At 59.7% G+C, this 54916-nt stretch carries 56 protein-coding genes (1 of these 56 cut by a window edge); 38 read left to right on the forward strand and 18 right to left on the reverse strand.

Annotation, left to right across the window (positions count from 1 at the left end; translation table 11 throughout):
• The first annotated feature begins 85 nt into the window (after positions 1-85).
• A complete protein-coding gene (locus tag C7K55_RS13810) occupies positions 86-253 on the forward strand; it encodes a hypothetical protein (protein WP_206603508.1) in 168 nt (55 codons plus the stop codon).
• Positions 254-1115: 862 nt separating this feature from the next.
• Here C7K55_RS13810 and C7K55_RS11415 read toward each other — a convergent pair.
• Together C7K55_RS11415 and C7K55_RS13910 are read right to left on the reverse strand one after the other, a co-directional pair.
• Complete coding sequence (locus tag C7K55_RS11415; RefSeq protein ID WP_106632857.1) at positions 1116-1631, reverse strand: hypothetical protein; 516 nt, start codon at positions 1629-1631, stop codon at positions 1116-1118.
• A complete protein-coding gene (locus tag C7K55_RS13910) occupies positions 1628-1789 on the reverse strand; it encodes a hypothetical protein (RefSeq protein ID WP_206603509.1) in 162 nt (53 codons plus the stop codon). Before C7K55_RS13910 ends, C7K55_RS11415 begins: the two co-directional genes overlap by 4 nt.
• A gap of 759 nt (positions 1790-2548) precedes the next feature.
• On the opposite strand from C7K55_RS13910, the gene C7K55_RS13335 reads away from it, so the two are divergent.
• Complete coding sequence (locus C7K55_RS13335) at positions 2549-3151, forward strand: hypothetical protein (RefSeq protein ID WP_127432028.1); 603 nt, start codon at positions 2549-2551, stop codon at positions 3149-3151.
• Positions 3152-3165: 14 nt separating this feature from the next.
• Here the strand turns inward: C7K55_RS13335 and C7K55_RS11420 are convergent, their stop codons facing one another.
• Positions 3166-4593 carry a site-specific integrase gene (locus C7K55_RS11420; protein ID WP_106632858.1) on the reverse strand — a complete coding sequence of 476 codons (1428 nt, stop codon included), beginning with the start codon at positions 4591-4593 and terminating at the stop codon, positions 3166-3168.
• A 437-nt stretch (positions 4594-5030) separates the two neighbouring features.
• Between C7K55_RS11420 and C7K55_RS11425 the strand changes: the two genes are divergently transcribed.
• From C7K55_RS11425 to C7K55_RS13920, 3 genes are all read left to right on the forward strand, one after another.
• Positions 5031-5615, forward strand: a complete 585-nt coding sequence (locus tag C7K55_RS11425; RefSeq protein WP_106632859.1) for a recombinase family protein — start codon at positions 5031-5033, stop codon at positions 5613-5615.
• A gap of 4 nt (positions 5616-5619) precedes the next feature.
• Positions 5620-5793, forward strand: coding sequence for a hypothetical protein (locus tag C7K55_RS13915; protein WP_206603510.1), 174 nt, complete (start codon positions 5620-5622; stop codon positions 5791-5793).
• A gap of 463 nt (positions 5794-6256) precedes the next feature.
• Entirely contained in the window at positions 6257-6766 is a 510-nt protein-coding gene (locus C7K55_RS13920) for a hypothetical protein (protein WP_206603511.1), read from the forward strand.
• Positions 6767-7327: 561 nt separating this feature from the next.
• Here the strand turns inward: C7K55_RS13920 and C7K55_RS11440 are convergent.
• Positions 7328-8236: a hypothetical protein gene (locus C7K55_RS11440; protein ID WP_106632862.1), complete on the reverse strand. Its 909-nt coding sequence runs from the start codon at positions 8234-8236 to the stop codon at positions 7328-7330.
• A gap of 1071 nt (positions 8237-9307) precedes the next feature.
• Here C7K55_RS11440 and C7K55_RS13925 point away from each other — a divergent pair.
• The gene (locus C7K55_RS13925) at positions 9308-9751 is read left to right on the forward strand and encodes a hypothetical protein (protein WP_153062463.1); all 444 of its coding nucleotides are present in this window, start codon (positions 9308-9310) and stop codon (positions 9749-9751) included.
• An 800-nt stretch (positions 9752-10551) separates the two neighbouring features.
• On the opposite strand, the gene C7K55_RS13615 is transcribed toward C7K55_RS13925, so the two are convergent.
• On the reverse strand, positions 10552-12189 hold the full coding sequence (locus C7K55_RS13615) for a calcium-binding protein (protein WP_206603512.1): 1638 nt from the start codon (positions 12187-12189) through the stop codon (positions 10552-10554).
• 238 nt (positions 12190-12427) lie between these two features.
• A complete protein-coding gene (locus tag C7K55_RS11460) occupies positions 12428-13960 on the reverse strand; it encodes a site-specific integrase (protein WP_106632865.1) in 1533 nt (510 codons plus the stop codon).
• Between the two features lie 415 nt (positions 13961-14375).
• On the opposite strand from C7K55_RS11460, the gene C7K55_RS13815 reads away from it, so the two are divergent.
• Complete coding sequence (locus tag C7K55_RS13815; protein WP_193486308.1) at positions 14376-14552, forward strand: hypothetical protein; 177 nt, start codon at positions 14376-14378, stop codon at positions 14550-14552.
• Between the two features lie 88 nt (positions 14553-14640).
• On the opposite strand, the gene C7K55_RS13820 is transcribed toward C7K55_RS13815, so the two are convergent.
• Positions 14641-14814: a hypothetical protein gene (locus tag C7K55_RS13820; protein WP_193486311.1), complete on the reverse strand. Its 174-nt coding sequence runs from the start codon at positions 14812-14814 to the stop codon at positions 14641-14643.
• 56 nt (positions 14815-14870) lie between these two features.
• Between C7K55_RS13820 and C7K55_RS11470 the strand changes: the two genes are divergently transcribed.
• The 3 genes from C7K55_RS11470 to C7K55_RS11480 are packed head-to-tail and all read left to right on the forward strand — an operon-like array spanning position 14871 to position 17277.
• A complete protein-coding gene (locus tag C7K55_RS11470) occupies positions 14871-15320 on the forward strand; it encodes a hypothetical protein (RefSeq protein WP_106632867.1) in 450 nt (149 codons plus the stop codon).
• Entirely contained in the window at positions 15317-15613 is a 297-nt protein-coding gene (locus tag C7K55_RS11475; protein ID WP_106632868.1) for a hypothetical protein, read from the forward strand. Before C7K55_RS11470 ends, C7K55_RS11475 begins: the two co-directional genes overlap by 4 nt.
• Entirely contained in the window at positions 15613-17277 is a 1665-nt protein-coding gene (locus C7K55_RS11480; RefSeq protein WP_106632904.1) for an ABC1 kinase family protein, read from the forward strand. Before C7K55_RS11475 ends, C7K55_RS11480 begins: the two co-directional genes overlap by 1 nt.
• A gap of 18 nt (positions 17278-17295) precedes the next feature.
• Here the strand turns inward: C7K55_RS11480 and eno are convergent, their stop codons facing one another.
• A complete protein-coding gene (gene eno / locus C7K55_RS11485; protein ID WP_106632869.1) occupies positions 17296-18591 on the reverse strand; it encodes a phosphopyruvate hydratase in 1296 nt (431 codons plus the stop codon).
• 141 nt (positions 18592-18732) lie between these two features.
• Here eno and gloA point away from each other — a divergent pair, with 141 nt between their 5' ends.
• The 6 genes from gloA to rplA all read left to right on the forward strand — a co-directional run bounded on the left by gloA (position 18733) and on the right by rplA (position 24291).
• The gene (gloA, locus tag C7K55_RS11490) at positions 18733-19131 is read left to right on the forward strand and encodes a lactoylglutathione lyase (protein ID WP_106632905.1); all 399 of its coding nucleotides are present in this window, start codon (positions 18733-18735) and stop codon (positions 19129-19131) included.
• 4 nt (positions 19132-19135) lie between these two features.
• A complete protein-coding gene (locus C7K55_RS11495) occupies positions 19136-21886 on the forward strand; it encodes an ATP-dependent Clp protease ATP-binding subunit (protein WP_106632870.1) in 2751 nt (916 codons plus the stop codon).
• A 47-nt stretch (positions 21887-21933) separates the two neighbouring features.
• Complete coding sequence (gene secE / locus C7K55_RS11500) at positions 21934-22194, forward strand: preprotein translocase subunit SecE (protein WP_161956167.1); 261 nt, start codon at positions 21934-21936, stop codon at positions 22192-22194.
• A 200-nt stretch (positions 22195-22394) separates the two neighbouring features.
• Positions 22395-22961, forward strand: coding sequence for a transcription termination/antitermination protein NusG (gene nusG, locus C7K55_RS11505; RefSeq protein WP_396093237.1), 567 nt, complete (start codon positions 22395-22397; stop codon positions 22959-22961).
• A gap of 104 nt (positions 22962-23065) precedes the next feature.
• Positions 23066-23491: a 50S ribosomal protein L11 gene (gene rplK / locus C7K55_RS11510; protein WP_106632872.1), complete on the forward strand. Its 426-nt coding sequence runs from the start codon at positions 23066-23068 to the stop codon at positions 23489-23491.
• A 92-nt stretch (positions 23492-23583) separates the two neighbouring features.
• Complete coding sequence (rplA, locus tag C7K55_RS11515; RefSeq protein WP_106632873.1) at positions 23584-24291, forward strand: 50S ribosomal protein L1; 708 nt, start codon at positions 23584-23586, stop codon at positions 24289-24291.
• On the opposite strand, the gene C7K55_RS11520 is transcribed toward rplA, so the two are convergent.
• Positions 24275-25747, reverse strand: coding sequence for an ABC transporter permease subunit (locus C7K55_RS11520; protein WP_106632874.1), 1473 nt, complete (start codon positions 25745-25747; stop codon positions 24275-24277). The genes rplA and C7K55_RS11520 overlap by 17 nt on opposite strands.
• Before the next feature lie 254 nt (positions 25748-26001).
• On the opposite strand from C7K55_RS11520, the gene rplJ reads away from it, so the two are divergent.
• Both rplJ and rplL read left to right on the forward strand, forming a co-directional pair.
• Positions 26002-26526 carry a 50S ribosomal protein L10 gene (gene rplJ / locus C7K55_RS11525; protein ID WP_106632875.1) on the forward strand — a complete coding sequence of 175 codons (525 nt, stop codon included), beginning with the start codon at positions 26002-26004 and terminating at the stop codon, positions 26524-26526.
• A 50-nt stretch (positions 26527-26576) separates the two neighbouring features.
• A complete protein-coding gene (gene rplL / locus C7K55_RS11530; protein WP_106632876.1) occupies positions 26577-26960 on the forward strand; it encodes a 50S ribosomal protein L7/L12 in 384 nt (127 codons plus the stop codon).
• A gap of 298 nt (positions 26961-27258) precedes the next feature.
• Here rplL and C7K55_RS11535 read toward each other — a convergent pair whose 3' ends face one another.
• Positions 27259-27999: a DUF3747 domain-containing protein gene (locus tag C7K55_RS11535; protein ID WP_106632877.1), complete on the reverse strand. Its 741-nt coding sequence runs from the start codon at positions 27997-27999 to the stop codon at positions 27259-27261.
• 57 nt (positions 28000-28056) lie between these two features.
• Between C7K55_RS11535 and C7K55_RS11540 the strand changes: the two genes are divergently transcribed.
• The 7 genes from C7K55_RS11540 to C7K55_RS11570 all read left to right on the forward strand — a co-directional run bounded on the left by C7K55_RS11540 (position 28057) and on the right by C7K55_RS11570 (position 35645).
• Positions 28057-28854 carry a ribonuclease H family protein gene (locus C7K55_RS11540; protein ID WP_106632878.1) on the forward strand — a complete coding sequence of 266 codons (798 nt, stop codon included), beginning with the start codon at positions 28057-28059 and terminating at the stop codon, positions 28852-28854.
• A 10-nt stretch (positions 28855-28864) separates the two neighbouring features.
• Entirely contained in the window at positions 28865-30064 is a 1200-nt protein-coding gene (locus tag C7K55_RS11545) for a quinone-dependent dihydroorotate dehydrogenase (RefSeq protein ID WP_106632879.1), read from the forward strand.
• 103 nt (positions 30065-30167) lie between these two features.
• Positions 30168-30983, forward strand: coding sequence for a type IV pilus biogenesis protein PilM (pilM, locus tag C7K55_RS11550; RefSeq protein WP_127432029.1), 816 nt, complete (start codon positions 30168-30170; stop codon positions 30981-30983).
• On the forward strand, positions 30980-31696 hold the full coding sequence (locus tag C7K55_RS11555) for a PilN domain-containing protein (RefSeq protein ID WP_106632881.1): 717 nt from the start codon (positions 30980-30982) through the stop codon (positions 31694-31696). Before pilM ends, C7K55_RS11555 begins: the two co-directional genes overlap by 4 nt.
• Positions 31696-32415: a hypothetical protein gene (locus C7K55_RS11560; protein WP_106632882.1), complete on the forward strand. Its 720-nt coding sequence runs from the start codon at positions 31696-31698 to the stop codon at positions 32413-32415. Before C7K55_RS11555 ends, C7K55_RS11560 begins: the two co-directional genes overlap by 1 nt.
• A 475-nt stretch (positions 32416-32890) precedes the next feature.
• A complete protein-coding gene (locus C7K55_RS11565; RefSeq protein WP_338152872.1) occupies positions 32891-34702 on the forward strand; it encodes a type II secretion system protein GspD in 1812 nt (603 codons plus the stop codon).
• 208 nt (positions 34703-34910) lie between these two features.
• Complete coding sequence (locus tag C7K55_RS11570) at positions 34911-35645, forward strand: hypothetical protein (RefSeq protein WP_206603513.1); 735 nt, start codon at positions 34911-34913, stop codon at positions 35643-35645.
• A 15-nt stretch (positions 35646-35660) separates the two neighbouring features.
• Here C7K55_RS11570 and C7K55_RS11575 read toward each other — a convergent pair whose 3' ends face one another.
• From C7K55_RS11575 to C7K55_RS11590, 4 genes are all read right to left on the reverse strand, one after another.
• On the reverse strand, positions 35661-36395 hold the full coding sequence (locus C7K55_RS11575; RefSeq protein ID WP_106632907.1) for a pentapeptide repeat-containing protein: 735 nt from the start codon (positions 36393-36395) through the stop codon (positions 35661-35663).
• Between the two features lie 119 nt (positions 36396-36514).
• Positions 36515-38326, reverse strand: coding sequence for a transglutaminase TgpA family protein (locus tag C7K55_RS11580; RefSeq protein ID WP_106632885.1), 1812 nt, complete (start codon positions 38324-38326; stop codon positions 36515-36517).
• Entirely contained in the window at positions 38323-39261 is a 939-nt protein-coding gene (locus C7K55_RS11585; RefSeq protein ID WP_106632886.1) for a hypothetical protein, read from the reverse strand. Before C7K55_RS11585 ends, C7K55_RS11580 begins: the two co-directional genes overlap by 4 nt.
• Positions 39248-40132, reverse strand: coding sequence for an AAA family ATPase (locus tag C7K55_RS11590; RefSeq protein ID WP_106632887.1), 885 nt, complete (start codon positions 40130-40132; stop codon positions 39248-39250). Before C7K55_RS11590 ends, C7K55_RS11585 begins: the two co-directional genes overlap by 14 nt.
• Positions 40133-40191: 59 nt before the next feature.
• Here C7K55_RS11590 and C7K55_RS11595 point away from each other — a divergent pair, with 59 nt between their 5' ends.
• From C7K55_RS11595 to C7K55_RS11605, 3 genes are read left to right on the forward strand one after another with little or no spacing between them, the layout of a single operon-like run.
• Entirely contained in the window at positions 40192-41289 is a 1098-nt protein-coding gene (locus C7K55_RS11595) for a pyridoxal phosphate-dependent aminotransferase (RefSeq protein WP_106632888.1), read from the forward strand.
• Between the two features lie 25 nt (positions 41290-41314).
• Entirely contained in the window at positions 41315-41578 is a 264-nt protein-coding gene (locus C7K55_RS11600) for a FitA-like ribbon-helix-helix domain-containing protein (protein ID WP_106632889.1), read from the forward strand.
• A complete protein-coding gene (locus tag C7K55_RS11605) occupies positions 41575-41994 on the forward strand; it encodes a type II toxin-antitoxin system VapC family toxin (protein WP_106632890.1) in 420 nt (139 codons plus the stop codon). Before C7K55_RS11600 ends, C7K55_RS11605 begins: the two co-directional genes overlap by 4 nt.
• Here the strand turns inward: C7K55_RS11605 and C7K55_RS11610 are convergent.
• Complete coding sequence (locus tag C7K55_RS11610; RefSeq protein ID WP_106632891.1) at positions 41975-43051, reverse strand: UDP-N-acetylglucosamine--N-acetylmuramyl-(pentapeptide) pyrophosphoryl-undecaprenol N-acetylglucosamine transferase; 1077 nt, start codon at positions 43049-43051, stop codon at positions 41975-41977. The two genes, C7K55_RS11605 and C7K55_RS11610, sit on opposite strands and share 20 nt — an antisense overlap.
• 50 nt (positions 43052-43101) lie before the next feature.
• Here C7K55_RS11610 and C7K55_RS11615 point away from each other — a divergent pair, with 50 nt between their 5' ends.
• The gene (locus tag C7K55_RS11615; RefSeq protein WP_241518344.1) at positions 43102-43872 is read left to right on the forward strand and encodes a hypothetical protein; all 771 of its coding nucleotides are present in this window, start codon (positions 43102-43104) and stop codon (positions 43870-43872) included.
• On the opposite strand, the gene C7K55_RS11620 is transcribed toward C7K55_RS11615, so the two are convergent.
• Entirely contained in the window at positions 43869-44162 is a 294-nt protein-coding gene (locus C7K55_RS11620) for an EF-hand domain-containing protein (RefSeq protein WP_106632892.1), read from the reverse strand. The two genes, C7K55_RS11615 and C7K55_RS11620, sit on opposite strands and share 4 nt — an antisense overlap.
• A 100-nt stretch (positions 44163-44262) precedes the next feature.
• Between C7K55_RS11620 and C7K55_RS11625 the strand changes: the two genes are divergently transcribed.
• From C7K55_RS11625 to C7K55_RS11645, 5 genes are all read left to right on the forward strand, one after another.
• Positions 44263-44988 carry a response regulator gene (locus tag C7K55_RS11625; RefSeq protein ID WP_106632909.1) on the forward strand — a complete coding sequence of 242 codons (726 nt, stop codon included), beginning with the start codon at positions 44263-44265 and terminating at the stop codon, positions 44986-44988.
• Entirely contained in the window at positions 44966-46294 is a 1329-nt protein-coding gene (locus tag C7K55_RS11630) for an ATP-binding protein (protein ID WP_106632893.1), read from the forward strand. The genes C7K55_RS11625 and C7K55_RS11630 overlap by 23 nt, the downstream gene beginning before the upstream one ends.
• Positions 46295-46430: 136 nt before the next feature.
• The gene (locus tag C7K55_RS11635; protein WP_106632894.1) at positions 46431-46817 is read left to right on the forward strand and encodes a hypothetical protein; all 387 of its coding nucleotides are present in this window, start codon (positions 46431-46433) and stop codon (positions 46815-46817) included.
• Positions 46818-46897: 80 nt separating this feature from the next.
• Positions 46898-47299 (forward strand): glycine zipper 2TM domain-containing protein, encoded by a 402-nt coding sequence (locus C7K55_RS11640; protein ID WP_127432031.1) that lies wholly within the window; start codon positions 46898-46900, stop codon positions 47297-47299.
• A gap of 156 nt (positions 47300-47455) precedes the next feature.
• Positions 47456-47920, forward strand: a complete 465-nt coding sequence (locus C7K55_RS11645; RefSeq protein ID WP_106632896.1) for a hypothetical protein — start codon at positions 47456-47458, stop codon at positions 47918-47920.
• Positions 47921-47961: 41 nt separating this feature from the next.
• On the opposite strand, the gene C7K55_RS11650 is transcribed toward C7K55_RS11645, so the two are convergent.
• Positions 47962-49167: a phosphoglycerate kinase gene (locus C7K55_RS11650; protein ID WP_106632897.1), complete on the reverse strand. Its 1206-nt coding sequence runs from the start codon at positions 49165-49167 to the stop codon at positions 47962-47964.
• Between the two features lie 158 nt (positions 49168-49325).
• Between C7K55_RS11650 and C7K55_RS11655 the strand changes: the two genes are divergently transcribed.
• The 3 genes from C7K55_RS11655 to C7K55_RS11665 are packed head-to-tail and all read left to right on the forward strand — an operon-like array spanning position 49326 to position 51552.
• Positions 49326-49700: a universal stress protein gene (locus C7K55_RS11655; protein WP_106632898.1), complete on the forward strand. Its 375-nt coding sequence runs from the start codon at positions 49326-49328 to the stop codon at positions 49698-49700.
• Entirely contained in the window at positions 49700-50611 is a 912-nt protein-coding gene (gene ylqF, locus C7K55_RS11660; protein ID WP_106632899.1) for a ribosome biogenesis GTPase YlqF, read from the forward strand. Before C7K55_RS11655 ends, ylqF begins: the two co-directional genes overlap by 1 nt.
• Positions 50608-51552, forward strand: a complete 945-nt coding sequence (locus C7K55_RS11665; RefSeq protein WP_106632900.1) for an RluA family pseudouridine synthase — start codon at positions 50608-50610, stop codon at positions 51550-51552. Before ylqF ends, C7K55_RS11665 begins: the two co-directional genes overlap by 4 nt.
• 6 nt (positions 51553-51558) lie before the next feature.
• On the opposite strand, the gene C7K55_RS11670 is transcribed toward C7K55_RS11665, so the two are convergent.
• On the reverse strand, positions 51559-53160 hold the full coding sequence (locus C7K55_RS11670) for an ABC transporter ATP-binding protein (RefSeq protein ID WP_106632901.1): 1602 nt from the start codon (positions 53158-53160) through the stop codon (positions 51559-51561).
• A 52-nt stretch (positions 53161-53212) separates the two neighbouring features.
• On the opposite strand from C7K55_RS11670, the gene C7K55_RS11675 reads away from it, so the two are divergent.
• A protein-coding gene (locus tag C7K55_RS11675; protein WP_106632902.1) for a RelA/SpoT family protein crosses the window boundary here: on the forward strand, positions 53213-54916 show its 5' portion. It continues 627 nt past the right edge of the window; the window shows 1704 of its 2331 coding nt (coding positions 1-1704); its start codon is at positions 53213-53215; its stop codon lies beyond the right edge, outside the window.

Genomic DNA, 54916 nt, shown 5'->3' on the forward strand with positions numbered 1-54916 from the left:
AGTCAACTGATTGTCCTCATTGCTGATGGAGACATTCTCCATTGCTCAGTATCGGGTCTTGGGTTTGAGTTGTGGGGGTGAACCAATGACCATCAACATCGAATGGCAAGACCAGCACGGCAACTGGCACCACTACCAGAGCAAGCAGAACCAGGCGGATGCCTATCGGGTTGCTCAACGTCGCGTGGAATCAACAAAAAAGCGCCATCGCCTGGTGGATGACGATGGGCGCTTGATTGATTTGATTGATTAAGCAGCAGAACTGCTAAGGATTGCTGTGTAGATAAAACGCTTCAACGCTTTCTTTGCTTTAAATATCCACCGATGGTCGCTGGGAGTTGTTCCCATCGCAAAGGAATGATTGCCTGATGGGTATTTACCTTTGATTTTGAGGTGCCCACGATTGTTTATCGTAATCACCTCTCCATCAATGGTGTATGGGCGAAGGGTATCAACTACTTCCGAGAGAAATCCTTTGACTTCTTTCTTAATGTCTAGGCGTCGACTTTACTAAAACCAGCAAAATCGATGATGTCTACCTGAGTATCGTAACCAGATTGCTTGAGAAACTCAGAAGGATTCTCTACACTGGCGGGAAGGTGAATCACGCAATATTCAGAATGTTCTTCCCATTCGATGTATCCATCATCACCTAGGGCGACTGGAACGTGATAGGTAAGTTGATATTCCCACTTAATAAGATTGTTAGATGTAGTCATAGTGCCTCCGAGGCGTAGGTTTGTTAGCGCTCTAAAACTGAGCAGGTATAGGGATTTCTAGCGGTTTATCGCCGAACAAGACCACGAATCACCCTTTGCTTGGTTGCTGGCGTTCGTGGTTGCTTATGGAACTATTATAGAGCAAGTGCCCTGCCCTGTCAACCCCTTTTCCCAAACTTGTTGAGACCCAAGGCGCCGCAGTGGGTCTGACTGATGCCCCTAGATGAGCACTGGGGTCTTGGCGGTCTTGGTTCTGCTGGCGGTAAGACCCATTGTCCTGACTGCTTTTATGGCATCTCATCTCTATGCTTACCCTGTCAGGAGTTCACTTCACTACTCAAAACCCCTGACATACCTATGCTTTGAACCTCTTTGATACTCAAAACCTATTTTTTCTCAGTCAATATCGTGATAGTTGCCCTGTGGGTCTGTATATCCCCTGAACCTGCGACCTTTTGATGGGTTATAGCGTTTGGCGTAATCCACCCTGCCACTCTGCCCAGAAGTGTTGGTAAAGGTTTTGCCATCACGACTAACACCAAACTGCTTTTTGGGTGCTGCTGCTGACCCACCAGACCCACCACTGCTCTGGTTGCCTCGTTCTGACTTGAACTTCACCTCATCCCACTTCAACCCGTGACTTTTGCGTAGTTGATTTGCTCGCTCCTTTGCCGCTTCAAACCCCTGAATGCCTCTTGCCAGCACGGCGTTGGTGTCTGTGCGGAAGACATAAAAGGAATGCTCCTCCTCTAACTCCTCAGTTTCCTCAGCAGTTAAAAGCGCACTGGGGATTGGTGGCATCTCCTGTGCTTCTCCTTTTTTCCTACGGTTCTTTTTGATTACCAGCAGCACTCGCTTTGCTGCTTCCTGCTGCTGGAGGTATTCAACGATTTGCTGCTCAAGGAAGGTCACAACACACCCCCTGAGCGCCCTTTGGGTGTCTTGGCGTATTCCTCACGAATCTGACCAAGCAACAGGGTCTCAATGTCACGAAAGCGTCTGTTGACCTTTTGAACCTCAATCAGCATTGCCTCCTCAACGGGATGGAGGTGAACCCGAATGGTCTTCATCGCTCCAGCACACCAGTTGCTGCTGTCCTTGTGGTGAGTGACCCAAAGACTGCTTGATGTTTTTCACGTAATAGGGTTTTATATAATCCACTAATATCCATTTTGTATAGTTCCATTAAATCCTCCATTTGCTTGAGGAGTAATGGGTGTTCACGTTCTTTAAAACTGATTTGCTTTACTCTTGGGATTGAACGCATCTAGTTGCTGCCGATAGAATCTATATCTATTTATTAATGATTTAATCTTGCCTTGATTCATCTTGTTTCCTATGAACGCAACCTAAGATGAACTTCTGGATACTATTTAAAATGAGGTTTTAATCTTGATTCATAAAGGATTCTGGTGATATCCTGTATTCACTCATTGATAAATACTTGAGGATTCAATCAATGATTCTTTTGTTTTTCTTCTGGTGACTCTTGAAGTGAGTTTTGATGAGTTTTCTTTTGAGTTTCTTTTGGGTATGTTTTGAATCAAGTTTTGAATGAATACTCGTTTGATTTTGTTATGAGTTTCTTTTGGGTCTTTTTGAGTGGTCTTGAGGATTCAATCAATGAATCAACTCAAGACCACTTGATGAAAACACTACAAGGTTTATTATACAGGATTCTTTAGAGTTTGTCAAGTTCTTCTGGGTTTGCTTGGATAAAGGCATTGAACCCATTCTTTTGAAACCTCTACAAGGTTATTTATGCGTTTAATGATTTACAGATGAGTAAATCTATGGTATAATAGGCAAGACAGAATAGCAATACGCATATGACTCAATCCATCGAAGAAATATTCATTGATTACATAGCATCATCACTTCCCCTTTTCTCTCAGCAGCAAAGTGCTTTTCGTTTTCAGTGCCCCCATTGCCAGTCAACTGGGTGTGATGACAAGGGCAAGCAAATCGCCCCTTCTGAGGCAAGTGGATACTTTTATCGAAAGAATAATGCCTGGAATTTTGAGTGTAAGCGCCTGAATAGGTGTGGCAAAAGTCACTCTTTGGAAAAGTTCCTTGAGATCTTCTATCCCCTACTTCATTTTGAATATGTGCGCCTGCGTGACCAGTTGGGAACAACAGGTTTTCAGACCAACTGCCCCTCACTTGAAACCCTGCTGAAGAAGCAAGGGATGTTTAGTTTTGATCCGCTGGTCTTTGGATCACCGAGGCAGCACCAGCAACCGCAGCACATCCCACAGGCGCCTGTTGCTCGCCTAACACCAGCACCTTCTCCTGTTGCTCCAAGAGTCACCAAGTTGCCGCCGATGCGCACACCTCAGCAGCAGGCGGGTCACCAGTCACGCCTCAACCATCTGGTGAAGCAGCGTCACCAGTGGAAGCGTAGGGAGGCAGGTGATTCTTGGTTGAGTTGATCTAGGTGAAATGATCAGACCTTTTGTTCTATGGGTCTGATCTGTAACCACTCCAAGTCGCCTGTTGCCGCTTTGAGGGTATTCCTGCCTTTGGCGAGCGTTGGTGTGCTCAGTTCTGCTCTGTAGTGGAAGTAGTGGTCTTCGATGTATTTGATTGAGGTGTCGCACTGGGCGGCAAGCATTGTCACGGGTGTTTCATTCAACGTGAGTTGAAAAGTGATGTAGGTATGTCTGAACGAATACCAAGTCAGATTTTTGCCGCTATGAATATCTACTTTTCTGGCATTGTTGTTGTCGTCTTCTGCCCAGGATGCCAGACCTGCTTCGACAAGCATTTCACATAAACTGTCTTTCCAGATCCGTTCGCTGAATGCCTGACCAGTTTTTTGATTCGTAAACAAGAGATCCGCTCGACCCTTGAAGTTCGTCAACTTCCTCAGTTCTTCAAGGTGTCTGGCGACGGGTGCGTTGATGGTGTAGCGGCGACCTGTTTTCGTGTTTTCGGCAGGCACGTCTATCAAGATCCAGGTTTTTTGATCTGTATTGCTGAGCGTGTTGTTTTTGCGGATGTGACCCCACTCCACTTTCCTCAGCGATCCGATCCGTATGCCTGACTCCATTGAGATCCGCATTGCCAGATAGAGCATCTTGCGGTGAATCTTCTGATTTTTTGCCCGTTGACTGTTGCCGAGCACTTCTTTGAGAATGTTTTTGCCCGATGCGCTCTTGTCGATCTCGCCCTCGTCGTTCCAGCGGGTTCGCCCTTCAGACCAGTAGAGGCGGGCGCTGCGCTCAAGTTCCTTCCACTCATCAACGGTTAGGTCGTCACGCCTGTGCTTTTTGTCTTTCGAGAGTTTGACCGATTTCAGAGTTGGCACTGAATCCTTGTTCAGATATCCCTCTTGAACGGCAATCTCCTCAAACATCCGTCTGAAGGTGCTGACTTCAGCGTTGATGGTGGTTTGCCTTGGGGTCTCCTTGCCTTCCTGGTGTGCTGCTTCTTTGCGCCAGGTCTCGTAGTTGGCAAAGAAGTTCCTGGGCATCTTGTGGATGGGGCGCAGGTTCTGCCCTGCGTATTTCAGAAACCAGCGGGCGTGGTGCTCCATCAGCAGGTATCGCTTGGCGCTGATGCCGTTGTGGGGGATGCTGCTGATCCTTTTTTTCTGCTTCGCCAGGAAGCGATCTGCCATCTCTTCGATGGTCAGGGTTCGGATCTGCTCGCCCCGCTCGCTCTTGGTTTTGAACTCGATGTATTTCGCCAGACCCTTGCGCTCCGCCTCCAGCAGGTCGTTGGGGGCGATCCGACCCAGCGAGTGGCGATGCCTCGACTGCCGCTCCTGGTCATAGAAATAGAGATACCAGCGCCCCCCTCGATCCCCGTCTTGGAAGACGTAGCAGTGGGGGTCGTGGGCGATGGGGCGCTTGTTGAGCACCTTGGTCATTGGGGTGTCTCCTGCCCCTTACAAGGCGCAAAATCCCGCCGTTTGCTTACGGAACGCTTACAGCGGTCACGGTGTGGCAAGGGATTTCGGTAACGCTTACGCTATGCTTACGGTAACTCACGAACCCCGAAACTCAAGTGTGGCAAGGGTTTTCGAGTTACGTCGGCACTAACGCCGACTATACAACTTAGCTCCAAAACCATTGGTATGACTGAGTTTTAGAGGGTTGCCTGACCTTAGTGTCAAAGAAGTGTCAACGCATACGTGTGTAGGACAGGGTTTTTGGCACCTCATTTGGTTTGGGTGTATCCGTGATCGTCTGTTCAGAAACCCAAGGGTTGCGCTGACACGCCCAAAACCCGGATGGGGACTGGAGAATGCGTGCCAAAAAGGGGGTATGGGTCATAAGTTCTGGAACCCACTGAGATTCCGAACAAATGTCCCAATCCATCGGGTACGCGAGGTGTTCCACCACTCATCAGGACACCAACGCTCAGGTGACTGAACTGCGCTCTGCAGGGTGCCAGGAGGTGTTTGCCGAGAAGGTGTCCTCCCGTGCGCCCTTGGAGAAACGCCCCCAGTTGCGTCGGTGCCTGGAGACCCTTCTAGAGGGGGATGAACTTGTGGTGTCCAAACTCGATCGCCTGGGTCGATCCCAGGTGGAGGTGATCAACCGCCTCAGTGACCTTCAGACCAAGGGGATCTACGTCAGGACGCTCGATGGACTGATCAATACCAAGGGACTGGGGAAACTCGCGCCACTGGTCATTGGACTGCTTACGGGTCTTGCCGAGGTGGAACGGTCACTTATCCAGGAACGCTCAAGAGAATCAGTTGAACACCGTCGCCGCACAGGTGGAAATCTTGGTGGTCGCCCAAAGACTGCAGAGAAAAAGGAACGTCTGGTGATGCGACTGCGTGAGGAAGGTGAGTCCTACAGGTCGATTCGTGATCAGACGGGTTTGTCGCTTGCCACTGTGCAAAGGATCATCAAGGATTACGCCACTCCTATCGCGACCTGATCAAATGCCCAAAATCCATATTCAGTATCAAGACCAAGTGGGTGCCTGGAAACATTACACAACAAAACACCATCAAGGTGATGCATATCGTACTGCTGCTAACCGTGCCAAATCAACAGGAAAACGCCATCGCCTTGTAGATGAGGATGGGAAACTGCTTGATCTCGTGGAACCATAAGATTTCAACACCCTCTAGGTCTTCTCCAGAATCTGAACACAGAAATGCATCGATAAAAACGTTTCAGAAAAGATGCTTGTGTTCGCGATCTAAGATGACGTGCTGTCGCCAAATGCTTGTCAAAAGATCAATCTGCCTATATAATTTCTAGACAGACCTTAAAGAGTCAAGACCAGAGGGTGTTGATTCTGAGTAATGCAATATTCAGTTGATTTGGATTTCTATGGGGATTCATCAAGGGAGAAGATGTAAGAACTCATAAGGTCTCAAAATCCTCAAACCCATTGCTACAACAGTATTTATGACACAAACAAGAATAGGTTCCGAACGAAGTGAGGAACATTCCCGAGAGAAACGAGGGAATGAGTTACCACCAACTTCAGAACCGCATCACTCCTCCAGAACCTCCTTCGACCGAGAACTCCAGAAAATCAAGTCCAAAACCAACTCCTTTGGGAAGGTGATGGAGAAAGTGATCCTGAACCAATGGGAAACCAATTTCCGACCCCACTGGTTCATCACCATTGAATGGAACGACCTCCCGACCTCCTATGCACAAGTAGAAGGACACACCAAACACCTCAGGAATGTCTTCTTGACCCAACTGATGGGGTGTCGATCACCCAGAGACCTTCCAGATCCCCCTGGACGACCATCTGCGATCTTCTTTCACGAACGGAAACCCGCGATCTGTAGAAGTCGTCAGATCCTTCCCTTCCATACCCACCTGCATCTAGAGAAACTTCCTTCTCCATTGAACGAACAGTGGTATCTAGATGTCCTCTTGAGAAGTCAAGTTGCACCACGAGTCCAGAAACTCCTCAAGACCAACACTGAAGAGAATAAGGGAATTGTGATCAAACGATGGAACAAGAAACATCACGGTTCCTACAACCTCAAGGACTACTACAAATACCATCAGGATTCTGATCTGGTATTGGACTACAGGAATTCTGATTTGAAATTCACCTAAATAGTCAGTAGTGAATCTCTACAGAACATATGCCTGCGATATCAGAACCAACCAATATCAACCTCTACTTCGGTCACCGTAATCAGGTGACCCTAGAGAAGTTTGATCACCTCTCTGACCACTTAAGGAGATCCAGAACGGGAACTCTTGACTTTTTGATCACTCATTATGAGTGGTTTGAGAAACATAAAAAGGAGATGATCGGATGACCACCGCCAAGTCCATCTCCATTCCTGCGGTCATTTATGCGATGTTGCAGGAACTCTCCGATAGGAACCGCAAGAAACCAGATCAATACCTACACGAACTCATCAAGAGGGAATATGACAAGAAACGATAAACCATCTTTTATTCGACTGTCGCCGCAACAGGTAAGTAAACTTGAGGTGATGAAACATTCAATAGAAGAACCAGTCACACGCAAGGAAATCATTGATGGAATGATCGACAGTGGTTATGTGGTTGCACTCAAAACCTTATATGACGCAGGACTGCTCTCCAAAAAGACTTATGAGGATGGTCTGAGACAAGTGCCTGACTACTATCTCGGGTAAATCTGAGTCAGTATTTCATCCATTTATTCAGTGCTTCCGTTGCCTTCCCCGCAAGGTTCTCATGAGTATCTGCAACTTCCTTGAGTCTTCTTCTGTAGTTGAATCGTTGCCCTTTGTTGGTAGTTCTTAGATATTCCAGTGCGACTTTATGAATGTAGTCTGTTCCATGATTCTCCCAGAACTTCTCGCGATTTCCACTCACTCGATTGAGGAACCCAGTAAACGAACTCATGGGTGCAAGAACCAGATCATCCAGTGAGTTCAACGAAAACAGGTTTTTGAGATCCTGTTCCCCTTCCTTCCAAGTGCTCTGCAGATCCTTGGTCAGGACACTCACCAACTCTTGAGAACGATCCTGCGATCTCTGTTGACGCACCTCAACCATCGATTGGTCTTCTTCGTACTGAGTGCGGAACCCATACCGAGACATCAATCCCTCCAGATCCCCCTTGAACCTTTCCAGAACCTCCTCTGAGAGGTCTGGAGGTGCAATGACCTGCACCAGTATCTTGAAGTCCTCTGGAATGACCTCCTGACCCCCATGGAACCTCATGTGACGGATCCATCGGTTCAGGGATCCTTGAGAAACCTTGGGGTGAATGTGACCGTCCCGAACCCCTGACTCCAGTTCCTCATCGGTCAGACAGTGGATGAGGTGAATCGTTGTGTAAAGGGGTGGGAGTTTCTTCTTGACCCCCTCCAGACGGTCATCCAGACCGATCTGCAGGAGTTTTGACCAGACCTTCTCTGAGAAGGGGGATTCTTCCCGCAGATCCTTGAAATCCTTTGGGTTCAGGGTCTCCTTTGTAGTCCTGATGACCCTGCAGACACGGAGAATATCGTCCACTGATCCATTGATCGACCCCTGTGCGAGGTCGCTCTGGAACTCGGTTTTGGACTTGGAGGGGTTGGACATACCAGTCACTGTCGCATGAGACGACTATCTCCGTGCAGATGATGTCATGGCAAAAGGACGGTTCGCGAACTGGCATAGATGACGTTTTGCTGCGGAGAAAGTCATGTACGCTAAGTAGGCGACCAGGAAACGGGTCGAACGGAGGTCTTCTGAACCTCGCATCAACTGACCCCCTGTAAACGCAAATTCAATATCTGAGTCACACCAGACAGTGATTACCCCCGAGTGGGATGTCTGAATAGATGTCCTTTACTTCTATTTTCTCACTATGAACTACAACGATCCCGACCGTAACAAGAAGATCATTATCACTTGTTGTAAGTCCCTTCAGAACCATATCGTTCAGAGTCTCAATGACTCTGACGAGAGTTCCCACTATGAGGAGATGATGTCATCATTCAAGATGTTGCATCCTGAACTGAGTGGATGGGTTCTGCAGGCCACACTTGAACAATGGAAAAAAGATTCTGAGGAATATTCCTTGGATTTGGTTTGATTTTCTGGACGACCTCAGACCGTCTATAAACCCAAGGATCGAAGGAAGTGATTATCACATCCTAACTGAGTCTAGATCCATATTCACCTTACCCTTTTCTTATTATGACTAACTTCAAGAAAATTGAATACGCATCCGTTGACATCACGAAACCCGTCCTGACCGTTATTGATGGAGAGATTGTGTTTGATGATCATACGGAAGAACATATCCTGGAGAACTTCCTTGTCCCAGGGACTATTGAGACGGAGAAACAGTTGAATCATTATCTGAGTCAACTCCTTTATGACTCGGACTGCGACACTGCGTCTATTCGCAATGTATATGTCCACGAGTGGAATGAGGTCTAATCCCAATGTTACTTCCCAGGAAACTGGTGAGAGATACGGTTAAATCTCTCCGACAGTGGTCTGATGATGGAGTGATCTCTTTTCATCGGAACAAACACCATAAGTTGTCAGGAAAGTTCCAGGGGAAGAAATGGGTCTTTGTTTTCCCGTGTTCCCCCCAACCTCATTACTCCCATAAACTTCACCACATTAAACTTACCAAATTCATTCACCAACTCAAACAAAATGACCAACATGCATACCATTGACCAATCTCACAAAGGACTCATGAAAAACACGACCGCGATCATGACAAAGAACACAAAGACACTAACTGAAGATCAAACGGGAACTCGACAGTCGATTGCATCCTACAAAGGAAATCTTGACTACTACTATATGGTGGATTATCACGTGAAGGTAGATTCATTTATTAAGTGGGTTCGTTCACCCTTTAAGACTCTTGAGGAAGTTACGAAAATTGCAAATTCCATTCATAATCGCAAGGGAATTAGTAATTTTCGTATTCTACCCGAAAAATGGTTAAGTCAACTTCGGGACAATGCCTGGAATGATGAAACTAACTCATATTCTAAGGATGACATTACCAACCGTGTCTGGGTGTTCGGTTCGTTTTATGAGGAACTTGCGGAACATATCACAGGTGAGAAGTCTCTTATGAGGAAGTAATTTTATGAAATACACCATTGATATCCCACTGATTTCTCGTGTGCAACTTACCACCTCTGGATCATAAGGGATTCCCGATGGAGGAGTAATTCACCTGTTTGAGAACAGATTAGTGGATGACCCTTCCCGACTTTTCTCAACTGCAAAACTCCTCCCTGTTGAGGACTGCATGATTAGAGATAGTCTTCTTCGTGCGTCCTTGCGTGAAGAGTATGCGTGATTGATCAGGATGGTACATGCGTCTATAGATTTGGTAACTACACTCAAGACTACGATGCATGAAGAGAGGGGTTCACCACCCCTCCTTTTTTGTACCTACTCTCACCCCCACAACTCAAGACCTAATCCTGCCAATGCTGCCGCTCTACGAAGACATGAGGACGCTACGAATTCTGCCGTAGGTTCACAGGATTTTGACTCCAGGGGTTCTGATACGACTCTGCGCTCTCCTCCACTCAAGGTCTCTTGATTTTATTTGACAAGAATATTTTTGTTTTGCAGTTGCGTGAGTTGAGTCTTGATCTCTTATCTTATTCAATTTAACTACACGACCCCGATGCTGGTGATGACTGGTTTTTGATTACGCATTATTTGTGGTTTTTAAAATATAAAAAAGGTGATCAATCGATCGCCTCCATTCATGATGCTGTGCGCCTACGCGCATTAATGCGACAATCTAGAAACGCAAGGTAAAATAACCTAAGAAAGAATCTTGCATTTCTGCCAATTGACCAAATAAATTCACGGTAACTACTATTTATTTCTTCATGGAAATAGTATTAAATCTTTGCTGCTAAACTTTAGGAAAAAACGGAAGTGTCTGTGATTACAATGTCCAATAAGTGAAAACCGGTGTCAAATATTTTTCCGCTTGCTCCGCCTGATGTTATTTCAATCTGCCATTCACCGCTTCTAAGACTAAATTCACTTGGTATGGGTAGTTCTTTCCCTTCGGACAAATACACTAGTGCTGTATCACTAATGATTGCCCTGCCAAACTCTCTGTCGCCAGAGTCAAAAATCGTGTTTTGATTCAAGTCCTGATAAAGAATAAAACTATCTTCGCCCTTGATCTCCTCTGCGGGGGTGTATCGACCATTTCTGAGTCTGTCGCTGTTAAGTCTGCCAAATGGATCAGTATCGTCGCCTTCCTCAAAGGGGTTGTCTATCTTGCCTTCGTGTGTCCATGTGCCTGTAATCGTGTCGAGATATGTAAACTGAGAAGTGTTTCCAAGGTTCAGACTCATGTCAGAACCAACCTGAATCAATGCAATGAACTCATCTCGACTGTCCCATCCTGTCGTTGATGCTCTAGTCCCAACTCCATCATTCCGATAGAGACCGACTCCACTGAATCCAGAAACTGAATCATTAGAACGAAGGATGTAGTCAGTTGCACGTCCCTTCAGTTCAATTTTATCTCCAGAAGTAAAGTCTGTGATATGTGCGTAATCACTTCTTCCTGATGTTGCTGTTAATCCATCGGAATAGAATACACTTGATGCGTTGCCAAGAACAAAGAAATCATTCTCTGTTCCACCTGTGAGGACATCAATGGATCCCCGACCAAGAGTTGTGTCATTGAGTGCGATACCAGTCAATGTATCTGCACCTGCGCCACCATTGATGTTGTCGTTTCCATTCCCTCCGATGAGTCGGTCATTACCACCACCGCCGTTTAGAGAATCATTTCCGTTGCCCCCATCGATCAAATTTGCCTCAGAGTTACCCGTCAGGACATTATTGAGACCGTTACCGGTTCCGTTGATCACCCCTGAACCGGTGAGGGTCAGATTTTCAACGTTGGCACCAAGGGTATAGGTGATAGATGACTGAACGGTGTCGGTTCCTGCAGATGCTGCCTCTTCTACAAGGTCACCTAAGTTATCAATGATGTAGGTGTCATTGCCCAGACCACCCCGCATGTTGTCTGCACCTGTTCCACCGTCGAGGGTGTCATCTCCACCTCTCGTAATTATCCTGTCGTTACCTGCATGTGCACGAATGAAGTTGCCATATTCGTTGTCAGACAAATCAAATACGTCATTTCCTCTTAACACGCTTATCCATAATCTTGCATTATCTACTGGGTCGACATTGCTGAAAGCGTTGTAAAATGCAACTGCATCAAGAACAATATTGGATGCATTGACTTCTGGAATCCATGATCCTGTGCCATCCAGTTTTTCGTTTCTAAATGTACGAATACTCGTTATAATGCCACTTGACATTACTGGATAGTTGTTGGTGAAATTTACTGTCAAGTTTCTGCCAGTAAGTTCTCGCTTGTTGGGATTTGGTGGTGATGTGACGTTTATTTCTTGACCTACAAGGGTACCCCCGTTAAATTGCCAAGTATTACCTTCTTCTTCCCACAGGACGAAATCAACTTCCTCCTCGAAAAATTTATAGTTGTATTGACCAGTAATGTTTGCCACTATTTTAATTTAATATTCTTGTAGACTATAGTGTTCTGCGCGCCTCTTTAGGACTATTCCTGTATATAAGGATCCCTTATTCAATCCTTCCCTTCTGCCGCCTTAAGACCCTTCCTCCCAGTCGCCAGTGCCCTCGTCGCCCTCTTCGCGTCGTCGTGGAAGTAGTGCCGCTGGATGTACTCGATTGAGGTGTCGCCAAGGGGTTCTGCTATGGAGGGTACTCTTCGATCAGGATTTCTCATCCTTCCACATAGGGATCCCGCATCCAGTCCTTGCCCACCGCTGCCTTGAGACCCTTCCTGCCCGTTGAGAGTGCTTCTGTTGCCCTCTTTGCGACGTAGTGGAAGTAGTGCCCTTGGATGTACTCGATAGAGGTGTCGCAGTTGTTGCAGACGGTTGCGATGGGGACACCTCTTTCCAGTGCGAAGGTAATCCAGGTGTGACGGAACGAGTACCAGGTTAGGGTTTTGCCTGATGAAACCTCCACTTTGCGTTGGTTGATTGAGTTTGGATCTGCCCAGGTCGCCAATCCTGCTTCTACTAACATCTCAAGAAGTCCATCTCTCCAAATCCTGTCGCTGAATTCTTTCCCAGTTGTCTGATTTCGGAAGAGAAGATCGGTTTTGGTCTTTGGTTTACTGATTTTCTTGAGACGTTCAAGGTGTGATGCAATCGGTGCGCTCAGTTCGTACCAACGCCCTGTCTTGGTATTTTCCGCTGGAACTTCAACGATGCACCAAATTTTTCTGTCTTCTCCACTCAGTGTCTTGTTCTCGCTGATATGGGACCACCGTATCTTTCTCAGTGAACCGATCCGAATTCCTGATTCCATTGAGATCCGCATTGCCAAATACAACATTTGACGATGTGTGAGTTGATTTTTTGCTCGTTCCGACTGCCTCGTGCCTTTCCCTTTATTTACCCCATAGAGATTGTTTCTTGTGATCGGTCTATCGCTGCTTTCTCCCTTATTCGGTCCTCTTGTGATCTTTTGATATCCCATTGGATTTCCATCCTCGTCATATCTGCTTTTGCCTTCAATCCAGTAGAGACGTGCTGCCTTCTCCATCTGAACCCACTCTTCAACTGAGAATGCGGATCTTCTGTAAGACTGGTCTTTCGGTGCTTTTGCATAAGGGACTTCAGGTAACTGATCTCTAGTTACAAACCCCTTTGCCAATGCGACTTCTCGCCACATTCTCTTGATCGTTGAGAATTCGCCATTGAGGGTCGTTGGTCTTGGTAACTTGTGCCCTTGTTTGTCCAGTTCGTTGGTTTGTTCTTCTCGCCAGTACTGATATCCATCTAGAAATCCCCTGCGGACCAGGTGGACCTTTTTCTTAGGACCACCGCGACCGTCACTGCAGTAGTTGAGGAAATGCCTGCACTGGTTGCGGATCAGTCTGTGCCTTGCCGCTGTGATCCCTTCATGAGGTCGGTTGCTGATCCGTTTTGCTTCTCGCTCCAAAAACCGATCCACCATGTCTCCGATGGTCAGGACGTTGACCACCTCGCCACGATCTGTCCTGGTTCTGAGTTCTATGTACCGCTCCTGTGCCAGACCGAGTGCCTCGTCCTCGCCCAACGGTGAGGGGTTAGGGAACCCGCCATTGGGTCGCTTCAGGACGAACCGGTGTTTCTGGTCGGTTTCCCTGTTCAGGAAGTGCAGGTGCCATTTTCCGCCCTTCTGGGGGTCTCTATAGATGTACGCGTTGTTCCGTTTGCCGCCCTGCAGGTCAACCCGATCCAGTACCCGTCCGAACCTCGCCATAGAGGGGTTTTGGTGTCAAAAAGGTCACAGACCCACCGTTGGGACTGGGTTTTGACCACCAAGTGTCAAAGAAGTGTCAAGACTCTAGACTGTCAGAACCCAGTCCCTGACAGGATTTTTGCTCTACGCATAGATCAACGCCGATTACACGACCTAATTATCTGAAGGCAAACCAATCGATTCTTTGGCTTTTTGCGCATTCGGTGCTCTGTAGCAACTCAAGGCCTTTTATTCCCCCATCCTGCTGATACCAGGGGTCTTGGCAGAGAGCCGTGAAAGCCCGCCGCGCTTCCTCCAGGGATTGGAAATCACCGACCTTCACGACCCCCCAGCCATCGTGGGTGTTGATGCTGAAGCCCATCGCCGTTGGAATTCCTACAGTGATTAAAGGTCTTGGTCGAGGAGAGCAGCAGCGATGAGCAACCCCGTTTGGATGCTTGTGCCCTGGGCGGTTTTTGCGATCGCGGCAGGGATCAAGTTTTGGCGCCTGACCAGCCTGTTCCGCAGGCACCTAACCGGCGCCCCGTCCAGCACCGAGCAGTTCAGGAGCTCCCTTGAGCGGGCCTGGGCGAAGGACCAGCAGGCTGCCTGACAGGGCCACGCCTTTGCCGTTACAAATTGTGATATATTTGGGTTTGGTCATCGAGCGGTCCTGGACGGATCCGCTTTTTTATTGGCTTTTATTTGTTGATCGCTCTCCAAATCCACCAAATAACCAGCCCCAGCAGCGCCCATGGCAGCAGCGCTCTAAATACAACCGCCACCAGCAACACCACCAGCAACGACACCGCGGTGCGCTTTGTCAAAGCCTTCGCCTCGTCGCTCATGAAGCGCCAGCGGGGAATCAGGGCCATCTGTTCTTAGGCGGGGACTCCCCCAAGCAAAGCCCCTCCCCCTAGATTTGGCACCTATGGCTCAAGTGGCTTCGGTTTCAGCAGCAACGCCATCCCAGCCACGCCCCCGCTGGCAGGTGCCATTGCTGGTGGGCTTTTGCTTTGGCCTCGGTTATGGCGTCACCCAGCGGCTGCTTGCCCTGCAGCTGCCCTCCCTGGTGCGCCTTGGTCAGGGCTTTGAGGTGCGGCCCTTCCCGGGCACCTCGCTGGAGAGCCTGCGGCTGCGGTTTGGTGCTGAAAACCAGGACATCCGCGGTGACGCCGATCTTTTGCAGTTAGAGCAGCAACCCGACACAGCGGCTCCCGCCGCCAGCGAAGCTAAGCCGCCCCAGGAGTTGCCCTCGCCCGCGGCTGAACCGGAAGCCCAGGCTGTCCCCGCTGACGCGCCAAGCCTGGATGCCCCGCCGCCTCCAGATTTGCCTGGCGCTGATCTGCCACAGTCCACACCTGCTGCCAGGCCCCAATGAGTGCGCCGCAATCGCTTGTCCAAGCTGCCTTGCAGCGCTTGGGGGCTCGCTTAGGCAGCGGCCTCGTTGATGCGGCAGCCAATCTGGCTCTGCTGGCCCAGGACGCTCCGGAGCGGCTGCGTCAGGAGTTTCAGCTTTTCTGGGACGAAGTGGAAGCAGAAGCTGCCCGGATCGAGAGGGACGATGAGCCGGAGGTAGCCATCACGGCACCGTCTGTGGATATCCAGGATCAAATCGATGCCCTGCGCGCCCGGGTGGCGGCCATGGCTCGCCGACTGGACCAGGATTCGTGATCCTGCTTAGGCCGCTGCGCATCTGGTGGTTGGCCCTGGCCCTGCTGCTCGGTCTGTGGTGGGACGGCCAGGCCTGGAGCTATGTCGGTGGTGTCACCCCAGAGCGGCAGCGGAGCCGTCAGCGGCGCCGGGCCCGCTGGCTCACCCAGGCGTTCCTGGGGCTTGGCTCGGCCTTTATCAAGCTGGGCCAATTGCTTTCGGCCCGTCCCGACGTGCTGCCCGCTGAACTGGTGGAGGAGCTAGCCACCCTGCAGGACCGGGTTCCCGCCTTCCCCTTTGCCGTGGTGCAAGACCTGCTGGAGCAGGAGTTGGGTGGGCGCTGCGCCGAGATAATTGACCTGGAGAGCGAGCCGCTGGGTTCGGCCAGCCTGGCCCAAGTGCACCGCGCCAGCCTGCGCAGCGGCCGTCAGGTGGTGTTCAAGGTGCAGCGCCCTGGCTTGGAGCGCACCTTCCGGCTCGACCTTGAGGTGATGCAACAAGTTGCGGCGGCGGTGCAGCGCCATCCCCGCTGGGGCCGCGGCCGCGACTGGATCGGCATTGCCCAGGAGTGCCGGCGGGTTTTGCTCAGAGAGCTCGACTTCCGGCTGGAGGCCGAGCACGCGGCCCGCTTCCGCCAGCAGTTTCTAGACGATCCCGGCATCCGCATTCCAGCCGTGGTGTGGGAATTGAGTACCCGCCGGGTGCTTTGCCTCGACTATGTGCCCGGCATCAAGATCACCGATCGCCAGGCCCTGATCGAGGCTGGAATCGTGCCCGCCGCCGTAGCGGAAAAGGGCGCCGCCAGCTACCTGCAGCAGCTGGTGCGGTTTGGCTTTTTCCACGCCGATCCCCACCCCGGCAACCTGGCCGTTGCCGCCGATGGGGCCCTCATTTACTACGACTTCGGCATGATGGGGCAGCTCTCCAGCCGCCTGCGGGGCCGCCTGGGCAGCATGGTGCGTGCCGCAGCTGGCCGAGACGCAGCTGGTTTGGTCAAGGAGCTGCAGCTGGCTGGTGTGATTGCACCTGGCGTTGATCCTGGCCCGGTGCGGCGCCTGGTGCGGGTGATGCTGGAAGAGGCGCTGACGCCCCCCTTCTCCGCCAATGTGCTTGAGCGCCTGTCGGGCGACTTATATGACCTGGTTTACGGACAGCCCTTCAGGTTGCCCCCAGAGCTGATCTTTGTGATGCGGGCCCTCTCCACCTTTGAGGGGGTCGGCCGCAGCCTCGATAGCGGCTTTAGTTTGGTGGCGATTGCCCGCCCCTACCTACTTCCCCTAATGACTTCAAGCGGTGGCAGTGGTTCTGGCGTTGGCGGTAGTGCAAACGACCTCTTCAACGAAATCTCGCGCCAGGCGGCAGAGGTGGGCAGCCGCGCCTTGGGTATTCCCAAACGATTAGACGACAGCCTGGCGCGCATCGAGCAGGGCGACCTGCAGGTGCAGATTCGCGCCGGCGAAACTGATCGCCTGCTCCGGCGCTTGGCCCTGGCCCAGCAGGCTGCGGGTCAGTCGATGCTGCTAGCTGGTTTGGCAGTTGCAGCGGCCCTGCTGGCGGTCAGTGCTCGGCCCGCCTTAGTAATCATTCCCCTGCTGGCCAGCCTGCCTGTGGGGCTCAGCTGGGTCAAGCTGCAGGGCCGGCTTAAGCGCGATGGCCGGATTGATCAATTGCCCACTTCTCGCTGAGCAAAGAGGGGGTTGAGCTCAGGCCTTGCCCCGGGGTCCCCGGTCTTCAGCGCCGGCGTAGATGGCCTGGCTGCCGAGCTCGTCTTCGATGCGTAGCAGCTGGTTGTATTTAGCCACCCGATCGGAGCGACTGAGCGATCCGGTTTTGATCTGGCCGGCGCGGGTGGCTACGGCGAGGTCGGCGATGGTGGTGTCTTCGGTTTCGCCGGAGCGGTGGCTGATGACACTGGTGTAGCCAGCCCGGCCGGCCAGATCGATCGCCTGCAGGGTTTCGGTGAGCGAGCCGATCTGATTCACTTTGATCAGAATTGAATTGGCTACACCCAGGTCGATGCCCCGCTGTAGCCGGGCGGTGTTGGTCACAAACAGGTCGTCGCCCACCAGCTGCACCGTTTTGCCAAGGCGCTCGGTAAGCAAGGCCCAACCATCCCAGTCGTCTTCGGCGATGCCGTCTTCAATTGAAACGATCGGGAAACGGCTTGCCAGCTTGGCCAATTGATCGACCATCTCGGCGCTGCTGTAGCTGCCGCCGCCGAAGTTGTAGCGGCCATCTTTGAAAAACTCGGTGCTGGCCACATCCAGAGCGAGGGAGATCTGGTCGCCGGGGCGATAGCCGGCCTTCTCGATTGCTTGCACCAGCAGTTCGCCGGCTGCGTCATTGCTGGCTAGGTCGGGAGCGAAGCCGCCCTCATCGCCAACGGCGGTTGAGAGGCCCTGGCTGCTCAGCAAACCCTTGAGGGTGTGGAACACCTCCGCGCCCATGCGCAGGGCTTCGCGGAAGCTGCTGGCGCCATGGGGCACCAACATGAATTCCTGAAAATCCATGTTGTTGGAGGCGTGGGCGCCGCCGTTGATCACATTCATCAGCGGCACCGGCAACAGGTTGGCCAGCGGGCCGCCTAGGTAGCGGTAGAGGGGCAGGCCGACGCCGTTGGCGGCTGCCCGGGCGGTGGCCAGGCTCACGGCCAACACGGCGTTGGCACCGAGGCTGGACTTGTTGTCACTGCCGTCGAGTTCGGCCATGGCACCGTCCACGGCGCTTTGGTCGAGGGCGCTGAGGCCACAAAGGGCCGGGGCGATTCGCTCTTCGATGTTGTTGACGGCTTGGGTGACGCCCTTGCCGAAGTAACGGCTGCCGCCATCGCGCAGCTCATGGGCCTCATGGGCACCGGTGCTAGCGCCACTCGGCACAATCGCCCGGCCGCTGGCGCCTCCCTCCAGCAGCACCTCGGCCTCCACCGTGGGTGTGCCGCGGGAATCCAACACCTCCCGTGCCACCACGGTGTCAATAACAAGGTCGAGGGAATCGATCACGTTGAAGTGCCATTGGCGCTCTCTGTCGAGATCCTATGGGTCACCCCCACCCATCCATTTGTGCTGATGGGTACCGCCCTTGGGGTTGCTCGCCACAATGGAATTTGTTATGCCCAGGTTGCTGCCTGGCCTGATCCGCTGATGCGCATGCTGCACACCATGCTCCGGGTTGGCGATCTGGAGCGCTCCCTCACCTTTTATACGGAGGTGTTGGGGATGCGGATGCTGCGCCGCAAGGACTATCCCTCAGGCCGTTTCACCCTCGCCTTTGTGGGTTACGGCGAGGAGCGGGACACCACCGTGCTGGAGCTAACTCACAACTGGGACACCAGTCATTACGACCTTGGTGCGGGCTATGGCCACATCGCCCTAGGAGTGGAGGACATCCAGTCGGTTTGCGATGCAATCCGGGCTAAGGGCGGCAAGGTGGTGCGTGAACCCGGTCCGATGAAGCACGGCAACACGGTGATCGCCTTTGTGGAAGATCCTGATGGCTACAAGGTGGAACTAATCCAGCTCTCCTCCCCGGCTGACCGCTAAGCCCATGCCCCCAAGCCTCACCAGCGAACCAGATCGCTTCAGCGAAGACGCCTGGGAGTTGCTCTTGGCCTCCCAGGACACGGCTCGCCGTTGGCGCCATGGCGCCATGGATGTGGAGCACCTGCTGCAGACCCTGCTGCTGGAGAGACGTTTCGGGCGCTGGCTGGATCCCCTGCCGCTTGAGCCCGATCGCCTGCTCGATCAGCTCGAGAGTTTCTGCGTCGACCAACCCGGCAGCGCCGGCGGTGACCTGTACATCGGCGATGCCCTTGAGGATCTGCTCGAGGATGGGGACCGCTGCCGGGCCGCCTGGGGGGACTCTCTTTTAGACGTATCCCACCTGCTGGTCGCTTTGGTGCGCGATCCCCGGATCGGGGCGTCGTTGCTGGCGGCTGAGGGGCTCAGCGAAGACTTGCTGCAACGCCAGTTTCGGCCTGGCTCCCCTGCCAGCCCAGCCCCACCGGCTCCTGCTCCCCAGCAGGCGCCAGCTCCCCCCCCCGATGCCTGGATCGACGCGGGCCCGTCTCCGCTTGCGCCGGTAGCTGCCGCCCCACTGGCCGCCTCACAGGCTGCCTCACAGGCTGCCACCCCACTGGAGCAGGAGCCGCCCGAGCCCAGCGCCCTGGAGCGCTACGGCCGGGATCTCACCGCGGCGGCCCGGGCCGGCGAACTCGACCCGGTGATCGGCCGCGACCTGGAGATGCGACGCCTGATTCAGGTGCTCTCACGCCGCAGCAAGAACAACCCGGTGCTGATTGGGGAGCCTGGCGTCGGCAAGACCGCCGTGGCTGAGCTGCTGGCCCAGCGCATCGTGGCCGGCGAAGTGCCCGACTCGCTCCAGGGTCTGCGGCTGGTGGCATTGGATTTGGGCGCCTTGATCGCAGGGGCCAAGTTTCGCGGCCAGTTTGAGGAGCGCCTGCGGGCCGTGCTTAAGGAGGTGCACGACGCCGATGCCGTTCCTGGGGCAGCCGGGGTAGTGCTGTTTATCGACGAGCTGCACACGGTGGTAAGCGGCGATCGCTCCAATGCCGACGCTGGCAGCGTGCTCAAGCCAGCCCTGGCCCAGGGCTACCTGCGCTGCATCGGCGCCACCACCGCCGAGGACTACCGCCGCAGCATCGAGAAGGATCCGGGCCTGGAGCGCCGCTTCCAGCAAGTGTTGATCAAGGAGCCAGGCCTCGACACCAGTGTGGAAATTCTGCGGGGCCTCAAGGAGCGCTACGAGTTGCACCACGGTGTGGCCATTACCGACCAGGCTTTGGTGGCGGCAACCCGCTTGGCCGACCGCTACATCACCGATCGTTGCCTGCCCGATTCGGCCATTGATCTGGTGGATGAGGCCGCCGCCCAGTTGCGCATGGAGGTCACCTCCAAGCCCCAGCTGGTGGAAGCTGCCGAGGCGGAGCTGCGCCGGGTGGAGTTGGCCCTGCTCTCAGCTGAGGCGGCGCCCCTGGAGGAGCGGCTGCAGTTGCAGGAGCAGCGCCGCCGGGCCACCGAGACCCTGCAGGCACTGCAGCAGCGCTGGCAGGCGGAGCGGGAGCGGCTGGCGGAGCTGCGGGAGCTGTTGCAGCAAGACGAAGACCTGCGCCACGCCATCACCGAGGCCGAGCGGGAGGGTGACTATGAGGAAGCAGCCCGGTTGCAGCACGACCAGCTCAATGGCTTGCAGCAGCGCCGCGAAACCCTTGAGGCCGAACTGAAGGGGGAGACGATCCTGCGCGAACAGGTGGAGGAGGGCGACATCGCCGATGTGGTGGCCCGCTGGACCGGCATTCCGGTGCAGCGCCTGCTGGCGGGGGAGCGCCAGAAATTGCTGGAGCTGGAGCAACTCCTGGGCGAGCGGGTGGTTGGCCAGCTCGAGGCGGTGGCGGCGGTGGCCGCGGCGATCCGCCGCGCTCGGGCCGGTATGCAGTCGCCAACGCGGCCGGTGGGTTCGTTTTTATTTCTGGGCCCCACCGGCGTGGGCAAAACCGAGCTCGCTAAGGCTCTGGCGGCGGCGCTTTTCGACGAGGACGACGCCCTGGTGCGCCTCGACATGAGCGAATTCATGGAGCGCAACGCCGTTGCCCGGCTGGTGGGAGCACCCCCTGGCTATGTGGGCTACGAGGAGGGCGGCCAGCTCACCGAGGCGGTGCGGCGCCGGCCCTACGCGGTGCTGTTGCTTGATGAGGTGGAGAAGGCCCACCCGGAGGTGTTCAATTTGCTGCTGCAGGTGCTCGACGACGGCCGCCTCACCGATTCCCAGGGCCGCACCGTGGACTTCCGCCACACGGTGGTGATCATGACCAGCAACCTGGCCAGCCGCGCCATCCTCGACAGTGCGAAGGCGGCACGGGAGGCGGGCGTGGAGCCTGACCAGCAGGCCTGGCTCGATCAGCAGACCTGGCTCGACCAGCAAATAGACCAGGCATTAGCCAGTCAGTTTCGGCCGGAATTCCTTAACCGCATTGACGAGGTGATCCGCTTCCGCCCTCTTGGTCCAGCCGATCTGCAGCGCATCGTGCGCCTGCAACTGGCCGAGCTGGCCCGGCTGCTGGCTGAGCAGCACCTGGAGCTGGAGGTGCCGGAGCCGGTGGTTCAGGCCCTGGCTGAGCAGGGTTACGAGCCCGAATACGGCGCCCGGCCCCTGCGGCGGGTGCTGCGGCGCCAGCTGGAAAATCCCCTGGCCACCGAGCTGCTGGCGGAGCGCTTCAGTGGCGCACGGGGCGTGCGTGTTGAGCCGGGCAATCCCTTGACCTTTGTGCCCCTCGGCTAGGGTGTTCGTTTGCCGGTACGCGCGGACGCCCCCGTGCGCGAGCGCCAGTGGACCCAACCCCCCAAACTCCCGACTCCAAAGAGGCAGAACCCAGCCCCGATGCGTCCATCTCGCCTGCCGCAGCCTCGGCGGTGCCTGATGGCTTTGCTGCCGCCACCCTGGCGGAACTCCGCAAAGTCGTTTGGCCCAGCCGTCAGCAGCTGTTCAGCGAATCGGTGGCCGTGATCTTGATGGTGAGTCTCTCGGCGGCAGCGATCGCCGCCATCGATCGTTTTTATGGCTGGGGGGCCAATCAGGTGTTCCGTTGAGCCGATCCGTAGTCGATCCCCCGTCCGTTGATCCCGTTTCTTTCCTGAGCCCCGTGTCCGAGTCCCTGACCGACAGCCAAATCGAAGCCACTGAGCTTGCGGCCGAAGCCACTGAGCTTGCGGCCGAAGAGCTTGAGCTTGCGGCCGAAGAGCTCGAGCTGGTGCCCCAAGTGCTGGAAGCGCCGGCGCCGGTTGAGAAGATGCAGGTGGCCCGCTGGTATGCGGTGCAGGTGGCCTCTAGCTGCGAGAAGAAGGTGAAGGCCACGCTCGAGCAGCGGGCCGTCACTTTGGGCGTCGACAACCGGATCCTTGAGATCGAGATCCCCCAGACCCCGGGGATGAAACTGAAGAAGGATGGCTCGCGTCAGAGCACGGAGGAAAAGGTTTTCCCCGGCTACGTGCTGGTGCGAATGGTGCTCGACGAAGACACCATGATGGCCGTGCGCAGCACCCCCAACGTGATCAACTTCGTGGGGGCAGAGGAGCGGCGCGCAACGGCCAAGGCCCGCGGCCACATCAAGCCCCGGCCGCTCAGTCGCACGGAAGTTGATCGCATCTTTAAGCGAGCCGCAGAAAAGAAGGCAGTCGTCAAGGTGGATTTAGCCGAAGGCGATCAGATCCTGGTCACGGCTGGTCCTTTCAAGGATTTCCAGGGCGAGGTGATCGAGGTTTCCGGCGAGCGCAACAAGCTCAAGGCCCTGCTCTCGATCTTTGGCCGGGAAACCCCGGTGGAGCTCGAGTTTTCCCAGATCAGCAAGCAGAGCTAGGTTTCGGCCCCGCTCAGCGGCCGTCTCCCTGCGGAGGGCGGCCGTTTCAGTTCACATCCCCGGCGATGGGGGTGATCCGCAGATTCGCCCCGTAGCCTTAGACGATGGCCAAGAAAGTCGTTGCCGTTATCAAGCTGGCCCTCCAGGCCGGCAAAGCCAACCCCGCGCCGCCGGTGGGCCCTGCCCTCGGTCAGCACGGCGTCAACATCATGGCGTTCTGCAAGGAGTACAACGCTCGGACGCAGGAGAAGGCTGGATATGTGATCCCGGTTGAAATTTCGGTCTTTGAAGACCGCAGCTTCACCTTCATCACCAAGACCCCTCCCGCTTCCGTGCTGATCTCCAAAGCAGCCGGTATCGAGAAGGGTGCCGCCACCTCTGCCAAGGGTTCGGTGGGTGCCATCAGCCGCGCCCAGCTCGAGGAGATCGCCAAAACCAAGCTGCCCGACCTCAACTGCACCAGCGTTGAATCGGCCATGCGCATCATCGAAGGCACCGCCCGCAACATGGGCGTCGCCGTTAACGATTAATTCCACCCCTTATCCGGGGGAGATCCAGGCAGCCTTGACCAGTTCATCTGCTCAACAGCCACGCCCTGAATCGCCCGTACCCCATCCCCACCATGCCGAAAATCTCCAAGCGCTTCTTAGCGCTCAGCGCCAAGGTCGAAGACCGCAGCTACAGCCCCCTCGAGGCCATTGAGCTGGTTCAGACCAACGCCAACGCCAAGTTTGACGAAACCCTGGAGGCCCACGTGCGCCTCGGGATCGATCCCAAGTACACCGACCAGCAGCTGCGCACCACCGTGGCCCTGCCCCACGGCACCGGCCAGGCGATCCGCATTGCCGTGATCGCCCGCGGTGAAGCCGTGGCCGCCGCTAAGGCTGCCGGCGCCGACCTCGCTGGTGACGACGATCTGGTGGATCAGATCGCCAAAGGCGAGATGAACTTCGACCTGCTGATCGCCACCCCGGACATGATGCCCAAGGTGGCCAAGCTGGGCCGGGTGCTCGGTCCCCGCGGCCTGATGCCCAACCCCAAGGCAGGCACCGTCACCACCGATCTGGCTGGCGCCATCAACGAGTTCAAGGCCGGCAAACTTGAGTTCCGCGCCGACCGCAGTGGCATCGTGCACGTGCGCTTTGGCAAGGCCAGCTTCACTCCAGCCAACTTGCTCGAGAACCTCAAGGCCCTGCAGGAGACCATCGATCGCAATAAGCCCAGCGGTGCCAAAGGCCGCTATTGGAGGAGCCTCTATGTGACCTCCACCATGGGCCCCTCGGTGGAAGTTGACTTCTCGGCCCTGCAGGACCTCAAGCAGGAAGGCTGAGTCGCCGCTCCAGCTGCTTGAACAGCAGCGAGGCCGTGGTGGTCATCATTAGGTAAACCAAGGCCACCGCTAGGTAAACCTCAAACGCCCGGTAGCTGGTGGCCACCACCAGCTGCCCTTGGCGGAAAAGTTCGTCGAAGCCGATCACCGCCGCCAGGCTGGTGTCCTTAATCAGCGTGATGAACTCATTGGCTAAGGAGGGCAGCACCCGCTGCAGGGCCTGGGGCAAGATCACTAGCTGCAGCGCCGTTAGGGGCTTGAGCCCCAGGGCTCTTGAAGCTTCCCATTGGCCACGGTCAATGGAATTAATTCCTGCTCGTATGGTTTCTGCCAGGTAGGCAGCGCCGTTTAGCCCTAGGGCGAGCACTGCGGCAGCGAAGCGATCTAGTTGCAGCTCTAGTCCCATTTGGCGGGCTAGGGCAGGCACGCCGAAGTAGATCACGAACAGCTGCACCAAAATTGGCGTGCCGCGAAAGAAGTCGACGTAGATGCGGCAGCAGCGCTGCATCATTGTGTTGGCCCCCAGCAGTCCCGCAGCTACCAGGCCGGCTCCGATCAGGCCTAGGCCGAAGGAGCAGAGGGTTAGCGCCAGGGTCACGCCCGCACCGCGGATCAAATTGCGCAGCAACTGCACCCCGTCAAGTCCGGCGCTATCGCTGCGGCTATCGAGAGCAGGGGCTCGCTGGGGCAGAGCTGGCGGGCTCTGCCCAAACCAACGCTCATAGATACGGGCGTAGCTGCCATCGGCCAGTACCTGGCCCAGCCCCTTGTTTACTGCTTCGCGCAGGTCAGAGCCCTTGGGGAAGGCGATGCCGTAGAAGTCGCTAGTGAGGGGCTTGCCGGCGATCTCGATGCCATCGAGGCCAGCGGTTTCGATCGCATACAAGGTGGCAGGCAGGTCATTTACGTAGGCCTCCACGTGGCCGTTCAGAAGCTCCTGCAGGGCAAGAGGACCTGAATCAAAGGTGCTGAGCTTGGCTCCGGGCACGGCTGCCATGGCCTTTGCACCGGTGGAACCGATCTGAACGGCGATCGTTCGTCCTTCTAGATCTTTGAGGTTGGCGATGCCCCGGGTGCCTCGCCGCACAACTATGCCCAAGCCAGCCGCAAAATAGGGGCGCGAAAAGTCGACGGTTTCGGCCCGCTCTGCGGTGATCGTCATGGCGCTGATCGCCAGGTCGAGGTTGCCCGCTTGCAGGGCAGGTATCAGGCCATCGAAGGGCAGAGCTGTGAGCTTGAGCGGATGGCCAGTGCGCTTGGCGATCGCTTCGATCAGTTCGATATCGAAGCCCCGCAGCTCGCCGCTGGCCCCATCGGTCATGCCGAAGGGGGCGTAGGTGGGATCGGTGCCTACGGTCCAGGTGGGGGTCGCTCCAGCTGGAATCGCCAGGCCGACCACCAAGGCCATCACCAAGCTGAGCAGCAGCTTGGCGCTGCGGCGGCGAGAGGCAGGCATGGCTGAGCTCAGGTATGGGCAGTGTGTAGTGTGGTCCACTGGCTTTGTCCAGAAGGGCACGCGCCCTACCCCAGACAGCAGGTGGATTTCGGTCCATAAGTCCTGCCGAGGTGATCGCGACAGGTTTGGCACCAAGAAGGATTCGTCCGGAAGGGTTGTGGAGCGTGCAGCGGCCTCGAGTTGACCTTCCCCTTGGGAAAAGTCAGCGTCCCGGGCTGCGTTCCCGGCTTGTTCCCCTGATCCGTTCCTTTCCTATGGGCCGCACGCTGGAGAGCAAGCAACAGATCGTCGATGAGCTCAAGGGGCTCCTCGGCGAGGCCGAAATGGCGCTTGTCCTTGATTTCAAGGGCTTGTCCATCAAGGAGATGTCTGATCTGCGGATTCGTCTGCAGGCCAGCAAGGGGGTGTGCAAGGTGACCAAAAACACCTTGATGCGCCGAGCCATTGATGGAAATACCGCCTGGGCGAATCTCGATTCTCTGCTCACCGGCTCCAACGCTTTCGTCCTTGTTAAGGGCGATGTGGGTGGTGCGGTGAAGGCCGTGCAGTCCTTCCAGAAGGACACGAAGAAGTCTGAGGTGAAGGGTGGCCTTTTCGAAGGCAAACTCCTCTCCGAAAAAGACATCAAGGCCATCGGAGATCTGCCCTCCAAGGAGGTGCTCATGGCCCAGATCGCAGGTGCGATCAACGCCGTGGCTACCAAGTTGGCCGTGGGTATCAACGAGGTTCCGTCCGGTCTTGCCCGGGCGCTCAAACAGCACGCCGAAGGCGAAAGCTGAGCTCCCCCGATCCGACTGTTCACAAACAGATCTGTTGCTGATTCTCAACCATGTCCGCTACAACCGACCAAATTCTCGAGTCACTGAAGACTCTTTCCCTGCTTGAAGCTTCCGAGCTCGTCAAGCAGATTGAAGAGGCTTTTGGTGTATCCGCCGCCGCTTCCGCGGGCGTCATGATGGCCGCAGCTCCCGCTGCTGCCGCTGAAGCCGTCGAGGAGCAGACCGAATTCGACGTCATGCTCGATAGCTTTGACGCCACTGCCAAGATCAAGGTCCTCAAGGCCGTCCGCGAAGTCACCGGCCTCGGCCTGGGCGAAGCCAAGGCCCTGGTGGAAAGCGCTCCTTGCGCCATCAAGGAAGGCATCGCCAAAGGCGAAGCCGAATCCATCAAAAAAGCTGTGGAAGAAGTCGGCGGCAAGGTTTCGATCAAGTGATCGCTGGGGCCCTGCGGGGCCTTATCACCTTTCTGCCAACGTCATTCGTTGCCATCAGACCGGCCCCTTCAGGGCCGGTTTTTTGATGAGTAACCAACAAAAAGATCTGACCAATAAAAAGATGTGACCAATAAAAAAGCCCCGCCGAAGGCAGGGCTCTGAGTTGGAACGATTCTGGGAGTCTGTCCTCGTTTCGACCCCGGAAGAGCGTTCCCACTCCTCACACCCCAGAAACTTAATGGCAGGCTTTGGGATCGGCTAGCTGGACTGGGACTCTCCGGCAACTGGCACCCGGGCTTTAATCGCGGAAGGGGATCACTGGCAAGCGAATAGGGCCTTGGCCCGTCCCCTGGGCCAGCAGGTTCGGGGGGGCAACCGGCGGACGCAGTCCGAGCTGGGCTCCAGGCCTGGCTGGGGGTTGGGAGATGCCGCTGGCTGCGGCTAGTAGCTGGGGCAGGGGTGCGGCGTTGGCGAAGTACAGGTGATTCAGGGTCTGCTCGCCAAAGCTGCGGCGTTGCAGGTCCCAGCCGGCTTCGAGCTTCAGGGATACAAACCCATCTCGATCTCGCAGGGGCACCTTGGCGCGGGCAACCACCAGGGTGGTGGGATCGCTGGGGGTGCTGGCCTGCAGTTGCAGTTCGTTGCCGCTCTGGCGCAGCTGCAGCCGGTAGCGACTGGCCAGATCCTGATCGCCGATGCGCAGGGAGTAGCCGTTGCTGTCGAGATAGCGGCTGCAGATGCCGGTGAAGTTGAAGCGGTTGAGGGCCGGGTCGATCAGGCCGTCGGGGCGCTCCTCCCAGCAGCGGGGCTGGGGTTGGATCTGCTCAAGCACCAGCAGGTTCCAGTCGTTGCGCCCCAGGGGCCGCGCCAGCACGGCGAAGCGGCTGGCATCGAGCGGCCGGCTATTGAACAGGTTGGCGGCCTCTGCCCAGGGGGTGAGGGCGGCCAGGGCCGCACCTGCCAGCAGGGCGTTGCGCCAGGGACGGTAGGTTCGGCGCTCTGCCTGGCTTCTGGTCAGGCCCGGTTTGGATGGGTCCATGGCGGGGCGCAGCAAGCGGGCAGATGGGTTCTCTAGCGAATTTTCGGGGGTTGTCCAGTGGCGGATAAGCCGGTGAAAGTGGTGGCTGCGGCCTGTGATGGTGCTTGCAGTGGCAATCCGGGCCCAGGCGGCTGGGGCGCCTTGCTGCGCTTCGAGGATGGCTCGGTGCATGAGATGGGCGGCGCCGATCGGGCCACCACCAACAACCGCATGGAGCTCACCGCAGCCCTGGCCTTGCTGGAGGCCATCAAGGAGCTGCCCCGTCCGGACCAGCTCAGCATCCACACCGATAGCCGCTATCTGATCGATGGTTTCAGCAAGTGGATCCAGGGCTGGAAGCGCAAGGGCTGGCGCACGGCCTCCGGCGGGGCGGTGCTCAATCGGGATCTATGGGAGCAGCTGGACCAGGCCAGGCTTGAGGGGGTGTCCCTGGTGCACGTCAAGGGTCATAGCGGTGATCCAGACAACGACCGCTGTGATGCGATCGCCGTGGCCTTTTCCAAGGGTCAGATGCCGGCCATGGCGGCTGGCGAGGTGATCGCCACTGCCCGGATCGAAGCCGATGTTCCTGCCGATGGTCCCAGCGCTAAAAACGCCGCCCCTGGCCCAGCCATTGCCGACCCGGCGCCTGCTGCCCTGCAACAGCTGCTGAGCCGCTGTGAGCTGGCCGATCGCTTCGCTGGCCAGGGCTACGGCCTCAGCTTGGTGGAGCTGGCCCAGCTGGTGGAGCAGCCCTTGCAACAACTGGAGCGCCGCAGTGGCCCCTGGCGCTGGCGTGACTGGCAGGTGTTGCCCCTGGAGGGAGGGCGCTGGCGTTTGCAACGGGACGAGGGAGGATTGGGCGCGCGGGAGTAGGCGGCGGCTGATGGTGGATTCAGGCTCATCGAGCAGGGCTGGCACCAGCACGGTTCGCACCAGTACAGACGCCTTGTATGGGCGGCTGGTGGGTCCCTTGCTGGGCCGTGATGACGGCGCTGACGCCGAGCAGCTCAGCCAGCTCACCCTCACGGCCCTGGCCCAGGCGTCTTTGCGGCGCCAGTGGCCCTTGGTGAGTGGTGCCCTGGCAGGCCTGGGCGCTGAGCTGCAGCGCCCCGATCCACGGCTGGAGCAAACCCTGTTTGGCTGCCGCTTCTCTAACCCGGTGGGCCTGGCGGCGGGATTTGACAAAAACGGTGTAGCAGCAGGGATCTGGCATTTGTTTGGTTTTGGCTTTGCCGAGCTGGGCACGGTCACCTGGCACGGCCAGCCGGGCAATCCCAAGCCGCGGCTGTTTCGTTTGGCTGCCGAGCGGGCGGCGCTCAACCGCATGGGTTTCAACAACGGCGGCGCCCAGGTGTTGCGCCGCACCCTGGAGCGCCAGCAGCTGCCGGCACCGGGCCAGCGCCCGGCGGTGCTTGGCATCAACCTGGGCAAATCCAAGATCACCTCCCTGGAGCTGGCCCCCGACGACTACGCCTCCTCCCTGGAGCTACTCGCCCCCTTAGCCGACTATGCGGTGATCAATGTGAGCTCGCCCAACACGCCGGGCCTGCGGGAGCTGCAGGAGGAAACCCTGTTGCGGCGCCTGGTGGAGCGGCTGCGGCGCTTGCCGGCTTGCCCGCCCCTGCTGGTGAAGATCGCACCGGATCTGGAGGACGACGCCATTGATGCCATCGCCCGCATGGCCTATGAGGAGGGGCTGGCTGGCGTAATCGCCGTGAACACCAGTCTGCATCGCCTTGGCCTGGAGCAGCGGCGCCTGGTGCAGACGGGCCGCACATTGGCCGAGGAGGCCGGCGGTCTCAGCGGAGTGCCCCTCCGGGGCAGGGCCCTTGAGGTGCTGCGTCGGCTGCGGGCCACGGCGGGTCCAGCCTTGCCCCTGATTGGCGTCGGCGGGATCGATTCGGCCGAGAGCGCCTGGGAGCGGATCACCGCGGGGGCCTCGTTGGTGCAGCTCTATACCGGCTGGATCTACGGCGGGCCGGCGCTGGTGCCGCAGATTTTGGAAGGTCTGGCATCCCAGCTGGATCGTCATGGCCTGAGCCATATCAGCGCAGCCGTGGGCACCGGTCTGGCCTGGCGCTGAATGTTCGGTAAGTTGCTATAGCGAATGGGTTTGCACCTTGGTACTGGCGGGACTCCAAAACACTTGGCGCCCGCTCCGTGCCCAGCTATTTCCGAAACTGGTGATGGTGGATTTGTCCGAGCACTTGGTGCTTGGCCAGTCCGTTAAACGGGGCCAGCCAGTTGAGCCAGCCTGGTCGGCGCCGATACCGGCGCGCACCTGCCGTAATGGGGTGCCCCAGCTCACCGATGCCGTGGGCGACTTCATCGGTGATCTGCTGCTCGAGCACGGAGGGATTGATTCCCAGCTGGTGGTGTCCCTGCCCCGCCAGGCGGCCCATTGGCGGGTGCTCGAATGGGCTAGCGCGCAGCATCCCGTGGATTCGATCGATGAGCTACGCGATCTGAATCCGGATCTGCGGCTGCCGTTTGCGTTGGATGACGCTTACGTCGATGTGCAGCCCCTACCTGGAAATACGTCCAGCGCCCTGGTAGTGGCCGCAGATCGCTCGGTGGTGGAGGCCTGGGTGGAGGTGTTTGCGATCGCTGGCGGCACCCTGCAGCATCTGCTGCCGGCTCAGGTGTGCTTAATGGGAGCGCTCAGCGATGAACTAACAGCTACACCTGCCTCCACCCTGGTAGCCCTGTTGCAGCAGCTTGACGAGCAGACTGTCCTTACCCTCTGGCGCCAGGGCGTCCCTGAATTTGAGCGCCTGCTGCCTGGGGCTATGCCGGAGTTGTTACCAGCCCTGCAGCAAAGCCTGGATTTTTATCGCAGCCACCATGCACCCAAAGCACCCGTGAGGCTGCTGCTCGCCGAATCAATGCCGGATCTGGAAGGATTGGAACAGGCCCTAGGCCTGAAGGCCGAGTTGCTCGAGCGTGACGGCTTTGGATCCCTTGCGCTGCAAGGACTTGCCGGCCTGGAGTTGGCCCAATGAGCTCCATACCAATGGTCTCCCAGTTTGATCTGCTGCGTGAAAAACGCCAGGAGCTGAATCTGCCCGAGCCAGCTGAGGCCTCCATCCAGGGGCGCCGCTGGCTTGTCCAGGGTGTGGTGATTGGTGCGGCCCTGGTTGGCGTCTCCCTTGGCGTGGCGGTATTGGTGTTTTTGAGAGCCTTGATGGTGAGCTCGGCGATCGAGGGCCTAGGCACCGTGGAAGCGGAGGTGCAGTTGTTTGAAACCCAGCTGAACGCCAGCAGAACCAAGCTCAATGGGGTGACAAAGGCCAATCAGGATTTGGTTAAGGGCTTGCTGTCAGTGCGATCCGGATCAGCAGTGCTGCGTGATCTGCAAATGAGGGTGCCTGAGGGAATCCAGCTCACTAGTGCTGCTGAAGAAGGCACTGGCTATCGTCTCAAGGGTCTATCGCGTGATCCCCAGGCTTTTGCCCGTATCAACGCCCTGCAGCTGCAGCTGAAGCGTTCGCCTTTGCTTGATCCCAATGCGATCACTTTGGTGAAGGCCTCCCGCGAAGTGGGTGCGGCCAGCACACCCCAGGCTCAAGCAGTAGTAGCACCGGTCAATTTTGAGATCCAGGTAAACCTCCGCCCACCGATTAGTCCGTTAGCGGAAAAACAAATCCTCACCCAGCTGGGCTCCGAGGGTTTGGTGCGCCGCCTCGATCTGCTCCAAAAGGAGGGCCTGCTCTGATGACTAATCTTCAAGATGTTGCTAGCCCTAATGCCACCAAGTTGCAGCAGCGCTTGCTGTTGGGCGTGCCGATTGGCATTGGTGCGGTAGTTACTGCTTTGATTGTTGGCTTTGGGGTAGTACCTCAGTGGTTGCGCCTCCAAGCCGACAGTGAGCGCTTGGCCCAGCTGGAGGAACTCAAGAGCCGCATCCCCCTGCTGAGAGCCCAGATTGCCAAAACCGCTGAGGCCCAGAGCGCGGCGGAGCGTAAGCAGCTCCAGGTGCTGCAACTAATCCAGGGTAGTGGCGAATTTGTTACCTTCCTTGCCCAGCTTGACGCGGAAGCTGCTCGCTACGGCGTTCAGCTTGATCTCTATGAGCCAGTGGCGGTGCCAGCCCCTGTGCCCGCTGCAGAAGCGAAGAAGGGTGAACAGGCTCCGCCTCCGCCAGCTTCTCCTATGGAAGCGGCTGGGCTGAAGGAGCAGAAGGTGTTGCTCACCGCGCGTGGTAGTTATCCCAGCCTGCTGGCATTTATGAGAGCCACTGAAAAGCTCAGTGTGCTTGTGAGCCAGAGTAATTTATCTTTGGCTGTTGTAGATCCAGCGAAGGCTGGGGCTCCAACTGCCCAAGCATCGGTTGGCGTGCCGGCGGCTGCAGCAAAGACTGAGCTGAAGTTAATGCTTACTTATTATAAATCTGCTGGTGCAGGAGCACCTGCATCAGTGGCTGCCAAGAACTAGCCAAGCCTTCAATTAATTGGCTATAGCGACTGGCCATCAGGAAATAATTTAGGTAAGATGCGTCCACCAATAGGTTTTGACGTTGGGCAGGAATTTCTGGCACCGCATCGCGACGGCCGCGGTGGCTTCAGCACTTCCCGGATACGCCCTTCTGGACGTAGCAGCTCAGGCTGGCCCCGGTCAACCGGCCATTGTTAAGGCGCCTGCACCCGTTGCCACCGGGTCGATGCAGCTCCAGGTGCGTCGCTTGGGTAATTCGGTTGAGCTGGTAGTTGAGGGTGCTGGTCCTAGGGCCCAGTTGCAGCAATCTTCTCGGGGCAGCGGCTGGCAGGGTCAGCTGCTCACCGCTAGTCCTACGGGCCTGCGTGCTGGCCCGCAGCGCATTTCCTTGCCGGAATTGGGAATTCAATCGGTGAGCTTGGATGGCTCTGGCAGCAATTACAGCTTGTCGGTGACCCCAATGCCCGGGGTCCCATTGGCTCGCCCGGTAGTGAGCGCGGACGGACTAAACCTGATCCTTGCTTTCCCAACGGCACCTCAAGCTTCCCTGCAGACCAACCGCCTTGATCTGAGCCAGCCCGGCGCGATCCCTTTGCCTACCTATGCGCCACCGCTTCATGCCAGGGCAGTAGCGCCACCGTTGGGCGATATGGCTGTGGGCACGATGACGTTGCGGAACCCTGGTTATGTCAATGTCAGTGGTCCTGCGGTCACAATGACACTTAAGAATGCACCAGCCAAGGATGCCCTGATGGCGCTGGCCCAAATAGGTGGTTACGGGTTTGTGTTTGTTGAGGATACAGGTATTGGTCAGCCGTCAACGACTCAGTCAGGTCGCACCGTGTCTATTTCCTTTCGCGGTGAAACCTACTCCAGGGCGGTGAATTCCACCTTGCTGGCGGCTGGTCTGCAGGGAAAAAAGGAAGGCAATATGATTTTTGCAGGGTCTAATGTTTTAGGGAAGAGTTTTGGGCCTCAAATGTCTAAAGTATATCGGCTAAATCAAGCTTCCGCCTCTTCTGCAGCAGATTACTTGGCCAGCCTTGGAGCATCTATTACAAAGGTCAATATTATCACCAATACAGTTACTCAGGGGACCCCTCAAGCAAATCAAGTGGCGGGGGGAGGTACAAGTCAGCAAACCCAGTCACAGCAAATTACTGCAACCGAGACGTATGGCGGTGGAGTTGGACCTTTGAAGGGCCTTTTGGGTACAACAGATTCTCGCCTCCAATCAATCACCCTAATAGGAGATCCGGCATTGGTCGCAACCGCAGAAAACTACTTAAGACAGATAGATTTACGGCAGCGACAAGTTGCACTTAGCGTAAAAATTATTGATGTAAATCTTGGCAATGATACTTCAATTCAAAATAGTTTTGCCTTTAAGAGTGGCAATACTTTCATTGTTAATGATCAAGGAAAGCTTTTGGGGTATTTCGGCAATTCTCTGCCTCCCAACGAGGCTGTTTTAAGGGAAGTGGCGGGTGGAGCTTCTAGCGCTAAGTCAGAATATAAGACCCTGGCCAATGGTGAAACTGAAATTATCAAGGCACCTCTGGACCCAGCACCAATAAATCCTGCCAATGCTTACTCAGATGGATTTGCTAATTTTCTTCGTGCAACTATTCAGTCTTCGTCAACTAAAGTTCTTGCTAGTCCTACTTTAATTCTGTCTGAAAATTCAGATGCAGTTCGCGGGGGCTCAGAAGCGTCCGCTACTGCGCAAGATGCTTTGACTAAAGCAACTATTGGCCGACCATTCTCCAATCAATCTTTTGTGACTGTTGGTACTCAAGTTGTTACAAATTTCAGTGTTCAGGCTGGCCAAAATGGAGCGCCAAATACTTGTCAGCCTGAGTTTGGGACTTCCGGTTTGACCTTCGGAGCTAGTGTTTCCAAGATAGATGATAATGGTTTTGTTACTTTCGCCCTTAGTCCTTCAATATCGGCGACAACCGATCAGCAGGTTATTGAGGGTTGTGGTCTAGTTGATATATTGAGTGTTCGAAGGCTTGATACGGGGTCTGTTCGGGTAAGAGATGGCCAAACTCTTATTCTGACAGGTGTTATTTCTGAATCTGACAGTCAAATTGTTTCTAAATGGCCTATCTTGGGCGACATGCCACTTATAGGTCAGTTTTTCAGAAGTTCAGGAGGTAGTCGCGATAAGCGAGAACTTGTAATTATGGTAACCCCCAGAATCATAGATGATGGGCAAGCTGGTTTATATGGCTATGGCTATGAGCCAAGCACCTCTCAGGTCCGGAGTGTGCTTGGGAATTAAAGTTATGAATCGCAGCTATTAATCTTTATTCTCAAGATTCTGGCGTAACCTTTTATTTGGCTTTGCAAGCCTATTCTCTTTGGCTCTATTTGTTTAGGTTTGATTTGCCTGGTTATTCAGTACATCTCTCGAGCTAAAACAAAAAATCTTGGACAGCCAAAATCAAAATTTTGGAGATATTTTGCCACTCGAAGATCTTGAGCGTCAAGTGGCGGAAGCCCAAGCCGAGCTGGAGCAATACCAAGGCCTGCTCAACGAGCTGCCTGGTATTTACGAGGACAAGTACCGCCAGAAGGTGCGCAGTGTCGCTGAGGATTTACGCCATTTGTTGGATGAGCGCAAGGCCTTGCAGGAGCAGTTGTCCCGTTCCCTGGTGCAAACTCGGGCGCCTGAGGCCTTGCCTCCAGCTGCTGCGAATTCCCCGAGAGCTGCCCACAAGGTGCCCAACTGGTGGCCCAACGTGCGTTGGTCCCGTTTTCGCGCACCCGCCTCGGCCTCTCCTTCCTTCCGCCTGCCCAGCCTGTCGGGGTTGGAGTTTCGGTTCAGCATGCCCAAAGGTCGCCAGAGGGGCGTTGCTCTAGGTGCTGGGTTGCTGCTGGCTTTGCTGGTGCTGGGCCTGCCCCAGCTTCTGAGCCGCCGCTCGGTGCCTGCGGCTGGCGGTTCTCCCACATCTGCTGGTGTTCAGCGTTCGTCCGTGGCCATTTCCCTCGACCTTCGCGTGGAGGCCAGGGGGGGGCAGAGCTGGGTGCAGGTTGAACGGCTTGGGGGTGGGATTGTGTATGACGCCATCCTGGAATCAGGCCAGAACAAGAAGCTGCCCCTGGGTTCGGGGTTGAAAATTCGATCTGGCCGGCCAGATCTTTTGTATGTAGGTGTGGGTATGCTCCCAGCTGTGCGCCTGGGCGCTGTCGACGATCTCGACTGGTTTGAATTTCGCCCTTAGGTCTACGTGGTGGCTTTATAGCCCTAGAGGGATTATTCCTTTCATGGCTAGTGGAGCTAGGAACTGGAAGGCAGACAGGATCCCTCCGAGGGCTTTGCTGCCTGCCCCATTGCCACCTTCGCTGTTCGATTCTTCTGGCTTGGTAAGTAGTTCGGCTGCCTTTTTTAGTTGCTCGGCCTGGGCCACTTCACCTCCCTGGCTGTATAGGCTGGCTGCGTAGTTGAAATCATTTGCTGCGAGTGCCGTTTTCCCCTGTTCAATCCGACAAATACCTCTGGCTACCCAGCTAATTGCTGCGTTGGGCTCTTTTCGGATCGCTTCTCCGAAGAATTGTTCGGCTTCCGGATAGCGGCCCTGCTGAGCCGCCTCAGCTCCAGCGTTGTGTAATTCGCCGTAGCTCAGTTGTACGGATTCGATGCCTATGGCTCGCTGCCAGTGACTGCGCGACAGGGCGCCTGGATCTAGCAGTGCACCGCTTAGGTCTGCCTGGCGTAGGTCGGTGCCTTCCAGTCGGGCACCGCGTAGATCGGCCCCTCGTAGGGAGGCCCCGGTCAGACTCGTAAAGCTGAGGTTAGCGCCGCTCAGCTGGGCTCCATCAAGCCGCGCTTGACCCAGATTCGCCCGTTGCAGCTGTGCCTGGCGCAAGTCGGCATCGCGCAGATCTGCATGGACAAGATCCGCATCCTGAAGTTTGCAACTTCTGCAGTTTTTACTTTCAAGCAGTCGAATCAAGTCGGCTGAGCCTGCCATAGCAGCAGGGGTTGCAATCCAGGCGTGGCTCGTAGCTAAAAGGCTGCAGGCCCCAAGCAAAAATATTTTATTCAGATTAACTGAGCTGTACTGCAAGGCATATCCCACCATTGCCATGCTTATAGCGTGCTTTTGGTGGCTTTATTAATGGTTCGCAGTGCTGTTCGCCAGGCGGCCCACTGCTGCAACCTCTCTTGCTTGCCTAATGCGGCGTAGCGCAGCAGGTTGTGGCACCTTGCCAACTCCTGGAGGTTTGAAGCGCTGGCTGGCAGCAGTCGACTTGCCCGATTGCAGAGCTGCTCGAAGCTTTCACCTGGCTCCACCTCAACGCCAGCCCTCCTCAGGTGTTTCACCACAGCTTGAAGCTCACGGCTTATTTGATCTCGGCTAGCTGGCTGCTGCAGCCACTGCAGCCAGGCCAGCGCCAGAGCAAGCAAGCCAGCCACCGCCCCAAGCACCACGGCGCCCAGCCATTGGCGTTGGTCGCCAAATAGCCGTTGCAGCAATGCTTCCTGCCCGGCTTGATCGAAGCCCAGCCACCAGCGGCTCCAGGCCAGGTCGAGGCCCCACCACTGCCACTGCAGCCACTGCAGCCAGGAGCCAATGGGGTTGGTGCTGCCGCCTGCTTCGCTGCCTTCAGCCTGGCTGGCTGGGGCCGTTGCCCAAGCGCTTGGGTCGATGCGTTGCCAACCCTGGCCAGGCAGCCACACCTCGCTCCAGGCGTGGGCGTTGCTATGGCGCAGATCGAGGTAGGGCGCTCCGCTGAGCGGCCGCACCCAGGTGCCGCCCAGATAGCCGCTCACCACCCGGGCCGGCACCCCCGCGGCGCGCATCAGGGCCGTGAAGGCGCTGGCGTAGTGGCCGCAGAAGCCTTCTCGCCTTTCAAACAGAAATACATCCAGCCCCCGTTGGGTACCAGGAGTACGGCTGTAGCGGAAATCCTGCTGCGTAAACCATTGCTTGGCAGCGGCCAGCCGTTGCTCGGGCGTTGCCAGATCACGCCAGCTGGCCCCAAGGGCCTCCAGCTGGGGATTGCTGCCGGCGGGTAGCTCCAGATCGGCCGGGCTCGGCTGCCGTTGCTGCCACGGCTGGGGGCTGCCCGTGGCCCTCACCAAATAGGCCTGGCGCTCTCGGCTGGCTTGGAGGGGCTGCAGTTCGCCGTTGCGATTCACCCGCAACTGGTTGGGGTTGGCCCGGCCGCTGCCATCCCAGGGCATGGCGTTCACCGGGCTGGGTTCCACCAGCCACACCTGGCTGCTGGCCTTGCTCTCGGGGTCGCTAGCCGTTCCGGTTGACGTGACTAGGCGGTTGCTTGGCAGCTCGCGCTGCTTCCAGCGCTGCCCGTCGAACTGCTCATGCACGATCACGCGCCAGTAGCGCTCGGCCGGCTCGGGCAGGGTGCCGCTGCTGAAGCTCACCCGCGCTGCCGGGCCCGTGTTGTCAGCGAGGCTTGAGATGCTGCCTGGATCGAGTTCGCTGTTCAAGCCGGTTACGGCGGTGGCGCCAGCACCCCGCAGGTTTGGCGTTTGCCAAATCGGCTCGATTCGCGGCACCAGCAGAAACAACACCAGGGCAACCGGCAGGGCCGCCAGCAGCACCGCCAGGCTGCGGCGCAATACCGCGCGCCAGCTCAGCCCGCTCCCCACCTCCAGGGCCAGCAGCCCTGCCAGGCCCAGGGCTGTGGCCAGCAGCTGCAGCAGGCTGGGCAGCAACTCCCCTTGCTGGGCACCCTGCACACCGCCGCCAATCAAGGTGAGCAGGCTCACCAGTCGCCGCTCAGGCAGGCTGCGAGCCTCGGCCAGCTTCAGGCCCGCCAGCACCAGCAGCCCCGCCGATAGCCAGCTGAGCGGTGCGCTGAAATCCAGCCCCGCCAAACCCGCCGCCAGGGCCCCTAGCCCCAGAATCTGCAGCCAGCGGGCGCTACCACTCATGGCGCTGCGCCAGGTGCCAGGGCCAGGGCCAGTAGGCAGCGGTCCCGTTGTTCGGGGCCCGTGCTTGGGGCCAGTTGGGTGCTGCCCAAGGCCAAGCCGTAGGCCTCACCCGCCTTGCTGCGGCGCCAGATTTCGGCGCTGAGGTGCTCCAGGGCTCGCTCCGGCGGCAGGCCCGGCGCTGGCGTCAGTAGCCCCACCGCAGGGGTGGCATCGGCGAAGGTTTTGGTTTGGCGGCCCCGGCCCTGGGCGAGGGATTTCCAGGCCAGTCGGGCTAGGCCGTCCTCGGGGCGGTGGGGGCGCAGGTCGTCCCAGTCGTCGCTACCTGCGGTGATCTTGCTAGCGGCGGTGGCGGCGGTGTCGCTGCTGGCGGGCCAGGCGGTTTCGGCCACCGGCCCCGGCCGCCGGGCTGGATAGATGGGCTGGGGCCGTGGCGGTTCCCACAGCGTCCAGCACACAAAAAGTCCGAGGGGAGCGGTGGTTTGCAGCCGCAGTCGCCCCGGGGTTTGCAACCCCCGCCGCCCCGGGCGCCAAGGCACCGAGAGCACCGATTCGCCAGCCGCCAGGGGTTGGGGTGTTGCTGCGCTGCCGGCCAGCCCCAGCTGGATCCCATCGCGCTGGCAGCGGCTGCGGCAGAGCAGCGGATAGGCGACCATTTCGCCCGCGAAGCCACCGCTGGGGGCCAGGGCTTCAAGTTCGAGGCCTTGCAGGTTGAACTGGGTGAGGTGCAGGGCCAGCAGCCACAGCCCCAGCATCAAGAAGCTCAGCAGCAGCGGACCATTGCGCTGGCTTTGGATCGACACGAGCAGCAGCAGGCCGCCGCCCGCCAGCCAGAGCAAGCCGAAGCGGGTCGGCAGGATGTAGAGGCTGCGCAGCCCCAGCCTTAGCCGCTCGCCTCGGTGCGGTTTGATCAGTTGCCGGTCCCTAGCGAAGTCCATCCACCCCCGCCAGCAGCGTTGCGGCACTGCCAGCCAGCCTGTGCTCAGCCACAGCTGGCAGCACCGCCTGCACGTCGGCGGGGGTGACGTGGTCCCGCCCCTCCAGCAGCGACCAGGCCCGGGCGGCGGCCACCAGCCCCTGGCAGGCCCGCGGTGACAGCCCGGTGCCGGCTTGGTCTGCTCGCCGGCTGAAAGCGGCCAGGTCGAGTACGTAGTCGAGCAGGGCGCTGGAGCAGTGCTGGGCGGCGGCTCGCCGCTGCAGCTCCAGCAGGCCGGCGCCATCTAGCAGGGGCTCCAGGCTGGCTGGCGGCAGCGCCTTGCCGCTGAGCAGATCAAGCTCGGCCCGTCGATCCGGGTAACCCAGGCTCAGCCGCATCAAGAAGCGATCCAGCTGGGATTCCGGTAGGGGGGCGGTGCCCACCTGGTCGAGACCGTTCTGGGTGGCGATCACTAGGAAGGGCTCGGGCAGCGGGTGACTCACCCCATCGACGCTCACCCGGCCGGCCGCCATCGCCTCCAGCAGGGCGCTCTGGGTGCGGGGGCTGGCCCGGTTGATCTCATCGGCCAGCAGCACCTGGCTGAATAGGGGGCCGGGCTGGAAGTGGAAACGCGCGCTGCCGGCATCAAAGACGTTGATGCCCGTGAGATCGGCTGGCAGGAGGTCGCTGGTGAAGCTCACCCGCTTGAACTCGAGGCCGAAGGCGCGGGCGAGGGCTTCGGCCAGGGTGGTTTTGCCCATGCCGGGCAGGTCTTCGATCAGCAGATGGCCGCGGGCTAGCAGGCAGGCCAGGGCCAGCCGCACCGCCTGCTCCTTGCCCAGCAGCACCTGGCCAATGGCGCTGATCAGCTGTTGCAGCCTGGGGCTGGACACGGAGCCGGTGCGAAGAACACGATTGTGACGGCGCTGCCATTTAAGTTGCCTTGATGCCAATGGGGTCGCTTCAGCGCCATGGCGGCAACCAGGCCGCCACCGCCGCGCGGCTCGGTTGCCGGCCCTCCCAGTTGCTTGATGCCAGCGCCTCTCTGGTTCCTTTTGGGCCGCCTTGGTTTGTGCGCCGCTCCTTGATGTGGGCTGGGCTGACCGCGCCACTACGGGCCTATCCCGACCGCTCCTATGCAGGTTTGCGCCGCGGGCTGGCCCGGCTGCATGGCCTGGAACCCGATTGGTTGTTGCCGGGTAATGGCGCGGCTGAGCTGTTCACCTGGGCGGCCCGGGATGCGGCGGCGGCAGGGCTGAGTGTGTTGGCCCAGCCAGGCTTTGCCGATTATCCGCGGGCCCTGGCCTGCTGGGATGGGGCTTGGCGGCCCCAGCCGCTGCCGATGCAGGTGGATGGGTCTGCGGCAGTTGGTGCCGCTCAGGCCTATCCGGCACCTCCGGCGGGCGAGGTGCTTTGGCTCACCAATCCCCACAACCCCACTGGAGCGCTCTGGACCCGCGCCTCCCTGGAGCCCCTGCTGCAGCGCTTTCACCTAGTGATCGCCGATGAGGCTTTCCTGCCGCTGGTGCCGGGTGGCGAGGCTCAGAGCCTGATCCCGCTGCTGCCTATGCATCCAAACCTGGTGGTGATCCGCAGCCTCACCAAGCTTTACGGCATAGCGGGCCTGCGCCTTGGCTATGCCCTTGGCCACCCCGAGCGCCTAGCCCAGTGGGCTTCCTGGCGCGATCCCTGGCCGGTGAATGGCCTGGCGGCCGCCGTTGGGGAGCGGCTGCTGGCTGATCCGGCGGCCTACCGGAGCTGGTGCGGCAGGGTGCAGCGCTGGACCGGCCGCGAGGGTGCCTGGCTGCAGCGTCGGCTGGCCCAGCTGCCTGGCATCACGCCCCTGCCTTCAGCCGCCAACTTCCTGCTGATCCGCGCTGAGCATTCGCTAGTGCCGTTGCGCCAAGCCCTGGAGCGGCGCCATCACATCCTCTTGCGCGATTGCCGCTCTTTCGAGGGGCTGGGGGAAAACTGGCTGCGGATTGGCTATCAGAGCCACCGCAACAATCGCCGCATCCTGCGGGCCTTGCGGCAGGAATTAGGGCGCTAGCGTTGCTTGCATTGCATGCATTTCGATGGCGACGCTGACGGTTCGCAACCTTGATGAGGCCACCAAGGCGCAGTTACGTCTCCAGGCAGCGCGCCACGGTCGCTCGATGGAGGAAGAAGTGCGCACGATTCTGCGAGAGGCCCTGTCTTGGGGAGCCCTCAAGCCTGATGGCCCTGGCCTGGGCCAGCGGATCCATGCCCATTTCGCCTCGCTGGGTGGCGTTGAGCTTGAGCTCCCCGCCCGTCGCTCCCAGCCCAGGCCGGCGGAGTTTGGGGAGGGGCTGGAGTGATCGTGCTCGACACCAACGTGATCTCCGAGTTGATGCGTCCCCAGCCCCATCCCCAGGTGCTGGCTTGGGTGGATGGATTGGATCCGGTACGAGTGGCGATCACGGCCATGAATGAAGCGGAGATCCTGCATGGCATCGCCCGGCTTCCGGATGGGCGGCGCAAGCAGGGCCTTCAGCAGAGCTGGGATGAACTGGTGGCCGAAATCTTTGCAGGCAGGGTTTGGCCCTTCAGCAGTGAAGCGGCCCATTGGTACGCCGATCTGTTGAGCGCCCGTGAACGGTTGGCGCGGCCCATGGCCACGGCGGATGCGGTGATTGCCGCCACTGTCCTGGCCCATGGCGCTCAGCTCGCCACTCGGGATTTGGCTGACTTTGCCGACTTGGGTTTGGATTTGATCAACCCTTGGGCGTGCTGAGCATCGCCGCCACTCGCTGATCGGCATCGCGCACCGCCAGCTCGCCCATGGCTGTAGACATTTGCTTTAAGGGATCACAAGCAGCTGCTGCCCCCCGCAGGCGCGGGCCCAGCAGCCGCCAAAGGCTGCGCTCGAGGGCCGGTTCAGCGGGGCCGTGCTGCCACACGATCACGGCCGCCCCAAGTTCGGCCGCGGCGGCGGCGTTGACGTCCTGGTGGTGGTCGGCGGCGGCGGGGTAGGGCACCAGCACCGCCGGGGTACCGCACACCGCCAGCTCGCTGAGGGCGCCGGCGCCGCTGCGGCTGATCGCCAGGGCGGCGTGCTGCAGCAGGCCGGGGATCTCGTCGCTGAAGGGAAGCTCCACCACCCCGGCTGGCAGGGGCTGGCCTGCCTCGGGGTCGTTGCTGCCGGTGAGGTGCACTACCCGCACGCCAGCGGCCGTGAGCTTGGCAAGCAAGGGGCGCACCATCTGGTTGAGACCCACGGCTCCCTGGCTGCCGCCCATCACCAGTAGCAGGGGCCCGGATCCTTTGGGCGCCCAGTCGGGCAGGGGGGCGGGCTCCAGAAAGGCTTGCCGCACCGGCGTTCCCGTCACCACGGGGCGGCAGCGGGGCAGGCGGGCAGCGGCCTGGGGCAGGCCCACCGCCACCTGGCTGCAGAGCCGGCCCAGCAGGCGGGTCACCTTGCCGGGCACAGCGTTGCTCTCATGCAGCACCACCGGCACGCCGGCCCAGCGGGCCGCCAGGATTGCAGGCGCCGCGATGTAGCCGCCGCTGGTAAAAACCGCTGCGATGCGTTCGCGCCGGATCAACCGCCGCACTGATCGAACCGCTTGCAGCAGTTGCAGCAGGTTGAGCAGCTTGCGCAGGCCCCGGCCTTGCAGCCCCCCGGCCCGCACCGTGTGCAGTGGATAGCGGCTAGGCACCAGCTGGCGTTCCAGTCGGTCTGGCACCCCCAGCCACGACACGTTCCAATCCGCCGGCATGGCATCGGCCACTGCTAGAGCAGGAAATAGGTGGCCACCGGTGCCGCTGGCAGCAATTAGGAGCCTGGGCATGGGTGCTGGGGCTGAAGCATGCCTAACTTAAAAGCGGTTTCCGCCGCCCCATGCCGCGTCTCCAGCTACTTGGCCGATTTCTGCCCCGAAGCCTGGCCGGGCTCGTCGTCCTGCTGGTCAGTACGGTGCCCGCTCTTGCTGGTGCCGGGCCCAGTGCGGCTCAGCTCCAGGCCCTGGAAGCGGCCCTCAACGGCACCGGCGAGCTCAGGGGCGCCATGGAGGACGGTCCTGGGCTCGACGTAACCCTGGTGGAACTGCGAAGGCGCAGCGTGCTGCGGCAGTTCCCTGATGCCCGCTGGCAGCTCACCACGGGCAAGCCTTTGCGTGATGGGCGCAGCACCGTGCAGCTCCAGGTGACCGGCAGCCGGCAGGAAGGCCCTACTCGCTACCGGCTCGATGGCCAGCAACAGCTGGTGCTCAGCAGCAGTGGCGGTCCTGGGGGCCGCATCAATGGCCAGATAGTGATTCGAGAGCAGACCCTGATGCGCAGCGGTGAGGCCGATCTACCCGTGAGTCTTTTGATCCCGGATGCGGTGCTCACAGGTCAGCGTTATGACGTTGACGCGTTGTTTGACGAGCCCCTGGAGGGGGCGATCGCGGCGGGTGGTTTGGTGGCCCTTACCGGTCAGCAGGTGAACGCTCTGGAGAGCCCTGAGCTCCAGCTGGGAGCATTGGGTGGCGGTGGCCTGTTCAAGTCGGTGCAGGCTCCCTTCACGCCGGGATCCCAGACCTGGGCAATTTTGCTGGTCCATCCCAAGGGCATCGTCAGTGCCACCAAGCGGGTGCTGGTGGTGGCCGACAAGACCCAGCTGGATCCTTAACGCAGGTCCCCGGGCACTAGGTAACCCTTGCCGCCGCGGTCGAGCCGCTCGAAGTGGCGCAGAAGGTAGGCGTTGGCGCGCACTTCATCAAGCTCCAGCCTGCCATCACCGTTGCGATCGAGCTGCCGGAACAATTGCGCTAACCGCTGTTGGTACACCTCAAACTCATCGGCCGCCCGTGCCGGCAGTTCTGGGCTGACGACAGTGGCCAAAAGCAGCACTCCCGCCAGGCGGCTGGCGATAAGTCGCAGCGGGTGACTAACACCAGGAACCATGGTTGCGGTGGGCATGGCTTAGGTGGGAATGAACTCAGGCTATGCAGCCCTGTGCTGCCCGCTATTGCCAGATTCCGGCCAAGCTGTGACTAAATCTTTCCGGAATGGCATCGCGATGTCCCCAGGCCAAAGCATCTGGGTGGTCGATGACGACCCCGAATTGCGGAGCATGGTGGGCACCTACCTGATCGACCAGGGCTATGACGTGCGCTGCCTGGCAGACGGAGCCCAGCTGATGGCGCGGTTGGCAGGCCAGCGTCCCGATCTGGTGGTGCTGGATCTGATGCTGCCGGGAGACGACGGCCTCACCCTGCTGCGGCGCTTGCGCGACGGCGGTGACGATCTGCCGGTAGTGATGCTCACCGCTAAAGGCGATCCGGTGGATCGGATCATCGGCCTAGAGCAGGGCGCCGACGACTATCTGGCCAAGCCGTTCCTGCCGCGGGAGCTCACCGCCCGCATTGAGGCGGTTTTGCGTCGCCGCGTCGCCCTGCCGGCCGGTACGCCCCTGGCCGAAGGGGAGTCCTTGACGATTGGTGAGCAGGTGCTGGATCTGGCGGCCCGCACCCTGGAGCAGGGGGGAAGGATCACGGTGCTCACCTCAGGCGAATTCGCTTTACTGGCGGCCTTTGTGCAGCATCCGCACCGACCCCTTTCGCGTGAGCGGCTGGTCGAGCTGGCGCGGGGGCCGGATTCAGTGACAGACAGCCGCAGCATGGATGTGCAGGTCTCGCGGCTACGCAAATTGGTGGAGCCGGATCCCGCTCGCCCCCGCTATCTGCAGACGGTGTGGGGCTATGGCTATGTATTCGTGCCCGATGGTCAACCTCGCAGCCGTTAGGACCGCCCTGCGCTACGGCCTGGTGGGACTTGGGGTTGCCCTGCTGAGTACGGCCCAGTTGCAGGCGCTGCTGGCCGAGCGTCTGCAGCGGGCCCGCATTGCCCAGTTGGGGCCCGAGGTGCTGTTTCAGGTGCGCCTAGCGGAGCTGGCCCTCGATCGCTTGCCGCCGGCGACCCTGGCCCGGCTCAGTGGCCTGTCCCTGCGAGTCGGGGCCCTTCCGCCCACCTCCACCAACTCTGCGCTGGCTGCCGAGGGATGGCTGCTGCGCCAGCAGCTCTGCCGTGAGCTGCGGCCCTGTCCCACCGTGCTGCCGGCGGCGCTGCCGCCCAGGGGTGTGTGGGTGCAACTGCTGGCGCCGCTGGAGCCGGTGTGGCTGCTGGCGCCGATTCCGCCGGCCCGCCGCTGGCCGCCCGATCCCTGGCTGCTGCTGGCGGGTCTGGGGCTGGGCGGCAGCGTGGCACTGCTGCTGTTTTTCTGGATCGAGGTGCAACGCCCCCTGCATCAGCTGCAGCGGGCCCTGGGCGGGGTAGGCACCGCCGCCCGGCCACCCGCTCTGCCGGAGGAGCGTGGCACCACCACCGTGCGCCAGCTCACCGGCCGCTTCAATGCAATGGTGCGGCGCTTGGGGCGCGTCGAGCAGGAGCGTTCGGTGATGTTGGGTGGCATCGCCCACGACCTCAAAAGCCCGATTACACGACTGCGCTTTCGGCTCAGCTTGGCCGGCTTGCCGGGAGTGGATCTGCAACAGGCTGAGGCCGATTTGGCGGCCCTGGAGCGGATCACTCAACAGTTTTTGCTGTTCGCTGGCGGTAACGACAACGAGGTGGCCGTGGCGGTGCCGCTTGACCAGCTGCTGGCCGAGGTGGCGGCGGGCCTGGATGCCGACACCCTGGAGCTGGAGCTGCAGCCCTTGCTGCGCGTGGTGCAGCCGGTGGCGCTTTCCAGGGCCGTGGCCAATTTGATCGATAACGCCCGCAGTTACGGCGCACCACCGCTGAGGCTGGTACTGCAGTCCGGGCCGCCTGAGGGGGCGGGCTTCCGCATCGTGCTTTGGGATGGGGGCTCAGGCATCCCTGCCGCTAAGTGGGATCAGGCCTTGATGCCCTTCCAGCGGCTCGATGCCGCCCGAGGTGGCAGCGGCCACTGCGGCCTGGGGCTGGCGATTGCCGCTCGGGTGGCGGCCGCCCACGGCGGTGGGCTGGAGCGGCTGGAGAGCGATGGCTCCGGCAATGGCCCTAGCCCCGCCTTTGGATTTCGTTTTGGAATCGCCCTGTGGGGAAGCTCCAAAAGCCAGGCCGGGAGCTGACTTTGCTCGCTAACGCTCCGCGCCTGTCGGATTTGGTCACAGGTTGGTGGTAACTCGGTTGCACTTCGCCCGTTGGGTCGCCGCAAAGTTCCGGGGTGACAGCCCAAGGCTGCAGCATTTCACCCACCTTCTTCCCATGAAGTCCTTTCCCCTTCCCCGCCTGGCCCTGGTGCTGGGCCTGTTGGGTAGCGGCGCCGTCAGTGCCGGCTCCGCCCTGGCCGATCCCCAGTTCTCAGGTCGAGCCGTCGCTCCCTGGGGCCCCAATTCGGGCCTCCAGCGCGGCTTGGTTCAGGCTCAGAGGGCCTTGGCGGATCAGTCCTATCGCCAGACCCAGTGGCGCCTCGACCAACTGGATCGCTGCCTCAGCAGCGCCCGTGAGCGCTGGGACAACGTCCAGTGCCTGCGCCGCGATGAGCAGGCTCGGGAGCGTCAGAGGCGGCGCGATCAGCAGGAATGGCAGCTTCTGATGGGCCGCCAGGGCTTCACCGCCCAGCTGCCCGGGCGGCCCGGCCTGAGCCTCTGACGGCCTTTTCGCTTTTCTTTCTCCGAATCCCATTCCCCGCCACACCACCTCCCGCCACACCACCTTCCGCAAGATCAACCATGCGCCTCTCTGCTCTTCCTCTCGTTTTGGCCGGCCTGCTCGGCAGTGCAGCCCTGGCTCCTGAGGCCGCCCAGGCCTATCCCTACGGCGATCAGCGCTACGGGGATCAGCGCTACGCCTACGGCGGTCAGCGCTACGCCTACGACAACTACGGTCCGCCCCGAGGCCGAACCTATGCCCCCCTGCCCGTGAGTCCCTATGGCTACCCCATCGCCTCTGAGCCTGAGCTCTATAGCCCTACTCCCGTGTATCGCTGCAATAGGGGCACCGTGCTGACCGGGGCTGCCATTGGTGGCGGACTGGGAGCGATGTTGGCCAGCAACTCCCGCAATCGCCTCTGGAGCCTGCCAATGGGGGCCGCGATGGGCGGCATCTTGGGTGGTGTGATCTCCGGTTGCTGAAGCCGGCTTCAGCCGGCGCTGCGGTTGTGCACAGTCAGATCCGGTCACAACTTGCGGCCGTGTTAGTCACATTTCAGTGAAATGGAGCGTCCAGGGTTGAGGGGTGGATTCGCCCCAAGCGGCTCCACCCCACCCCACCCCACCTCACCTACAGCCATGAACCTCTTGCACACCTTTTTGCCTAGAGCCGGAAAGCGCCCTGCCTCCCTGGTTCTGGTAGGCGCCTTGTTAACCATGGGGGTGAGTGGTGCCGGTGCTGCGGCCTTCGCCGAAGGCACCGGTTACGGAAGGCGCCCCAACCCTGAGCGCCGCGAAGCGATGCAACGCCAGCAGGCCGAGGCGATGGCCAAATTGAGCAGCCAGGAGCGCCAGGCTTATTTCGCTGCCCGCCGGCAGCTGGAGCAGCGGGTTTCCGTCGAACGCTTGGACCAACTGAGCCAGGCCGAGCGCTGCATGGTGCCGGCCCTTGGCGTCGATGCCTTGCAGACCTGCCAGCGCAACCTGCAGGACCAGGCGATGGAGCAGCGTCGCCGCTGGATGACCGAACGGGCCGAGCTTCAGCGCCGCTTTGGCTTGCCGGGCTGGGACAAGGACCAGCGCCAACAAAAAAAGGGGGCCTGAGCCCCCCTGTCGCGGTCAGCCTGGATCAGGCCACTTCCAGATCAGGCTTCATCTAGTGCTGCCACGCCGGGAAGAACCTTGCCTTCCAGCAGCTCCAGGCTGGCGCCACCGCCGGTGGAGATGTGGGACATCTTTTCGGCTACGCCCACCTTTTCCACGGCTGCCACGGAGTCGCCACCACCGATGATCGTGCAGCAGCCCTTGCCGCTTAGGTCGGCCAGGGTGTGGGCGATGCCGTTGGTGCCGGCGGCAAACTTGTCGAACTCGAACACGCCCATGGGGCCGTTCCAGATCACGGTTTTGCAGTCGGCCAGGGCTTCCTGGAAGGCTTTGAGCGAGTCGGGGCCGATGTCAAGGCCCATCCAGCCATCGGGGATGGCGTCGATCGACACGGTCTGGCTGTTGGCGTCGGGGGCGAAGTTGTCGGCCAGCACCACATCGGTGGGCAGCAGTAGCTGCACGCCCTTGGCGGCCGCCTTGGCCTCGAGCTCCTTGGCCAGCTCAAGCTTGTCCTCTTCCACCAGGCTCTTGCCCACCGCTAGGCCACGGGCTTTGTAGAAGGTGAAAATCATGCCGCCGCCGATCAGCACCTTGTCGCACTTATCGATCAGGGCCTCAAGCACGCCGATTTTGGAGCTCACCTTGGAGCCGCCCACGATCGCCGCCAGGGGGCGCTTGGGCTCGTCGATGGCGCCCTGCAGATACTGCAGCTCCTTCTCCATCAGGTAGCCGGCCACGCTGGGGCTGAGCGCCTTGGTGACGCCCTCGGTGGAGGCGTGGGCCCGGTGGGCGGCGCCGAAGGCGTCATTCACGTAAACATCGGCAAGGGCTGCTAGCTGGGCAGCGAAACCGGCGTCGTTCTTCTCTTCTTCAGCGAAGAAGCGCACGTTTTCGAGCAGCACCACATCGCCTTCGGCCATGGCTGCCACCTTGGCTTCGGCTTCGGGGCCGATGCAGCTGTCGGTTTTCACCACGGGCTTGCCGAGCAGCTCGCTGAGGCGGGCAGCCACGGGGGTGAGGCGCATGGCTTCGTTCACCTGGCCCTTGGGACGGCCGAAGTGGGCCGCCAGGATCACCTTGGCGCCCTTGCTGCTCAGGTCATTGATCGTGGGCAGGGCGGCCCGGATGCGGGTGTCGTCGGTGATGGCACCGGCGTCATCTAGCGGTACGTTGAAGTCAACCCGCACCAGCACGCGCTTGCCGCGGAGCTCATCGGCCGAAAGGCTGGCCAGGGATCGCTTCGCCATGGGTTATGGAATAACTGAATTGCCGGGGGAGATTAGCCCCCGCGGGCCCCAGCCAGCCCAGGCTTCGGATTCCCCCCTGCCATCCGCCCTGGCCGGGCGACGAAGGGACCCCCAGACTGAAGCCACGGGCTTGCATCTGCCCAGCCGCATTACGCCCCATGTTTGACACCGTTCTCTTTCCCATCGACCAGAGCCGTCAGGCGATGGAAACGGCTGCGGTGGCCTTGAAACTGGCCCAGCAGCACGACAGCACTTTGGTGTTGCTGTCGGTAGTGGAGCCCGAGCAGGACGACCCAGCTGCGGTTGCTGCCCTGCTGCAGCAAGCCCGCGCTCGCTTTGAAGAGGCCGGCGTGAGCTGCCAGGTGATCGAGCGGGAGGGCAAGCCCGCCTTCGTGATCGGCGATGTGGCAGATGAGATCAATGCTGACGTGATCGTGATGGGCACCCGCGGCATTGCGATCGAGAGCGATCAGCAGAGCACCGCCGCCCGGGTGATCCAGCTGGCTCCCTGTCCGGTGCTGGTGGTGCCCTGATGCCCCAGACGCTTCCGCTCAGCGTCAACGCTCCAGCGATTCAGTGGTATCCAGGCCACATCGCTAAGGCGGAGAAAGCTCTCAGCGCCAACCTGGCCAAGGTGGACCTGGTGATCGAGGTGCGCGATGCCCGCATACCCATGGCCACCTCCCACCCGCGGCTGCAGCGCTGGATCGGCAATAAGCAACACCTGCTTGTGCTCAACCGGGTCGACATGATCCCGCCGCCGGTGCGCCAGGCCTGGACCGCCTGGTTTCGAGCCCAGGAGCAGACCTGCTGGTGGTGTGATGCCAAGGCCGGCACCGGCGTTAAGCAGCTGCAGCAGGCGGCGATCCGAGCCGGCGTGGCCCTCAATGTTCGCCGGGCGGGGCGGGGCATGAAGCCACGGCCGGTGCGGGCGCTGATGCTGGGCTTCCCCAATGTGGGTAAATCGGCCTTGATCAATCGGCTGGTGCGTCAGAAAGTCGTAGACAGTGCCCGCCGTGCCGGTGTGACTCGCAGCTTGCGCTGGGTGCGGCTGGGCCAGGACCTCGACCTGCTCGACGCCCCCGGCGTGCTGCCGCCCCGCCTCGACGACCAGCAGGCAGCCCTGCGCTTGGCCTTGTGCGACGACATCGGCCAGGCGGCCTACGACAACGAAGCCGCAGCCCGGGCCTTCCTGCAGCTGCTCACCCTGCTTGAAGCCGAGCCAGCTGCTGGCGTGCCGGCTGGGCTGGTGGGCCAGCGCTATGGCATCCCCCTGGGTGTGCTGCCCGGCGGCGGCCCGGATGTGGAGGGCTGGCTGGTGACCGCTGCGGAGCGCCACACCAGTGGCGACAGCCTGCGCATGGCCACCAAGCTGCTCGATGATTTTCGCTGCGCTCGCTTGGGGGCCATTGCGCTTGAGCTGCCGGTTTTGACTCCTCCATGAGCGAATTTGGTGAGGGCGAAGGTGAGCTGCTGACCCTCACCTATCCCAAGCCGCTGCCGATGCGGCTGGATCGCTGGCTGGTGGCCCAGCGGCCGGAGCAGAGCCGCGCCCGGATTCAGAAGTTCATCGAGGCGGGCTACGTGCAGGTGAACGGCGTCACGGGGCGGGCCAAGACACCCCTGCGCCAAGGCGACAGCGTGGCGCTGTGGATGCCGCCGCCCGAGCCCCTCCCCTACCTGCTGCCCCAGGCGATGCCGCTTGATGTGCTGTTTGAAGACGCCCACCTGATCGTGCTCAACAAGCCCGCCGGGCTCACGGTGCATCCGGCGCCTGGCAACAAGGACGGCACCCTGGTGAATGGCCTGTTGCACCACTGCCCAGATCTGCCCGGCATCGGCGGCGAACTGCGGCCCGGCATCGTGCATCGGCTCGATAAGGACACCACGGGTTGCATCGTCGTGGCCAAGAGCCAGGAGGCCCTGGTGAAGCTGCAGGTGCAGATCCAGAAGCGCATCGCTTCTCGCCAGTACCTGGCGGTGGTGCACGGCCAACCGGCTGGCGACTCCGGCACGATCGTCGGGGCGATCGGCCGCCATCCCGTCGACCGCAAAAAATATGCCGTGGTTCACGACGATTCGGGGCGTCATGCCTGCACCCACTGGCGCCTGGTAGAGCGCCTGGGGGATTACAGCCTGCTGCGTTTCAAGCTCGACACCGGTCGCACCCACCAGATCCGGGTGCACTGCGCCCACGTCGGTCACCCGATCGTGGGCGACCCCACCTACTCCCGCTGCCGCAAGCTGCCGCTCGAGCTGCCTGGCCAGGCTTTGCACGCCGTACAGCTGGGACTTGATCACCCGATCACCAAGCAGCGGCTGGTGTGCGAAGCGCCGCTGCCGGAGGTGTTCGAGCGTTTGCTGGCGGTGCTCAGGCGGCGTTAGGCAGGGTCATGCAGCTGTGGGCAGTCGCGGGCAGGCTTCCACCAGGATTCGGGTGATGGCGGTCTGGGGATCGCTCAGCAGCCGGGAGCCGGGGCCCTCCTCCACGATCTTCCCCCCCTCCAGCACCAGCACCCGGTGGCAGAAGCCACTGGCCACCGACAGGTCGTGGGTGACAAACAGCATCCCCAACCCCAGGCGCTCCTGCAGCTCCCGCAGCAGGGCCAGCACATCTGCCTGCACCTCGGCATCCAGCATGCTGACGCTCTCATCGCAGAGCAGCACCTGGGGCTCCAGGATCAGGGCACGGGCAATCGCTACCCGTTGCTGCTGACCACCAGAGAGTGTGCGGGGCAGGCGGTTTTCAAAGCTTTCCGGGGGGGTGAGCCCCACCGCTGTCAGCAGTTCGCGGGCGCGTTGACGGGCCTGGGAGCGGTTGGCCAGGCCGTGGATCAGCAGGGGATCGGCAATCGTCTCACCCACCACCATCTGGGGGTTGAGGCAGGCCAGCGGGTCCTGAAACACCATCTGAATGCCGCGCCGGGCCTGGCGCAGGGCTCGGCCCCGCAGGCTGAGCAGGTTTGTGCCCTGCAGCCGCACCGTGCCACCCCGCACCGGCGCCAGCCCCATCAGGGCGCGGCAGAGGGTGCTTTTGCCGCAGCCGGAGGCTCCCACCAAGCCGATGGTTTCGCCCTGCTGCAGGCGCAGGCTGACGCCATCCACCGCCTTAAGCCAGCGGGCTTGCCAGGGCAGGGATTGCAGTGGATGCCAGCTGCGCAGCTGCTCGATTTCCAGCAGTAGCGATGCTGGCGGTGGCGGCAAACTTTCGGCGCCCTCCCGCTCCCGTGCCTTGGCCACCAGCCGTTGGGCCAGGGCGGAGGCGGGGGCCATCAGCAACTGCCGGGCTGGCGCCTGTTCCACCAGGCGTCCCTGATCAAGTACGGCGATCTGGTCGCACCAGCGGCCCGCCATGGCCAGGTCGTGGCTGATCAGCAGCAGGGCGCTGCCCGCTTCGCGGCAGAGGTTGCTGAGCTCCGCCATCACCTGGCCGGCTACGGCCACATCCAGGCTGGTGGTGGGTTCATCGGCGATCACCAGCGGCGGCTCCAGGGCCATCGCCAGGGCGATCGCTAAGCGCTGGCGCATGCCGCCACTGAATTCATGGGGATAGCTGCCGTAGCGCTCCGGGCCGATGCCCACCCGGGTCAGAAGGGTTTCCGCCCGTTGTCGCACCTGGCGCCTCTGCCAGCGGGGCCGGTGGGCCGCCAGGGTGTCGGCCAGGTGATCGCCGATCGTCAGCAGTGGGTTGAGGCGGGTCATCGGGTCCTGGAACACCAGCCCCACCGCTTCACCGCGCAGTTGGCGCAGGGCCGGACGGGCCATTTGGCTGGGGTCCTGACCCGCTAGCAGCAGGGAGCCGCTGCACTGGCTGCCCGGGGGCAGTAGTTGCAGCACTGCCCGCGCCACGGTGCTCTTGCCGCAGCCGGAAGGACCCACCAGGGCCAGGCGATCGCCGGCCGCCAGGGTCAGGTTCAGGCCGTCGAGGGTGGGGCGCTCCGCTTCGGGATAGCGCACCACCAGGTTCTCAATTGCGAGCACGGGGCTGGTCATGGCCACCAGCTTGGCCCCACTTGCCTACGATGAGGGGAACCCGCAGGCTTAAATGCTCAGGGCGGCCCCAAATCTGGATGCATCGGCCGTAGCCACTCGAGTGGCGGCCGCTCCAGCTCTGGTGCGCAAGCCAATCCGCACTCCTGCCGACTACGGCGTGCCCCTGCCGGACTGGTTGCAGCGCTGCATCGAGCATGTGCCGCCGGGACAGGGGGTGAGCTGCCCCACCGATGCCGAGGCCCTGCTGGCCTCTGCTTTTGACTTCGCCTACCAGCTTCATGAGGGCCAGTATCGGGCCAGTGGCGAGCCTTACATCATTCATCCGGTCGCCGTTGCCGACCTGCTGCGTGATATCGGTGCCAGCGCCGGCGTGATCGCTGCGGGCTTCCTGCACGACGTGGTGGAGGACACCGAGGTCACCGCTGAGGAGATCGAACAGCACTTCGGCGCCGAGGTGCGGTCGCTGGTGGAGGGGGTTACCAAGCTCGGCGGCATTCACTTCACCAACCACACCGAAGCCCAGGCTGAAAACCTGCGCCGCATGTTCCTGGCCATGGCCAGCGACATCCGGGTGGTGCTGGTGAAGCTGGCCGATCGGTTGCACAACATGCGCACCATCGCGGCGCTCAAGCCCGAAAAGCAGTTGCGCATCGCCCGGGAAACCCGGGAGATCTATGCCCCCCTGGCCAATCGCCTCGGCATTGGCCGGCTGAAGTGGGAGCTGGAAGATCTGGCCTTCAAGATCCTCGAGCCCGAGGCCTATCGGGATGTGCAGCAGCAGGTGGCCACCAAGCGCAGCGAGCGCGAGGAGCGCCTGGCGGTCACGGTGCAATTGCTGCGCGACCGGCTTGCCGCCGTGGGCTTGGCCAATTGCGAAGTAAGCGGCCGGCCCAAGCACCTTTATGGCATCTGGAGCAAGATGCAGCGCCAGCAGAAGGCGTTCCACGAGATCTACGACGTGGCGGCTCTGCGGATTCTTTGCCCCAACTTCGAGAGTTGTTATCGGGCTTTAGCGGTGGTGCACGACACCTTCCGGCCGATCCCGGGGCGCTTCAAGGATTACATCGGCTTGCCTAAGCCCAATGGCTACCAATCCCTGCATACGGCGGTGATCGGCCGGCATCGGCCGATCGAAGTGCAGATTCGCACCACCGACATGCACCAAGTGGCCGAATACGGCATTGCTGCCCATTGGAAATACAAGGAGGGCGGTTCGCCGGCCGCCTCTGGAGCAGATGCCGAGCGGTTCAACTGGCTGCGGCAGCTGGTTGATTGGCAGAAGGATGACGGTGGCACCGACAGCAACGACTTCCTGCGCTCGATCAAAGAAGATCTCTTTGATGAGGAGGTGTTTGTATTTACTCCCAATGGCGATGTGGTGGGTTTGCGTAAGGGTTCTACGGCCGTAGATTTCGCCTATCGCATCCACTCGGAAATCGGCAATCATTGCCAGGGCGTGCGCATTAATGACCGGCTATGCCCGCTCGCCACGCCTCTGCGGAATGGTGACTTCGTGCAGGTGGTTACCGCCAAGACGGCCCATCCAAGCCTCGACTGGCTCAATTTCGTCGCTACCCCCACGGCCCGTAATCGCATTCGCCACTGGTATAAAACCAGCCACCGAGAAGACAACCTCCAGCGCGGCACCGAGATGCTCGAGCGCGAGCTCGGCCGCGATGGCTTCGATGCCCTGCTCAATGGTGAGGCGATGGCCAAGGTGGCCCGCCGCTGCAATCTCACCTGCACCGAGGACCTG

The sequence above is a fragment of the Cyanobium usitatum str. Tous genome, from assembly GCF_003011885.1.
In the GTDB taxonomy this organism is placed as follows: Bacteria; Cyanobacteriota; Cyanobacteriia; order PCC-6307; family Cyanobiaceae; genus Cyanobium_A; species Cyanobium_A usitatum.

What these genes read in the sequence shown, in the direction of transcription:
- C7K55_RS13810 (WP_206603508.1), top strand. Translation starts at nt 86, where the DNA reads ATGACCATCAACATCGAATGGCAAGACCAGCACGGCAACTGGCACCAC.
- C7K55_RS13910 (WP_206603509.1), bottom strand. Translation starts at nt 1,789, where the DNA reads ATGAAGACCATTCGGGTTCACCTCCATCCCGTTGAGGAGGCAATGCTG.
- C7K55_RS13335 (WP_127432028.1), top strand. Translation starts at nt 2,549, where the DNA reads ATGACTCAATCCATCGAAGAAATATTCATTGATTACATAGCATCATCA.
- C7K55_RS11420 (WP_106632858.1), bottom strand. Translation starts at nt 4,593, where the DNA reads ATGACCAAGGTGCTCAACAAGCGCCCCATCGCCCACGACCCCCACTGC.
- C7K55_RS11425 (WP_106632859.1), top strand. Translation starts at nt 5,031, where the DNA reads ATGTCCCAATCCATCGGGTACGCGAGGTGTTCCACCACTCATCAGGAC.
- C7K55_RS13915 (WP_206603510.1), top strand. Translation starts at nt 5,620, where the DNA reads ATGCCCAAAATCCATATTCAGTATCAAGACCAAGTGGGTGCCTGGAAA.
- C7K55_RS13920 (WP_206603511.1), top strand. Translation starts at nt 6,257, where the DNA reads ATGGAGAAAGTGATCCTGAACCAATGGGAAACCAATTTCCGACCCCAC.
- C7K55_RS11440 (WP_106632862.1), bottom strand. Translation starts at nt 8,236, where the DNA reads ATGTCCAACCCCTCCAAGTCCAAAACCGAGTTCCAGAGCGACCTCGCA.
- C7K55_RS13925 (WP_153062463.1), top strand. Translation starts at nt 9,308, where the DNA reads ATGACCAACATGCATACCATTGACCAATCTCACAAAGGACTCATGAAA.
- C7K55_RS11460 (WP_106632865.1), bottom strand. Translation starts at nt 13,960, where the DNA reads ATGGCGAGGTTCGGACGGGTACTGGATCGGGTTGACCTGCAGGGCGGC.
- C7K55_RS13815 (WP_193486308.1), top strand. Translation starts at nt 14,376, where the DNA reads ATGAGCAACCCCGTTTGGATGCTTGTGCCCTGGGCGGTTTTTGCGATC.
- C7K55_RS13820 (WP_193486311.1), bottom strand. Translation starts at nt 14,814, where the DNA reads ATGGCCCTGATTCCCCGCTGGCGCTTCATGAGCGACGAGGCGAAGGCT.
- C7K55_RS11470 (WP_106632867.1), top strand. Translation starts at nt 14,871, where the DNA reads ATGGCTCAAGTGGCTTCGGTTTCAGCAGCAACGCCATCCCAGCCACGC.
- C7K55_RS11475 (WP_106632868.1), top strand. Translation starts at nt 15,317, where the DNA reads ATGAGTGCGCCGCAATCGCTTGTCCAAGCTGCCTTGCAGCGCTTGGGG.
- gloA (WP_106632905.1), top strand. Translation starts at nt 18,733, where the DNA reads ATGCGCATGCTGCACACCATGCTCCGGGTTGGCGATCTGGAGCGCTCC.
- C7K55_RS11495 (WP_106632870.1), top strand. Translation starts at nt 19,136, where the DNA reads ATGCCCCCAAGCCTCACCAGCGAACCAGATCGCTTCAGCGAAGACGCC.
- nusG (WP_396093237.1), top strand. Translation starts at nt 22,395, where the DNA reads ATGCAGGTGGCCCGCTGGTATGCGGTGCAGGTGGCCTCTAGCTGCGAG.
- rplK (WP_106632872.1), top strand. Translation starts at nt 23,066, where the DNA reads ATGGCCAAGAAAGTCGTTGCCGTTATCAAGCTGGCCCTCCAGGCCGGC.
- rplA (WP_106632873.1), top strand. Translation starts at nt 23,584, where the DNA reads ATGCCGAAAATCTCCAAGCGCTTCTTAGCGCTCAGCGCCAAGGTCGAA.
- C7K55_RS11520 (WP_106632874.1), bottom strand. Translation starts at nt 25,747, where the DNA reads ATGCCTGCCTCTCGCCGCCGCAGCGCCAAGCTGCTGCTCAGCTTGGTG.
- rplJ (WP_106632875.1), top strand. Translation starts at nt 26,002, where the DNA reads ATGGGCCGCACGCTGGAGAGCAAGCAACAGATCGTCGATGAGCTCAAG.
- rplL (WP_106632876.1), top strand. Translation starts at nt 26,577, where the DNA reads ATGTCCGCTACAACCGACCAAATTCTCGAGTCACTGAAGACTCTTTCC.
- C7K55_RS11535 (WP_106632877.1), bottom strand. Translation starts at nt 27,999, where the DNA reads ATGGACCCATCCAAACCGGGCCTGACCAGAAGCCAGGCAGAGCGCCGA.
- C7K55_RS11545 (WP_106632879.1), top strand. Translation starts at nt 28,865, where the DNA reads ATGGTGGATTCAGGCTCATCGAGCAGGGCTGGCACCAGCACGGTTCGC.
- pilM (WP_127432029.1), top strand. Translation starts at nt 30,168, where the DNA reads ATGGTGGATTTGTCCGAGCACTTGGTGCTTGGCCAGTCCGTTAAACGG.
- C7K55_RS11555 (WP_106632881.1), top strand. Translation starts at nt 30,980, where the DNA reads ATGAGCTCCATACCAATGGTCTCCCAGTTTGATCTGCTGCGTGAAAAA.
- C7K55_RS11560 (WP_106632882.1), top strand. Translation starts at nt 31,696, where the DNA reads ATGACTAATCTTCAAGATGTTGCTAGCCCTAATGCCACCAAGTTGCAG.
- C7K55_RS11575 (WP_106632907.1), bottom strand. Translation starts at nt 36,395, where the DNA reads ATGGCAGGCTCAGCCGACTTGATTCGACTGCTTGAAAGTAAAAACTGC.
- C7K55_RS11580 (WP_106632885.1), bottom strand. Translation starts at nt 38,326, where the DNA reads ATGAGTGGTAGCGCCCGCTGGCTGCAGATTCTGGGGCTAGGGGCCCTG.
- C7K55_RS11585 (WP_106632886.1), bottom strand. Translation starts at nt 39,261, where the DNA reads ATGGACTTCGCTAGGGACCGGCAACTGATCAAACCGCACCGAGGCGAG.
- C7K55_RS11595 (WP_106632888.1), top strand. Translation starts at nt 40,192, where the DNA reads ATGGGGTCGCTTCAGCGCCATGGCGGCAACCAGGCCGCCACCGCCGCG.
- C7K55_RS11600 (WP_106632889.1), top strand. Translation starts at nt 41,315, where the DNA reads ATGGCGACGCTGACGGTTCGCAACCTTGATGAGGCCACCAAGGCGCAG.
- C7K55_RS11610 (WP_106632891.1), bottom strand. Translation starts at nt 43,051, where the DNA reads ATGCCCAGGCTCCTAATTGCTGCCAGCGGCACCGGTGGCCACCTATTT.
- C7K55_RS11615 (WP_241518344.1), top strand. Translation starts at nt 43,102, where the DNA reads ATGCCGCGTCTCCAGCTACTTGGCCGATTTCTGCCCCGAAGCCTGGCC.
- C7K55_RS11620 (WP_106632892.1), bottom strand. Translation starts at nt 44,162, where the DNA reads ATGCCCACCGCAACCATGGTTCCTGGTGTTAGTCACCCGCTGCGACTT.
- C7K55_RS11625 (WP_106632909.1), top strand. Translation starts at nt 44,263, where the DNA reads ATGTCCCCAGGCCAAAGCATCTGGGTGGTCGATGACGACCCCGAATTG.
- C7K55_RS11630 (WP_106632893.1), top strand. Translation starts at nt 44,966, where the DNA reads ATGGTCAACCTCGCAGCCGTTAGGACCGCCCTGCGCTACGGCCTGGTG.
- C7K55_RS11635 (WP_106632894.1), top strand. Translation starts at nt 46,431, where the DNA reads ATGAAGTCCTTTCCCCTTCCCCGCCTGGCCCTGGTGCTGGGCCTGTTG.
- C7K55_RS11640 (WP_127432031.1), top strand. Translation starts at nt 46,898, where the DNA reads ATGCGCCTCTCTGCTCTTCCTCTCGTTTTGGCCGGCCTGCTCGGCAGT.
- C7K55_RS11645 (WP_106632896.1), top strand. Translation starts at nt 47,456, where the DNA reads ATGAACCTCTTGCACACCTTTTTGCCTAGAGCCGGAAAGCGCCCTGCC.
- C7K55_RS11650 (WP_106632897.1), bottom strand. Translation starts at nt 49,167, where the DNA reads ATGGCGAAGCGATCCCTGGCCAGCCTTTCGGCCGATGAGCTCCGCGGC.
- C7K55_RS11655 (WP_106632898.1), top strand. Translation starts at nt 49,326, where the DNA reads ATGTTTGACACCGTTCTCTTTCCCATCGACCAGAGCCGTCAGGCGATG.
- ylqF (WP_106632899.1), top strand. Translation starts at nt 49,700, where the DNA reads ATGCCCCAGACGCTTCCGCTCAGCGTCAACGCTCCAGCGATTCAGTGG.
- C7K55_RS11665 (WP_106632900.1), top strand. Translation starts at nt 50,608, where the DNA reads ATGAGCGAATTTGGTGAGGGCGAAGGTGAGCTGCTGACCCTCACCTAT.
- C7K55_RS11670 (WP_106632901.1), bottom strand. Translation starts at nt 53,160, where the DNA reads ATGACCAGCCCCGTGCTCGCAATTGAGAACCTGGTGGTGCGCTATCCC.